The sequence below is a fragment of the Streptococcus oralis genome, from assembly GCF_964238205.1.
GTDB classification, from domain to species: Bacteria; Bacillota; Bacilli; order Lactobacillales; family Streptococcaceae; genus Streptococcus; species Streptococcus oralis_CZ.
This window is the reverse complement of sequence record NZ_CAXSLF010000001.1, coordinates 578,464-636,134: the sequence shown is the minus strand read 5'-3', so window position 1 is coordinate 636,134 and position 57,671 is coordinate 578,464. Positions and strand designations below refer to the sequence as shown.

At 41.3% G+C, this 57,671-nt stretch carries 42 protein-coding genes and 2 pseudogenes (2 of these 44 only partly in view); 40 read left to right on the top strand and 4 right to left on the bottom strand.

Translation table 11 applies throughout. The annotated features are described in order from the left end of the window. From ACESOD_RS03205 to ACESOD_RS03135, 15 genes are all read left to right on the top strand, one after another. Positions 1 to 1,442 carry the 3' portion of an ABC transporter ATP-binding protein gene (locus tag ACESOD_RS03205; protein ID WP_373093963.1) on the top strand. 283 nt of this gene lie to the left of the window's left edge, so 1,442 of the gene's 1,725 nt are visible here — the last part of the coding sequence; its start codon lies beyond the left edge, outside the window; its stop codon occupies positions 1,440 to 1,442. 1 nt (position 1,443) lies between these two features. Continuing rightward, complete coding sequence (locus ACESOD_RS03200) at positions 1,444 to 3,192, top strand: ABC transporter ATP-binding protein (protein ID WP_373093961.1); 1,749 nt, start codon at positions 1,444 to 1,446, stop codon at positions 3,190 to 3,192. A 107-nt stretch (positions 3,193 to 3,299) separates the two neighbouring features. Then, on the top strand, positions 3,300 to 3,425 hold the full coding sequence (locus tag ACESOD_RS03195) for a hypothetical protein (protein ID WP_265340260.1): 126 nt from the start codon (positions 3,300 to 3,302) through the stop codon (positions 3,423 to 3,425). Positions 3,426 to 3,465: 40 nt separating this feature from the next. Further along, positions 3,466 to 4,725 (top strand): TRZ/ATZ family protein, encoded by a 1,260-nt coding sequence (locus ACESOD_RS03190; RefSeq protein WP_373093959.1) that lies wholly within the window; start codon positions 3,466 to 3,468, stop codon positions 4,723 to 4,725. 369 nt (positions 4,726 to 5,094) lie between these two features. Continuing rightward, entirely contained in the window at positions 5,095 to 5,832 is a 738-nt protein-coding gene (gene mecA / locus ACESOD_RS03185) for an adaptor protein MecA (RefSeq protein ID WP_373093957.1), read from the top strand. 665 nt (positions 5,833 to 6,497) lie between these two features. Continuing rightward, entirely contained in the window at positions 6,498 to 7,061 is a 564-nt protein-coding gene (locus tag ACESOD_RS03180) for a TIGR01440 family protein (RefSeq protein ID WP_049526246.1), read from the top strand. Position 7,062: 1 nt separating this feature from the next. Then, on the top strand, positions 7,063 to 13,272 hold the full coding sequence (locus ACESOD_RS03175; protein WP_444861157.1) for a ZmpA/ZmpB/ZmpC family metallo-endopeptidase: 6,210 nt from the start codon (positions 7,063 to 7,065) through the stop codon (positions 13,270 to 13,272). A 158-nt stretch (positions 13,273 to 13,430) separates the two neighbouring features. Then, positions 13,431 to 13,991 (top strand): redoxin family protein, encoded by a 561-nt coding sequence (locus tag ACESOD_RS03170; protein WP_373093956.1) that lies wholly within the window; start codon positions 13,431 to 13,433, stop codon positions 13,989 to 13,991. 9 nt (positions 13,992 to 14,000) lie between these two features. Continuing rightward, complete coding sequence (msrB, locus tag ACESOD_RS03165; RefSeq protein WP_373093955.1) at positions 14,001 to 15,116, top strand: peptide-methionine (R)-S-oxide reductase MsrB; 1,116 nt, start codon at positions 14,001 to 14,003, stop codon at positions 15,114 to 15,116. Positions 15,117 to 15,459: 343 nt separating this feature from the next. Further along, the gene (locus ACESOD_RS03160; RefSeq protein WP_373093953.1) at positions 15,460 to 20,940 is read left to right on the top strand and encodes an SIALI-17 repeat-containing surface protein; all 5,481 of its coding nucleotides are present in this window, start codon (positions 15,460 to 15,462) and stop codon (positions 20,938 to 20,940) included. 132 nt (positions 20,941 to 21,072) lie between these two features. After that, on the top strand, positions 21,073 to 22,794 hold the full coding sequence (gene pabB / locus ACESOD_RS03155) for an aminodeoxychorismate synthase component I (protein WP_373093951.1): 1,722 nt from the start codon (positions 21,073 to 21,075) through the stop codon (positions 22,792 to 22,794). Beyond that, positions 22,795 to 23,418, top strand: coding sequence for an alpha/beta fold hydrolase (locus ACESOD_RS03150; RefSeq protein ID WP_373093949.1), 624 nt, complete (start codon positions 22,795 to 22,797; stop codon positions 23,416 to 23,418). Between the two features lie 43 nt (positions 23,419 to 23,461). Then, positions 23,462 to 24,307 (top strand): excalibur calcium-binding domain-containing protein, encoded by an 846-nt coding sequence (locus ACESOD_RS03145; protein ID WP_373093948.1) that lies wholly within the window; start codon positions 23,462 to 23,464, stop codon positions 24,305 to 24,307. Positions 24,308 to 24,410: 103 nt separating this feature from the next. Further along, positions 24,411 to 25,370, top strand: coding sequence for an ROK family glucokinase (locus ACESOD_RS03140; protein WP_000078556.1), 960 nt, complete (start codon positions 24,411 to 24,413; stop codon positions 25,368 to 25,370). Between the two features lie 101 nt (positions 25,371 to 25,471). Further along, positions 25,472 to 26,311: a thymidylate synthase gene (locus tag ACESOD_RS03135; protein WP_006148085.1), complete on the top strand. Its 840-nt coding sequence runs from the start codon at positions 25,472 to 25,474 to the stop codon at positions 26,309 to 26,311. A gap of 116 nt (positions 26,312 to 26,427) precedes the next feature. On the opposite strand, the gene ACESOD_RS03130 is transcribed toward ACESOD_RS03135, so the two are convergent. Continuing rightward, positions 26,428 to 26,598 carry a DUF3042 family protein gene (locus ACESOD_RS03130; protein ID WP_001051776.1) on the bottom strand — a complete coding sequence of 57 codons (171 nt, stop codon included), beginning with the start codon at positions 26,596 to 26,598 and terminating at the stop codon, positions 26,428 to 26,430. A gap of 120 nt (positions 26,599 to 26,718) precedes the next feature. On the opposite strand from ACESOD_RS03130, the gene miaA reads away from it, so the two are divergent. The 25 genes and pseudogenes from miaA (at position 26,719) to pyrE (ending at position 55,786) form a co-directional block, all read left to right on the top strand. Next, a complete protein-coding gene (gene miaA, locus ACESOD_RS03125) occupies positions 26,719 to 27,603 on the top strand; it encodes a tRNA (adenosine(37)-N6)-dimethylallyltransferase MiaA (protein ID WP_373093946.1) in 885 nt (294 codons plus the stop codon). Beyond that, a complete protein-coding gene (hflX, locus tag ACESOD_RS03120) occupies positions 27,596 to 28,834 on the top strand; it encodes a GTPase HflX (protein ID WP_373093944.1) in 1,239 nt (412 codons plus the stop codon). Before miaA ends, hflX begins: the two co-directional genes overlap by 8 nt. Further along, positions 28,827 to 29,450 (top strand): cystathionine beta-lyase, encoded by a 624-nt coding sequence (locus tag ACESOD_RS03115; protein WP_373093943.1) that lies wholly within the window; start codon positions 28,827 to 28,829, stop codon positions 29,448 to 29,450. The genes hflX and ACESOD_RS03115 overlap by 8 nt, the downstream gene beginning before the upstream one ends. A gap of 10 nt (positions 29,451 to 29,460) precedes the next feature. Beyond that, positions 29,461 to 30,390, top strand: a complete 930-nt coding sequence (rnz, locus tag ACESOD_RS03110) for a ribonuclease Z (protein WP_373093942.1) — start codon at positions 29,461 to 29,463, stop codon at positions 30,388 to 30,390. A 20-nt stretch (positions 30,391 to 30,410) separates the two neighbouring features. Further along, positions 30,411 to 31,166, top strand: coding sequence for an SDR family NAD(P)-dependent oxidoreductase (locus tag ACESOD_RS03105; protein ID WP_373093940.1), 756 nt, complete (start codon positions 30,411 to 30,413; stop codon positions 31,164 to 31,166). Between the two features lie 201 nt (positions 31,167 to 31,367). Continuing rightward, positions 31,368 to 31,937 (top strand): SMI1/KNR4 family protein, encoded by a 570-nt coding sequence (locus ACESOD_RS03100; protein ID WP_373093938.1) that lies wholly within the window; start codon positions 31,368 to 31,370, stop codon positions 31,935 to 31,937. 18 nt (positions 31,938 to 31,955) lie between these two features. After that, a complete protein-coding gene (locus ACESOD_RS03095; protein ID WP_373093936.1) occupies positions 31,956 to 32,393 on the top strand; it encodes a hypothetical protein in 438 nt (145 codons plus the stop codon). A gap of 2 nt (positions 32,394 to 32,395) precedes the next feature. Beyond that, entirely contained in the window at positions 32,396 to 33,460 is a 1,065-nt protein-coding gene (locus ACESOD_RS03090; protein WP_373093934.1) for an ankyrin repeat domain-containing protein, read from the top strand. A 44-nt stretch (positions 33,461 to 33,504) separates the two neighbouring features. After that, complete coding sequence (locus ACESOD_RS03085) at positions 33,505 to 34,092, top strand: SMI1/KNR4 family protein (protein ID WP_373093932.1); 588 nt, start codon at positions 33,505 to 33,507, stop codon at positions 34,090 to 34,092. After that, positions 34,089 to 34,838 carry a hypothetical protein gene (locus tag ACESOD_RS03080; RefSeq protein WP_373093930.1) on the top strand — a complete coding sequence of 250 codons (750 nt, stop codon included), beginning with the start codon at positions 34,089 to 34,091 and terminating at the stop codon, positions 34,836 to 34,838. The genes ACESOD_RS03085 and ACESOD_RS03080 overlap by 4 nt, the downstream gene beginning before the upstream one ends. Positions 34,839 to 34,856: 18 nt before the next feature. Continuing rightward, positions 34,857 to 35,813: a hypothetical protein gene (locus ACESOD_RS03075; protein ID WP_373093928.1), complete on the top strand. Its 957-nt coding sequence runs from the start codon at positions 34,857 to 34,859 to the stop codon at positions 35,811 to 35,813. 151 nt (positions 35,814 to 35,964) lie between these two features. Beyond that, positions 35,965 to 36,294 (top strand): hypothetical protein, encoded by a 330-nt coding sequence (locus ACESOD_RS03070; protein ID WP_373093926.1) that lies wholly within the window; start codon positions 35,965 to 35,967, stop codon positions 36,292 to 36,294. A 6-nt stretch (positions 36,295 to 36,300) separates the two neighbouring features. Further along, the gene (locus ACESOD_RS03065; protein ID WP_033584559.1) at positions 36,301 to 36,495 is read left to right on the top strand and encodes a helix-turn-helix transcriptional regulator; all 195 of its coding nucleotides are present in this window, start codon (positions 36,301 to 36,303) and stop codon (positions 36,493 to 36,495) included. Between the two features lie 239 nt (positions 36,496 to 36,734). Next, positions 36,735 to 38,483, top strand: a complete 1,749-nt coding sequence (locus tag ACESOD_RS03060) for a glycoside hydrolase family 13 protein (RefSeq protein ID WP_060956050.1) — start codon at positions 36,735 to 36,737, stop codon at positions 38,481 to 38,483. A 15-nt stretch (positions 38,484 to 38,498) separates the two neighbouring features. After that, positions 38,499 to 39,056, top strand: coding sequence for an SMI1/KNR4 family protein (locus tag ACESOD_RS03055; protein WP_373093924.1), 558 nt, complete (start codon positions 38,499 to 38,501; stop codon positions 39,054 to 39,056). Positions 39,057 to 39,570: 514 nt separating this feature from the next. Continuing rightward, positions 39,571 to 39,738 (top strand): annotated as a pseudogene (locus tag ACESOD_RS03050) (YSIRK-type signal peptide-containing protein); the annotation flags it as partial. Positions 39,739 to 39,948: 210 nt separating this feature from the next. After that, a pseudogene (gene bgaA, locus ACESOD_RS03045) lies at positions 39,949 to 46,063 on the top strand (LPXTG-anchored adhesin/beta-galactosidase BgaA); the annotation flags it as partial. Then, positions 46,039 to 46,608, top strand: a complete 570-nt coding sequence (locus ACESOD_RS03040; protein ID WP_373094070.1) for an SIALI-17 repeat-containing surface protein — start codon at positions 46,039 to 46,041, stop codon at positions 46,606 to 46,608. The pseudogene bgaA and the gene ACESOD_RS03040, both read left to right, overlap by 25 nt. A gap of 347 nt (positions 46,609 to 46,955) precedes the next feature. Continuing rightward, positions 46,956 to 47,657, top strand: coding sequence for an ABC transporter ATP-binding protein (locus tag ACESOD_RS03035; protein ID WP_373093922.1), 702 nt, complete (start codon positions 46,956 to 46,958; stop codon positions 47,655 to 47,657). Between the two features lies 1 nt (position 47,658). Continuing rightward, positions 47,659 to 50,364, top strand: coding sequence for an FtsX-like permease family protein (locus ACESOD_RS03030; protein ID WP_373093920.1), 2,706 nt, complete (start codon positions 47,659 to 47,661; stop codon positions 50,362 to 50,364). Positions 50,365 to 50,459: 95 nt separating this feature from the next. Continuing rightward, complete coding sequence (gene murD / locus ACESOD_RS03025) at positions 50,460 to 51,812, top strand: UDP-N-acetylmuramoyl-L-alanine--D-glutamate ligase (protein WP_373093918.1); 1,353 nt, start codon at positions 50,460 to 50,462, stop codon at positions 51,810 to 51,812. Position 51,813: 1 nt separating this feature from the next. After that, positions 51,814 to 52,872, top strand: a complete 1,059-nt coding sequence (locus ACESOD_RS03020) for a UDP-N-acetylglucosamine--N-acetylmuramyl-(pentapeptide) pyrophosphoryl-undecaprenol N-acetylglucosamine transferase (protein WP_373093917.1) — start codon at positions 51,814 to 51,816, stop codon at positions 52,870 to 52,872. Between the two features lie 9 nt (positions 52,873 to 52,881). Beyond that, positions 52,882 to 54,180: a cell division protein FtsQ/DivIB gene (locus ACESOD_RS03015; RefSeq protein WP_373093915.1), complete on the top strand. Its 1,299-nt coding sequence runs from the start codon at positions 52,882 to 52,884 to the stop codon at positions 54,178 to 54,180. A 240-nt stretch (positions 54,181 to 54,420) separates the two neighbouring features. Beyond that, positions 54,421 to 55,122 carry an orotidine-5'-phosphate decarboxylase gene (gene pyrF, locus ACESOD_RS03010; RefSeq protein ID WP_075228218.1) on the top strand — a complete coding sequence of 234 codons (702 nt, stop codon included), beginning with the start codon at positions 54,421 to 54,423 and terminating at the stop codon, positions 55,120 to 55,122. 31 nt (positions 55,123 to 55,153) lie between these two features. Continuing rightward, the gene (pyrE, locus tag ACESOD_RS03005; protein WP_373093913.1) at positions 55,154 to 55,786 is read left to right on the top strand and encodes an orotate phosphoribosyltransferase; all 633 of its coding nucleotides are present in this window, start codon (positions 55,154 to 55,156) and stop codon (positions 55,784 to 55,786) included. A 60-nt stretch (positions 55,787 to 55,846) separates the two neighbouring features. On the opposite strand, the gene ACESOD_RS03000 is transcribed toward pyrE, so the two are convergent. The 3 genes in view from ACESOD_RS03000 to ACESOD_RS02990 are tightly spaced (at most 18 nt apart) and all read right to left on the bottom strand, a layout consistent with a single transcriptional unit that may run on beyond the window. Next, positions 55,847 to 56,713 carry a cysteine ABC transporter substrate-binding protein gene (locus ACESOD_RS03000; protein ID WP_373093912.1) on the bottom strand — a complete coding sequence of 289 codons (867 nt, stop codon included), beginning with the start codon at positions 56,711 to 56,713 and terminating at the stop codon, positions 55,847 to 55,849. 18 nt (positions 56,714 to 56,731) lie between these two features. Further along, the gene (locus tag ACESOD_RS02995; RefSeq protein ID WP_373093911.1) at positions 56,732 to 57,490 is read right to left on the bottom strand and encodes an amino acid ABC transporter ATP-binding protein; all 759 of its coding nucleotides are present in this window, start codon (positions 57,488 to 57,490) and stop codon (positions 56,732 to 56,734) included. Then, positions 57,491 to 57,671, bottom strand: partial view of an amino acid ABC transporter permease gene (locus ACESOD_RS02990; protein ID WP_070459050.1) — the end only. 497 nt of this gene lie beyond the right edge of the window; the window shows 181 of its 678 coding nt (coding positions 498-678); its start codon lies beyond the right edge, outside the window — the gene reads right to left on this strand; the stop codon is at positions 57,491 to 57,493.

The window sequence follows — 57,671 nt, the reverse complement described above, 5'->3', positions numbered from 1 at the left end:
ATATTCTTTCCTTGCCCAAGGATAGTAGAGACCGTTTAACGACCTCGAGTTTGGTGACACGTTTGACTTCAGATACCTATCAGATTCAGACAGGGATCAATCAATTTTTACGCCTATTTTTAAGGGCTCCTATTATTGTTTTTGGTGCCATTTTTATGGCTTATCGTCTCTCACCTGAATTGACCTTCTGGTTTTTGGTCATGGTTGCCATTTTGTCCTTTGTCATTGTCGTGTTATCACGCTTGGTCAATCCTCTCTATAGTATTTTGAGAAAGAAAACAGACCAGCTGGTTCAGGAAACACGCCAACAGATACAAGGGATGCGCGTGATTCGTGCCTTTGGCCAAGAAAAACGAGAGATTGAACATTTCCAAGCACTCAACCAAGTCTATACAGCCATCCAAATGAAAACAGGATACTGGTCTAGTCTCTTGACACCCTTGACCTATTTGATCGTCAACGGAACTCTGCTGGTGATTATCTGGAATGGCTATATTTCTATCCAAGGAGGCTGGCTCAGTCAGGGTGCCTTGATTGCCCTAATCAACTATCTCTTACAGATCTTGGTAGAGTTGATTAAACTAGCCATGCTGATTAATTCACTCAACCAGTCCTATATATCAGCTAAGCGAATTGAGGAAGTCTTCGCTGAAGAACCTGAAGATATTCATTCTGAGATTCAGGTGGGGAAAGTGTCTCGGAATCAAGTTTTACATGTTCATCACTTGAGCTTTACCTACCCAGATGCTGCCCAACCATCCTTGAGAAATCTTTCTTTTGATATGCAACAAGGGGAGATTCTTGGGATTATCGGAGGAACTGGTTCTGGTAAGTCAACCTTAGTGCAGGTCCTACTTGGCCTCTATCCGGCAGATAAGGGAAGCATTTCCCTTTATCGAGATGGATGTAGTCCTCGCGATCTTTCTGAATGGCGTTCTTGGATGGCCTATGTCCCTCAAAAGGTTGAACTTTTTAAAGGGACTATTCGTTCTAATTTGACTCTGGGTATGGAAGAGCCTGTCTCGGACCAAGAACTCTGGCAGGCTTTGAAAATTGCCCAAGCCAAGGATTTTGTCAGTGATAAGGAAGGTCAGCTGGATGCAGAAGTCCAAGCAGGCGGTCGTAATTTCTCAGGTGGGCAAAAACAACGTTTGTCTATTGCCCGAGCAGTCTTGCATCGAGCACCATTTCTCATCTTGGATGATGCGACTTCAGCACTTGATACCATTACTGAATCCAATCTTCTGAAGGCTGTTCAGGAAAACTTGCCTGATATTAGTTTGATTTTGATTTCCCAACGAACTTCGACCTTGAAGATTGCAGAGCAGATTCTTCTTTTAGAAAAAGGTCAACAATTAGCACTTGGAAATCATGAGGAATTGATGAAGATTAGTCAAGTCTATCGTGAAATCAATGCATCCCAACATGGAAAGGAGGATTAGAATGAAAGGCAAACACGCAAGTCAAACCCTCAAACGTTTGGCAAAAGATTTAGCTGGCCATCCCGTTCTTCTTTTCCTAGCTTTCTTGGGAACCATTGCCCAAGTAGCCCTATCAATCTATCTGCCAATCTTGATTGGACAGGTAATTGACCAAGTCCTAGTGACGGGCTCATCTCAGGTATTTTGGCAGATTTTTCTCCAGATGATATTGGTGGTCATAGGAAATACACTAGTTCAATGGGCTAATCCCCTCCTCTATAATCGACTGATTTTCTCCTACACTAAAGATTTACGCGAAAAAATCATTGAAAAGCTCCATCGTCTTCCGATTGCCCTTGTAGATAGACAAGGTAGTGGAGAAATGGTCAGCCGTGTCACGACAGATATCGAGCAGTTGGCAGCGGGTCTGAATATGATTTTCAACCAATTTTTCATAGGAGTTTTGATGATTTTGGTCAGCATCCTTGCTATGCTCCAAATCCATCTATTGATGACTCTCTTGGTTCTGCTCTTAACACCTCTATCTATGGTCATTTCACGCTTTATCGCTAAGAAATCCTACCATCTCTTTCAAAAGCAGACAGAGTCTAGGGGTATTCAGACTCAATTGATAGAAGAATCGCTCACCCAACAGAACATTATCCAGTCCTTCAATGCTCAGGAAGAATTTATCGAGAGACTTCATGAGGCAAATGACAACTACGCAGGTTATTCTCAGTCGGCTATCTTTTATTCATCGACAGTAAATCCTTCCACCCGTTTTGTCAATTCCCTTATTTATGCCCTACTAGCTGGTGTTGGAGCCTTGCGCATCATGGCGGGTTCTACTTTGACGGTTGGGCGTTTAGTGACCTTTTTGAACTATGTGCAGCAGTACACCAAGCCTTTTAATGATATTTCATCAGTCTTAGCTGAGTTGCAAAGTGCCTTAGCTTGTGCAGAACGTGTTTATGCTGTGTTGGAAAGTCCGGAGATTACAGAAACTGGTCTTAAAGAATTGAACAGCGACCAAGTCAAAGGAGCTATTTCCTTTAAGCATGTTTCTTTTGGCTATACTCTAGAAAAAATATTGATTAAGGACTTGTCTATTGATATTCCAGCTGGTAGTAAGGTTGCTATCGTAGGACCAACGGGTGCTGGGAAGTCTACCATCATTAATCTTCTTATGCGTTTTTACCCGATTAACTCTGGAGATATTTTATTGGATGGTCATTCCATTTATGACTATACTCGAGCTTCTCTTCGACAGCAGTTTGGGATGGTGCTTCAAGAAACTTGGCTCAAGCAGGGAACCATTCATGACAATATTGCCTTTGGTAATCCTGATGCTAGCCGAGAGCAGGTCATTGCAGCAGGCAAGGCAGCAAATGCGGATTTCTTTATCCAACAATTGCCCCAAGGTTATGATACCAAGCTTGAAAATGCAGGGGAATCCTTGTCTGTTGGTCAGGCTCAGCTTTTAACCATTGCCCGTGTCTTTCTAGCCATTCCTAAGATTCTTATCTTAGATGAGGCGACTTCATCCATCGATACCCGTACCGAGGTGCTGGTTCAGGATGCCTTTTCCAAACTCATGAAGGGGCGAACAAGCTTCATCATTGCCCACCGTTTATCGACCATTCAGGATGCTGATTTGATTCTTGTCTTGGTGGATGGAGATATTGTCGAGTATGGCAATCATGAGGAACTCATGACGAGAAAAGGCAAATACTATCAAATGCAGCAAGCAGCAACTTTTATCCCAGAATAAATGGGAAAGCCATTATAATGCCAATGAACAAACAAGAAAAGTTGCCTTCGGGTGACTTTTTTGTTACAATAGCTAGAAAAATTATCTGGTATGAAAGCTAATACTCAATGAAAATCAAAGAGCAAACTAGGAAACTAGCCGCAGGTTGCTCAAAACACTGTTTTGAGGTTGTAGATGGAACTGACGTAGTTAGTATCCTACACATACGGCAAGGCAACGTTGACGCGGTTTGAAGAGATTTTCGAAGAGTATAATTTAGAAAAGGAGCCTAGTATGAAAGTCTTTCAGCATGTAAATATCGTGACTTGTGACCAAGATTTCCATGTCTACCTGGATGGTATCTTGGCTCTTGAAAATTCTCAAATTGTCTATGTTGGTCAGGAAAATCAAGAAATTCTCAAACAAGCAGATCAAATCATAGACTATCAGGGTGCCTGGATTATGCCTGGCTTGGTTAACTGCCATACTCACTCTGCCATGACAGGCTTGAGAGGCATTCGTGATGATAGCAATCTCCACGAATGGCTGGAGGACTATATCTGGCCAGCAGAAGCAGAATTCACACCAGAGATGACTACAAAGGCCGTCAAAGAGGCGCTAACAGAGATGCTCCAGTCAGGAACGACAACTTTCAACGATATGTACAATACTAATGGAGTGGAGATAGAGAAGATTTATGAGGCAGTCAAGGCATCCAAGATGCGTTGCTATTTTTCTCCAACCCTCTTTTCTTCAGATGTGGAAACGACAGCTGAAACTATAGCCAGAACTCGAGCTGTTATCGAGACAATCAAAGGCTATCAAGACCCAAATTTTAAGGTTATGGTGGCCCCTCATTCGCCCTACAGTTGTAGTCGAGATTTGCTGGAGGCAAGTCTTGAGCTAGCAAAAGAAGAAAATATTCCTCTTCATATCCATGTTGCAGAAACACAGGAAGAGTCAGGTATTATACTGAAACGTTATGGTAAACGTCCAATAGCCTTTCTAGATGAACTTGGGTATTTAGATCATCAGGCTGTATTTGCTCACGGTGTGGAGATAAATGAAGCAGAGATTGCCCGCTTGGCAGATTCGCAAGTCGCTATCGCCCACAATCCTATCAGCAATCTCAAACTAGCCTCAGGGATTGCACCAGTCGTCCAACTTCAAAAGGCGGGAGTGCCAGTCGGGATTGCGACTGACTCAGTTGCTTCTAACAATAACCTCGATATGTTTGAGGAAGGACGCACGGCAGCCCTTTTACAGAAAATGAAGAGTGGTGATGCCAGCCAATTTCCAATTGAAACTGCCCTCAAGGCACTGACCATTGAAGGAGCCAAGGTGTTGGGAATGGATGATGAGATTGGTAGTCTAGAAGTTGGCAAGCAAGCAGACTTTCTCGTCATTCAGCCCCAAGGAAAAATCCATCTCCAACCTCAAGAAAACATGCTCTCTCATTTAGTTTATGCTGTTAAATCCAGTGACGTTGATGACGTATACATTGCAGGTGAGCAAGTCGTGAGAGCTGGGAAGGTACTGACAGTAGATTTATAAGTGATACTCTTTCTAATTTTTTTAAAGCTAGGTCGGTGTCGTCTTGACCTCGTTTGCTCTAACAAGTTCATTGAGTGAGTATTTATTGTGTAGGCTGTATAGAAAAAGAGGACTCTGTAAGGTCTTCTTTTTGTTGCATAATATTTAATCTGAACACTTTTGAGAGGGATACAGACCTTTATCCTCTTTTAATCCTTGCACGAACTAGGTCAAGTATATCAGATAGTGTTTTGTCTATGATAATAAAGAGTTTGATGACGTAATAAGTATTCTACACTAGATATTAATCGATACCCCAACGCCATTCTTTTGATAAAATCTGTGAAATCTTGTATAATAGATAGAACTGAAAGTATGAGGTTACGAACTATGAAAATGAAACAAATCAGTGATACGACTTTAAAAATCACCATGTCTTTAGAAGATTTGATGGATCGTGGAATGGAAATCGCAGACTTTCTCGTTCCACAAGAGAAAACAGAAGAATTTTTCTATGCAATCTTGGATGAGCTAGAGATGCCAGATAGCTTCTTGGATACAGGTATGCTCAGCTTCCGAGTGACTCCAAAGCCTGATAAGGTTGATGTTTTTGTGACAAAATCTAAGATCGACCAGAATTTAGATTTTGACGATTTGGCAGATCTTCCTGATATGGATGAGTTGGCTAAAATGTCTCCAGATGAGTTTTTAAAAACCTTGGAGAAAACCATGGCAGAAAAAACTAAAGATGATATTGAAGCTATTCAATCTTTAGAACAGGTTGAAAAGGAAGAAGAAGCAGCGCTTGATGAAGCCCTAGAAGTAGAAGAAGGAAAAAGAGAGCCTTATATCTACTACATCTTACATTTTGACGATTTATCTAGTTTGGTTTCTTTTGCCAAAACGGTTGACTACCAAATGGAAACTTCAGAACTCTACAAGATGAATGATCAGTACTATCTGACAGTCTTAGTTGATGTAGAAGATCAACCTAACCTTTATCCAGCTTGGTTGTTGGCACGTATGCGAGAATTTGCGGATGATAGTGATATCAGTCGTTCTGTCCTACAAGAATATGGGCAACTACTCATCAATCATGATGCTGTCCAAGGACTCCAAAAAGTTTAATCTAGAAAAAGAGGTTGGGACAAAAGATCCCGACCTCACTTTTTATTAGCAATCAAACTTTGACGCGGTAGCTGATTGAACTTTTTGTTCGTCTTTTAGACTCCAAAAATCTCCTAATCATCCTCGCGGGGCTAGGACTACGAAATCGAGACTTTGTCTATCGATTTCTGTCCCACCGCCTTTTGTTATCTTTTCTGTAAAATCTAGTTTTTAAAATCTTGGATACAGTTTGTATCAAAAAAACAGACATATTATAATTTAAGGATAAAATTAAAGTTTTAGCATAATTTCATGAAAATTTTCTGAATCATCATCTGAAGCTACAAGTATGAAAAAGTACCTAAAAAATAAGCAAAGTAGTAGCTTTAATAGAAGAAATGGGGTAGAATGGTAGAAGTTGCTTTTCGGTAGTTTATAATCGAATTGACTGACAAATCTTTTAGGTGTAAATGTTGTTACATCAACGATTTTACTAAACTATTATATTTTTTTTGTTTTCAAAGTATAATTTTATCTTATATTTGAAACTAGATGAATTTGAATCAGTTTTTAAAAAGAGACCTCATATAGTTTTTGAATCCTAGCAAATGGTATTCCTATGCCTTCTAATCTTGCTAAAATTGATGAAAAACGATATGATAGAATGAAAAAAAGCGAGGTGAAAAATGGACCAAAGACGGATTCAAACAGAAACACAGCAGATACTTGAAGATGTATTAGACAAGGCTTCTTTACAGGAGGGAGCATTATTTGTCTTGGGTTTGTCTTCGAGTGAAGTGCTGGGAGGACACATCGGAAAAGATTCGAGTCAGGAAATCGGTGAACTTATTGTCAAGACTATGTTGGAACTGTTGACGGCTAAGGGAATTCACCTGGCTGTTCAAGGTTGTGAACATGTCAATCGGGCTTTAGTTGTTGAACGAGAAGTAGCTATAAAACATCAGTTGGAGATTGTGAGTGTACTCCCGACCTTACATGCAGGAGGTTCTGGTCAGTTGGCCGCCTTCCGCTATATGAAGGATCCTGTGGAGGTCGAATTTATCAGGGCAGATGCTGGTCTAGACATTGGTGATACAGCTATCGGTATGCATATCAAACATGTTCAGGTACCCATTCGACCAGTCTTAAGAGAGATTGGTCAGGCTCATGTGACAGCACTTGCTAGTCGACCAAAACTCATTGGAGGGGCGCGTGCTCAATATCCAATAGATCATATTAGGAAGATATAAATTGAATACTAGAAAAATGCAGTTTGAGAGAGTCATTAAATACTCTATTCGGAAGTTCTCGGTTGGTGTCGGTTCTGCGGTTATCGGGACATTTCTTTTGGGGGCAAATAACTTTTTAGTTGAAACTGTTTCAGCTAACGAAGTGGCAACACCCAACCAAGTTCATTACCGTTATTTGGCTGAACAAGAATTGACAGAAGCAGAAAAAGCTTTGATCCATCACGAACTCCCTTCGGATTTAAAACAAGATGATGTTGTCTATCTTGTTTACAGAAAGAAGGAAGTGAATTCTCAACAATTACCGAACACTGGAAGCAAGGAGTTAGCACTGGCAACTCTTGGATTTGCAACAGCGTCTATGGTTGTTGTGGTGATGTCTAAAAAACACCGCAATAAAATGCTTGGCCTTCTCTTAATTGGAGCTCTAGGTGGTAGTTACTTTATCCCTCAGTCAGCTCAAGCCTTTGAGAATAAAATCTTAGTGTCCTACAATCAAACGATTGCAGCAAGTAGTCAAGAGGACTTGGCAAAAGGTGTCATTCAAATCGAAGGATACGAATACGTCGGTTACTTTAAAGCATCTGACTTCCAAGACCAACCGGAGCAAATGATGACTGCTAAGGGAACTCAAGAAGCAGGCCACGAAGGTGAATCTTTGATTCAACCAGAATCCCCAGCTTATACAGGCAAGATTACAGCCAAAGGAACCCAAGAAGAGGGTCACGAAGGGGAATCCTTAGTTCAACCAGAATCTCCAGCTTATACAGGCGAGATTAGTGCCAAAGGCACCCAAGAAGCAGGCCACGAAGGTGAATCTTTGGTTCAACCAGAATCCCCAGCTTACACAGGTGAGATTAGTGCCAAAGGCACGCAAGAAGCAGGCCACGAAGGCGAATCCTTAGTTCAACCAGAATCTCCAGCTTATACAGGCGAGATTAGTGCCAAAGGCACACAAGAAGCAGGCCACGAAGGTGAATCTTTGGTTCAACCAGAATCCCCAGCTTACACAGATGAGATTAGTGCCAAAGGCACCCAAGAAGAGGGTCACCAAGGTAAGTCTCTAGTTCAACCAGAATTGCCAGCCTACACCGGCGAGCTTACAGCCAAAGGTACTCAAGAAGAAGGCCACGAAGGCGAATCCTTAGTTCAACCAGAATTGCCAGCCTACACCGGTGAGCTTACAGCCAAAGGCACCCAAGAAGAGGGTCACGAAGGCGAATCCCTGGTTCAACCAGAATTGCCAGCCTACACCGGTGATCTTACAGCTAAAGGCACCCAAGAAGAGGGTCACCAAGGTGAATCTCTAGTTCAACCAGAATCCCCAGCTTACACCGGTGAGATTAGTGCCAAAGGCACGCAAGAAGAAGGCCATGAAGGCGAATCCCTGGTTCAACCAGAGTTGCCAGCCTACACCGGTGAGATTAGTGCTAAAGGCACCCAAGAATCAGGTCACGAAGGTGAGTCTTTGGTTCAGCCAGAGTTGCCAGCCTACACCGGCGAGATTAGTGCCAAAGGAACCCAAGAAGAGGGTCATGAAGGCGAATCTTTGGTTCAACCAGAATCCCCAGCTTATACCGGCGAGATTAGTGCCAAAGGAACCCAAGAAGCAGGTCACGAAGGTGAATCCCTAGTTCAGCCAGAATTACTAGAGTATACAGTAGCTGAAACAACTATCACGGAAACTGAAACTGTAGAAGTTCCATATACAAAGGAGTATGTGGCTGATGATACTCGTTACACTGATGAAGAAACAGTGATTCAAAACGGTCAAGCAGGAAGTCAGCTAATTCACCGCGTTTATAAAACTGTTAATGGTCAAAAAGTTGGGGACCCAATCAGCACGAGTACAGAAACTGTTAAGGCGCCAGTAAACGAAAAAATTAGTCGTGGTACCAAGGCTATTGAAGGTCAAGTTGAAGAAGTTTCGTTTGAAGAAATTCCTTTCGAGACAAGAACAGAAGTAGACAGCACTCTTCCGAAGGGAACAGAAGTTGTTGCTCAAGCTGGTCAAAACGGTAAGAAAAAGATTACCAAAGTCTATAAGACTCTTAAAGGAGTGAAAACTGCAGATGCTCCAACGATTTCAGAGGAAGTTGTTGAAGCAGTTCAAGATCGTATCATCAAAAAAGGTGATCAAATCTTGACTGAGCCAACGTTGACCCTCACTCATATAGATAAAGAAGAATTAGAGCGTAGCGCCAAGGTTCGTTACCAATTGGTCAAACCAACAGGTGTAACCATTAAATCTCTTGAAGTTGTTTTGAAAGATAGTGATACTAGCCTTCAAACAGTCAACATGTCTGAGGGAGACCTGACTGCAAATCTTACAGACTTGAAATACTACAAGGACTACAAGATTGCGACTAAGATGGTTTACGATCGTGGAAATGGGAATGAAGAAGTAGTTCTCACGGAAGAACCACTAAGACTCGATCTCAAAAAAGTCGAAGTTAAAAACATTAAGGAAACAAGCCTTATCAGTGTTGATGACCAAGGTGTAGAAACTGATAATAGTCTCTTGTCAGCAAAACCATCAGATGTTAAACCTTATTACTTGAAAGTGACAACTCATGATAACAAGGTGACAAAACTTGCTGTTGATAAGATTGAAGAAGTCACAGTTGATGGTAAAGCATTGTTCAAAGTCACTGCTAAAGCACCAGACCTAGTCCAACGTAACGCAGATAATCAGTTTACAGAGGAATATGTCCATTACTTTGCTAAACCAAAAGCCCATGAAGGTGATGTTTACTACGATTTCAATGACCTTGTAAAAGCAATGCAGGCCAATCCTACTGGTACCTTTAAACTTGGTAGCAGTATGAATGCAAGTAACGTGCAACCAGCTGGCAAGTCTTATGTAACCAATGCCTTCAAGGGAACATTGGAAAGTACAGAAGGTAATAAATTTGCCATCTATAACATTACGAGACCATTGTTTGGTAACATTGAAGGTGGTACTGTCAAGAATCTCTTGCTTGAAAATGTCAACATTGACATGCCAGGATTTGATCGAGTAGCACCAATCGCAAATGTTATCAAAAATAATGCGACTGTCGAAAATGTTAAAGTAACAGGTAATGTTATCGGGGGCAACGATGTAGCTGGTATTATCAATAAAATTGATGGTAGTGGTAAGGTAAGTAATGTTGCCTTTATCGGTAAGATTCACGCTGCTGGAAACAAAGGTTGGTACTTAGCAGGTGTTCTAGGCGAAAACTGGAAAGGTATCGTAGAAAAAGCCTACGTTGATGCTGAAATTACAGGTAATAAGGCAAAAGCTGCAGGATTAGTTTATTCTTCTCAAAATGGTGGAGATAACAATACACTAGGAAGAGAAGGTGTCCTCAGAAATTCAGTTGCTAAAGGTTCGATCGAGCTGAAAGAAGCTGTTCAATCTGGTGGCTTGCTGGGTACCAACTGGGCCTTGGGTGCTATTGAAGACAACATCACCATGATGAAAGTCAAAACAGGTGAGATGGTCTTTGGTCACTCTGATATTGACGCCGATGATTACTTCACGTATTCAAGAACAAAACGTAACTTTAGTGTTGAGGGAGTAAGTGAGGGTAATAAATCTTATAAGAATTCTCGTAAGATTCCTAGCATCTCACAAGAAGAAGCTGACAAGAAGATTGAAGCAATGGGAATCACTGCTGATAAATTTGAAAGCACCAAACCTGTTGAAGACAAACTCAATAACATTGTCAACAAAGCTGATCAATACAAAACAATCGATGGCTACGACTCATCTCGTGAACTTGCCTATCGTAATATCGAAAAATTGCAACCATTCTACAATAAAGAGTGGATTGTTAACCAAGGAAACAAATTGGCTGCAGGAAGTCCTCTCTTGACCAAGGAAGTCTTATCTGTTACTGCTATGAAGGGCAATACCTTTGTGACAGAATTAGCTGATGCTGACCATATTATGGTTCATTATGGTGATAAGACTAAAGACATCTTTACTGTTGCGCTGAAAGAATCTAAGGTTAAACAAGTGAAAGAGTACAGCATTGCTGAACTTGGAGAAGTTGTTTACACTCCGAACATGGTTGACAAAGACCGTAGTGATCTCATCAATGCTATCGTTGAAAAATTAAGCCCAGTAGAATTGCAATCAGATCCTATCTACACACACCTAGGTAGAACAGGACCAAATAAAGTCAACGCTATAAAAGATCTTTACCTAGAAGAAAGCTTCAAAGAAGTCAAGGATAATCTGACTAAATTTGTGAAACAGTTGCTTGAAAATGAAGATCATCAATTAAACACAGATGAAGCTGCTAAACGTGCCTTGATCAAGAAGATTGATGACAATAAGGCTGCTGTTCTTCTTGGTTTGTCTTACCTCAATCGTTACTACGGAGTTAAGTTTGATAACTTCAATATCAAGCAACTCATGTTGTTCAAACCAGACTTCTATGGTAAAAATGTCAATGTGTTAGACTTCTTGATTAAGATTGGTTCTAAAGAAAATAACATTAAAGGTGATAGAACTTTAGAAGCTTATCGCGAAACTATCGGTGGAGTTATCGGTATAGGCGAGTTAAACAGTTTCTTAGACTATAATATGCGTCTATTCACAAATGATACAAACTTGAACGATTGGTTTATCAAAGCTACCAAAGACAATGTTTATATCGTTGAACCAGCAACAACAACTCCTGAGTTTGCGGATAAGAAACACAGAGCCTATGAAGGATTAAACAACGATATGCACGGTAAGATGATCTTGCCACTCTTGAACTTAAAAGATGCTCATATGTTCTTGATTTCAACTTACAATACAATGGCTTATAGTTCATTTGAGAAATATGGTAAGTATACTGAAGCAGAACGTAATGCTTTCAAAGCTGAAATTGATAAGGTTGCAAAAGGGCAGCAGAATTATCTAGACTTCTGGTCACGTCTAGCAACTGACAAGGTTCGTAATCAACTCTTGAAGAGCAACAACATGGTTCCAACACCTGTTTTAGATAACCAAAACTATAAAGATATTAGTACTGATAAATACGGTCACACTAATAGTGGTAAAGATGTTGCTCCTATTCGTGAATTATACGGACCTACAGGACGTTACCATGCAACAGACTGGCGTATGGGAGCGGTAGCTCGTGTTTATGCCAATCCATATAAAGATGACTCTGTCTTCTTTATGGTGACAGACATGATTAGTGATTTTGGAGTTTCTGCCTTTACTCACGAAACGACTCACGTCAATGACCGAATGGTTTATCTAGGCGGCTCAAGACACCGTGAAGGAACAGATCTTGAAGCATTTGCACAAGGAATGTTGCAAACTCCATCCGTATCAAATCCAAACGGTGAATATAAAGCCCTAGGTCTTAACATGGCTTATGAACGTCCAAATGATGGAAATCAATGGTATAACACCAATCCAAATGATCTGAAATCACGTGACGAAATTGATCGTTACATGAAGGGCTACAACGACACTCTTATGCTTCTGGATTATCTGGAAGGAGAGGCTGTTCTCGATAAGGCAAATCAAGATTTGAATAATGCTTGGTTCAAGAAGGTTGATAAGCAATACCGAGGAAATAACACCAAGAACCAATTCGATAAGGTTAGACCTTTAAGTGATGAGGAAAAAGCTATTCCTTTACGCACAGTAGATGACTTAGTAACCAATAACTTTATGACCAACCGTGGTCCAGGTAACAGAGTTTATAATCCTACTGACTTTGATTCTGCTTATGTGAACGTTCCAATGATGTCTGGTATCTATGGTGGAAATACCAGTGAAGGTGCTCCTGGAGCGATGTCATTTAAACATAATACTTTCAGAATCTGGGGTTACTATGGCTACGAAAAAGGCTTCTTAAACTATGCATCTAATATGCTAAAAGCTGAATCTAAGAAAGCTGGTAAAGAGACTCTAGGTGATGACTTCATCATTAACAAGATTTCTGAAGGAAAATTCAACAATCTTGAAGATTGGAAGAAAGCTTATTTCAAAGAAGTTGTGACAAGTGCCAAAAATGGAATTCAATCTATTGAAATTGATGGTAAAACATACAATAGCTATGAAGACTTGAAACGCGCATTTGCTGAAGCAGTTGATAAAGATAAGGCTACTCTAAGTAACGGATCTGTTAAATTTGACAATACTGTTGCTTTGAAAGAAAAAGTCTTCAAGAAACTTCTTCAACAAACAGATAGCTTTAAAACTTCTATCTTTAAATAATCCAAAGCTCCCATCTGCTTAGCAGGTGGGAGTTTTTGGGTTTCCAAGAGTTTTAAGAATTTTCCAAACAGATTCCAAGTATTTTTAGCAAGGTAAGTATATAATAGAACTATAAAGTGAATATCTATATTCATATAACAAAAAAGAAGGTGATGAAGATGAAAACATGGCAAGCAACTGTATTGGTCTGCACTAGTTTTTTTTGTCTATCAGCTTGTAAAAATCAGACAACAAGCGAGGCTGATAAACAAAATGGAGACAAACAAGCGCAAGTTAGCTCTCAGGTAGCAAAAAACGGAGAAGCAGTTACAGACTTTGAACTCACGGGAGTTGATGGGAAAACCTATCATCTATCTGATTATAAGGGTAAAAAGGTCTATCTCAAATTTTGGGCATCTTGGTGCTCTATTTGTCTAGCCAGCCTCCCTGATACCGATGAGCTGGCTAAAGAAGAAAGCGATGACTATGTTGTTTTGACAGTCGTTTCTCCTGGTCAAAAAGGCGAGCAAGCAGAAGAAGGCTTCAAGAAATGGTATCAGGGCTTGGACTATAAAGATTTACCAGTATTGTTAGACCCTTCGGGACAACTTTTAGCGAGTTACGGAGTTCGTTCTTATCCGACTCAGGCTTTTATTGATAAAGAAGGTAAACTAGTTAAGACCCAGCCAGGCTTTATGGACAAGGATACTATTTTACAGATGCTAAAAAACATAGATTAGAGGCTCATCATGAATGATAAATTTAAAATAATTGTATTCATAGGAATCATCATTTGCATTATTATTGGACTTTTGTTTCTTTTGGAAAAAAGAAGCTCTATCAACACTGATACCTCTCAAATTGAGAAGGCAGCTGTTAGCCAAGGTCAAGGTGTTAAGAAAAAAACGGAGCCAGATAAAGATGCCGACCTACATGAAATCTATCTAGCTGGAGGTTGTTTCTGGGGAGTTGAAGAGTATTTTTCAAGAGTAGCAGGTGTGACAGATGCTGTTTCTGGCTATGCTAATGGGAGAGGAGAAACAACCCAGTATGAATTGATCGGCCAAACCGGGCATGCTGAGACTGTTCATGTGACCTACGATGCCAATCAAATTTCTCTAAAAGAAATCTTGCTCCATTATTTCCGTATTATCAATCCAATCAGTAAGAATAAGCAGGGAAATGATGTGGGGACTCAGTACAGAACAGGAGTCTACTATAAGGACGAGCATGATCTAGAAGTCATCAATCAAGTCTTTGATCAAGTTGCTAAGAAGTATGACCAACCTCTAGCGGTTGAAAAGGAAGCCTTAAGTAATTTTATCGTGGCTGAGGACTATCACCAAGATTATCTCCAGAAAAATCCTAATGGATATTGCCATATCAATGTCAATCAAGCAGCCTATCCTGTTATTGATGCGAGTAAATATCCAAAACCGAGTGACGATGAATTGAAAAAACTCCTATCTCCAGAGGAGTATGCAGTGACTCAAAACAGTCAAACAGAACGCGCCTTTTCAAATCGTTACTGGGATAAATTTGAAGCAGGTATTTATGTAGATGTAGCAACTGGAGAACCTCTCTTTTCTTCGAAAGATAAATTTGAATCGGGTTGTGGTTGGCCTAGCTTTACCCAGCCTATCAGTCCAGATGTTGCGACCTACAAGGAAGACAAGTCCTACAATATGGTCAGAACTGAAGTCAGAAGCCGAACCGGGAATTCTCACCTAGGACATGTTTTTACAGACGGACCTAAGGACAAGGGAGGGCTACGCTATTGTATCAATAGTCTATCCATCCGTTTTATTCCTAAGGATCAAATGGAAGAGAAGGGTTACGGTTATTTGTTGGATTATGTTGAGTGATCTTGAGATTATTAAAAAGTGTTTACTAGAAATACATTCTAATTCATAAGAAGTGTAGAATTTGGATTTTAGAAGCGGTTGGGTAATTTAATCGAATGTGTTGGCATTACTCCTGAAAATTTTTGATTTTGAAAACAAGTAAGGCGAAGGCCATCCGTTTTTCAATGATTGAAACTATCTACTAATAACTGGGTCTCTAACCAGGTGATATATTGGAGTATGTGCCATACTAAAAATGTGGATTTATCTCGGAAATATTTTGTAAAAAAATCAACAAAATATTATAATAAGATTATGAAAACGGAACAAAGGAGATGTCTTTAAGGACAAGAACAAAGCTGATATGGAAGATAGAAAAAAGCTACAAAAATTTGCCATTCGCAAACTGAGCATGGGAGTGGGCTCGGTATTGATTGGACTTGCCTTCATTGGAGGAACACTTGAACCCAAACTGGTTCAGGCAGATGAAACCAAGCAAGTTTCCTTTCACTATTTAGTAGAATCGGAGTTGACAGCTGCTGAACGTGAACTCATTCACCATGAATTACCACAAGATCTGAGCCAAGAGAGCTATTATCTAGTTTATCGCAAGCAGGGACAATCCGTCTTACCTCAAACAGGATCTGTCACCTTCCCCTTGGCTGGTCTTGGTCTTTTAACTGCTAGTTTGGTGGTTTTCCTATTTTCTAAGAAAAAACCTTCAAAGATAGTTGGAGTGTTATTGATTGCTTCGCTAGGTAAGAGCTTATTGCTCCCTTATCAAGTGTTTGCTTTTGAACACAAGGACTTACTAGCTTATGATCAGACTAAAACCCTTGTTTCTGCTGATGGTTTAACTCAAGGAATTATTGACATTAAAGGCTATGACTATGTTGGTTATTTATTAGAGTCGGATTTAAGAGGAAGAGGCCAAGATCTAACATCTAATGCAAGCCCAGAAATTCCTGTAAAACCAGTAAATCAAGCTGCCGTTCATGAAATTTCCGAATTTACAGGTGGCGTATCAGGCGAATCCTTGGTTGAGCCAACAAAACCAACATTTGAGGGTGGCGTCAATGGCCTAGGAGCAGTAGCTGAAGCCTTGCCAGAGTATACACCAGACTTGAGCAGTCAAAGTGGCGTCCCAGAAGTCCACGCCAAACCCGACTTCACAAGCGGCGTATCAGGCGAATCCTTGGTTGAGCCAACAAAACCATCATTTGAGGGTGGCGTCAATGGCCAAGGTGTAGTAACTGAAACCTTACCAGAGTATACACCAGAATTTAGCAGTCAAAGTGGCATCCCAGAAGTCCATGACAAAGCAGACTTTACTGGCGGCGTATCGGGCGAATCTTTGGTTGAGCCAACAAAACCAACATTTGAAGGTGGCGTCAATGGCCCAGGTACGGTAGCTGAAGCCATACCAGAGTATACACCAGAATTTAGCAGTCAAAGTGGCATCCCAGAAGTCCATGACAAAGCAGACTTTACAGGTGGCGTATCAGGTGAATCCTTGGTTGAGCCACCTAAACCAACATTTGAGGGTGGTGTTAATGGCCCAGGAGCAGTAGCTGAAAGCTTACCAGAGTATACACCAGAATTTAGCAGTCAAAGTGGCCTTCCAGAAGTCCACGAGAAACCTGCCTTTACAGGCGGTGTATCAGGCGAATCCTTGGTTGAGCCACCTAAACCAACATTTGAAGGTGGTGTTAATGGCCCGGGTACAGTAGCTGAAAGCTTACCAGAGTACACACCAGAATTTAGCAGTCAAAGTGGCATCCCAGAAATCCATGACACACCAGACTTTACAGGTGGCGTATCAGGCGAATCCTTAGTTGAGCCGTCTAAACCAATATTTGAAGGAGGCGTCAATGGCCAAGGAACAGTAGCTGAAACCTTACCAGATTATGAAGGAGGCGCAGTCCCAGTTGATACTCTGAAACAGGAACATACTGAGTTCACAGGCAGTGTATCCGGCGACTCCTTGGTTGAGTCGTCAAAACCAGCATTTGAAGGTGGAGTCAATGGCCTAGGTACAGTAGCTGAAGCTTTGCCTGAGTATAAACAAGAATTTAGCAGTCAAAGTGGCATCCCAGAAGTTCATGATAAACCAGACTTTACAGGTGGCGTATCAGGCGAATCCTTAGTCGAGCTACCTAAACCATCATTTGAAGGTAGTGTTAATGACCAAGGTGTAATAGCTGAAAGCTTACCAGAGTATGAAGGTGGTGCAGTTCCCGTTGATACTCTGAAACAGGAAATCCCTGAGTTTACAGGAGGTGTATCGGGTGAGTCCTTGGTTGAACCATCAAAACCAACATTTGAAGGTGGAGCCAATGGTCCAGGTACAGTAGTTGAAGTCTTACCAGATTATGAAGGTGGTGCAGTTCCCGTTGATACTTTGAAACAGGAAATCCCTAGCTATAGAGGTGGTGTGAATGCTACTGAAGCGCTGATTCAGGATACAAACCCGACTTTACATATTGAAGTCAGAAAAGAGTTGATTCCTAAACAAACTAGGGAAAAGATTGATCCAGAAATGCTGGTCGGTGAAACAAGAATCGAGCAAGTCGGTCAAGATGGTGAGAAAGAGATTGTTACCAGCTATGAGGAAAAAGATGGGAAACGTATTTCAGAGCCGAAAGAAACAACACGGATTTTAAGAGAAGCTAAAGATCAGGTTATCATCCGTGGCAGTAAGGAAAAAGAAGAAATTAAACCTGAACCTGTCCTAACTCTTTCAACTATTACTGGAAATTCGATGGGCCGTTCAGCTCGCTTAAGTTATAACTTGGAGAAGGCAGATGGCGTTACCGTCTCAAAAATTAGTGCCACTATCAAAGCCAAGGGGTTAGAGGATCAGACTCTTGATTTAACGAGTGAACAGCTGGAAGCAACAGTTGACAATCTAAAACTCTACACGGATTACACCGTATCTACAAAGATGGTCTTTAATCGTGGTAAGGGTGAGGAGAGCGCTCTGCTTGAGGAACAAAATCTCCGTTTAGAGCTTAAAAAGCTAGAAATAAAAGACGTCAAGGAAACAAGTCTTATCAAGGTTGACAATGGCAGAGAGACTGAGATTCAACAATTGGCGGAAGCACCAAGGAATTTGGAAAACTACTATCTCAAGGTTAGTTCTAAAGATCATAAGACTAGCCGTTTAGCCATCAAGTCTATTCAAACTGAGAGAATTAATGGAAAAGACTATTACAAGGTGACTGCTGAGGCAACTGACTTGATTCAACGTAATGCTCAGAAAACCTTTGAAGAAGGCTACAGTTACTACTTGGCTAAGTCAAGTGCTGATTCTCCTACGATTTCTGGTGTAAAAGAATACGCTTATCAGGATATCCAAGATTATGATAGTCGCCATGATCAAGCCTATCGAAACCTTGAAAAATTGCAACCTTTCTACAATAAAGAATGGATCGTTAATCAAGGAAACAAGCTGGATCTTGATCACAATCTAGCCAAGAAAAGGGTAGTCTCTGTTATTGCTATGAAGGGGCAAGACTTTGTGACAGACCTGTCAGTGGCAGACCATATCATGGTTCATTATGCAGACCAGACCAAGGATGTATTTGCAATCACCTCACAAAATTCTGGCTTGACTGCCATCAAGGAATACAAGATTGCCGACTTGGATGTGCTGTATACTCCAGATATGCTGGTTAAGGACCGTTCAGCCCTAGCCAAAGAGCTAACATCTATCCTGAAAACAGTGGACTTACAGTCTGATGGGGTTTATCGCATTCTAGATGATCAAACCACTAGCCTTGATAAGAAGGTTGAGGCCGTGCAGAATTGGTATCTAGAAGAAAGCTTTGCAGAAGTCAAAGCGCAGCTGGGAACTCTGGTTGATAAGTTACTCACCAATCTAGACTACCAGTGGAATGATTCACCTGCTAGCATGGCTTCCTTGAAGCAAAAAGTTCAGGATCATCAGTCAGCTATCATGCTGGGACTTGCTTATCTCAATCGCTATTACGGTATCCGATTTGCCGATTACAATCTGAAAGAACTCATGCTCTTTAAACCAGATTTTTATGGCCAAAATGTGGATATTTTGGATCGGTTGATTGAACTCGGTTCAAGAGAAAGTAACCTAAAAGGCGACCAGACTCATGAAACCTTTGCAAGAGTTCTAGCCAAAGATACAAAATCTGAAGATTTACATGCCTTCTTAGACTACAACAGACAGTTGTTGACGACTGACAAGGATATGAATGACTGGTTTGTGAATGCCACTAAGGGCCATGTGTACATAGTAGAGCGAGCTTCGAAGAATCAAGAAATTGCAAATCGGAAGCATCGGGCTTATGACAATCTTAATAACTGGTTGCATCGCAATATGATTCTGCCTTTGTTGAATGTGAAGAAGGCACAGATGTTCCTGATTTCCAACTACAATACCATTACTTTTGGATCAGCTGATAAATCTGGCAAAACCATAGACCAGATGAAAGCTGACATTGACCTAGTAGCGGACCGTCAGTTGACTTACTTGGACTTTTGGTATCGACTTGCCGCTGATGATGTCAAAGACCGTATGGTTAAGAGTGACTTTAATGTAGCTACACCAGTTTGGGAAGGCTATCGCGTTGATGGACGTGGCTGGGTAGAGCGTTATGGACATACAAGTGGTATGGCAGACTACGCACCGATTCGTGAAGTATTTGGACCAGCAGGTCGCTACTATAAGGACAATAAGCTAGGAGCCTATGCCTCTATCTATCCTAAGATCAATGCCAGAGATGCTGTTCACTTTGTAGAAATAGATATGATGAGTGAGTATGGTTTGTCTGTCTACACCCATGAGACAACTCACGTCAACGATCGTATTGTCTATCTGGGTGGCTACAAACATCGTGAAGGAACCTATGTAGAAGCCTATGCTCAGGGTATGCTCCAGTCACCGGCTGAGGAAGGCCATCAGGGTGAATATGGCGCTCTCGGGCTCAACATGGCATACATGCGACCAAATGATGGGGACCAATGGTACAATCCTGATCCGACCAAGTTGCAAACACGCCAGCAGATTGACCACTACATGAAAGGTTATAATGAGGCTTTGATGCTTCTAGATTATCTGGAAGGAGAACGAGTTCTCGCTAAGAATGATCTGGCTTTGAAGAAGGCTTGGTTCAGCAAGATGACCAAGCAAATGCGCTATCAGGACCAGGATAATAAACTCCTTGCTCCTAACCAGTGGGACTATGTCCGTCCATTGACGGATGAGGAAGCCAAGACTCAGCTAAATTCTGTAGATGACCTAATCAAACATAACATCATCACCAATAGGCATTATCAGGGAACTTACCGACCAGAAGAACTCAAGACAGCTTATGTCAATGTCAAGATGGTGGACGCTATCTATGGTGGTAATACAAGTCAGGGAGCTCCAGGAGCCATCTCCTTCAAGCATAATGCTTTCCGTATGTGGGGGTATTATGGTTACGAAAATGGTTTCCTAGGCTATGCTTCTAATAAATACAAGGATGAGGCACTTAGCGAAGGGCATGACACCCTTGGGGATGATTTCATTATCCAGAAGGTTTCGAAAGGCAAGTTCCAGAACTTGGAAGAATGGAAGAAGGCCTGGTTTGACGCTATTATTGCTAAGGCAAAACGAGGAATCCATAGTTTTGAAATTGATGGTCAGCAAATTGATTCTTACGAGAAGTTGCAAGATTTGTTTGACCAAGCAGTAGAAACAGATTACCGAGACTTTAAGTATGGAGGCTCAGTTGCCAACTATACAGTAGCTCTGAAGAAAAAAGTCTTCCAGAAACTATTGCAGGTCACAGATGCCTTTTCATCCGAACTCTTTCCCAAAGGATAGATAAAAGTAGGTGTGATAAAAGAGACTACTATTTTCAGATTGTTTTAGGAAGTGACATCTACTTTAACATTCTCAAAGAATAAAATTGCCAGATTTCCTGTTGGGGTCTGGCTTTTATGGTATACTTAAGATATGCATAGAAAAACAGTGATTGATTTCAGGGCTTTGGGCGAGCGATACACCTTTACCCAGCCTATTAAAGAGTTAAAAACCAGAGATTTAGCAGAAGTGGCAGACCTGCTGGCACAAGTGGAAAGCTACCAAGAGCAAGGCTATTATGTGGTAGGTTATATCAGTTATGAGGCTGCGCCAGCTTTTGAGGAAAAATTAGCGGTCCACAAGGCTCCCTTACTGGAGGAGTATTTGCTTTACTTTACTGTTCATGACAAAGTTGAAACATCCAGTATTCCTCTGACTTATGAGGAGGTGGATTTGCCATCAAACTGGCAGAAAGTAACATCTGCAGAGGACTATGAAAAGGCCATTGCCCAGATTCACCATCATTTGCGACAGGGCGATACTTATCAAGTCAATTATACGGTTCAACTCAAGCAGGAGTTGTCTGCCAATCCTTTTGCTATCTACAATCGTATGGTTGTCGAGCAGGAAGCGGGTTACAATGCTTATGTAGAGCATGACGACATGGCAGTGATTTCCATGAGTCCAGAACTTTTTTTTGAGCAAAATAGCCGTGAATTAACGACTCGCCCTATGAAGGGGACGACTAAACGGGGTCTGAACGACGTTGAAGACTTGAAGGAAGCGGCTTGGTTGGAGCAGGATCCAAAAAATCGTTCAGAAAACATGATGATAGTAGACCTCTTGCGAAATGATATGAATCGTATTTCTGAGGTTGGTAGTGAGCATGTGGAGCATTTATGCCAAGTAGAGCAGTATTCTACAGTGTGGCAGATGACTTCGACTATCAAGAGTCAGTTACAACCGGATGTTGATCTAGTAGAAATCTTCCGTTCGCTCTTTCCATGTGGCTCCATCACAGGAGCTCCCAAGATAGCGACCATGGAAATTATCAAAAACTTGGAACCGCAAGCTAGAGGAGTTTACTGTGGAACTGTTGGCCTCCTACTTCCCAATGGACGACGGATTTTCAATGTAGCTATTCGAACTATTCAACTGCATGGAGGGCAAGCTATCTATGGTGTCGGAGGTGGCATCACTTGGGATAGTACTTGGGAGTCAGAATACCGTGAAGTCCATCAAAAGGCAGCTGTTCTTTACCGAAAACAACCTCGTTTTCAATTGATTACGACAGGGAAAATCAGCCAGAAAAAATTGCTCTTTGAAAAGCAACATCTAGAAAGATTGAAAAAGGCTAGTCGTTATTTTGCCTTTCCATTTGACCAAGAAGTTTTGAAACAAAAAATAGAGAAGGAGTACCAGTCTTGTGGCGTCCATCAAGATTATCGGATACGAATCAGTCTCAGCAAATCTGGAGAGATTGAAATTGAACGACAAGTATTGACAACGCTTAGCTCTAGTTTTTGTCAGGCCAAGCTTTGTCAGCAAGAAGCTGATTTGGAGCAGGCCTTTACCTACTTTAAGACGACACACCGACCACATTTGACAGTGGGAGAGCAGGAAATCATCTATCACACTGCTGATGGAAAATTGCTTGAAACCTCTATTGGGAATCTGGTCTTAAAAATGAATAGCAAACTCTATACCCCACCTAGTAGTCTTGGCATTTTACCAGGGATTTATCGTCAACACTTGCTTGAAAATGGGCAAGTAGAAGAGAAGGTTTTGACCATAGAAGATTTGAAACAGGCAGAAGTCATTTATGCTTGTAATGCAGTAAGGGGCTTATATGAGTTGTCAGTAAGGGAGAACTAAATGAAATTAATATTTTTACATGGCCTAGGTCAGTCAGCGGAGAGTTGGAAAGAAGTGCAAGAGTTGCTTGCAGATTATCCCTCTGAAGCCCTAGACTTATTTCCTTCCGGAGTTGCTACCTACCAAGAAGCTAAGGAGCGCATTTATCAGCGCTTAACAGTGGAAACAGAACCTTTTGTCCTAATCGGTTTGTCCTTAGGGGCTGCCCTTGCATTGGAGCTTTCAAGTTCTGATATACCAAATCTTCAGGCCTTGGTTTTGTCAGGTTGCCCACTGAAACTAGCAGGTAACATTCCTTTTTACATTCAGTTGCTGATATTTAAACTACTCCCAAAAAGGATATTTGAGAAACAGGGAGCAGATAAAGCTCTTATGGTTGGAGTTTCTGAGGAATTAAAAACACTTGATTTAAGAGAGAGTGCACGGAATTGTCCCTATCCAAGCTTGTTAATTTGTGGTAGTCAGGATAAGCCTAATCTCAGTTCAATGAGAGCTATTCAAGAACTGATGCCAAATTCCCAGTTCCAGATTATCCCTGACGGCCCTCATGTTTTGAATAGGGCAAAACCAAAAGAGTTTGCAGAAATAACTAGAAGTTTTCTTGAATTGCAGAAACAAGTTTGATAAAATAATATTGAGATTGATATTATAATTTTAGGAGAAAATCATGAACAAACGTCGTTTATTAAAACTAGGCCTAGCTTCTTTACCTGCTCTAGCTTTGTTTTTACATCCAGTTGTGGCAGATGAAAGTATCCATTTTTCAAGCTGTAAGGAAGCTTGGGAGAATGGTTATGCAGATATTCATAAGGGAGAACCAGGGTATTCTGCTACTCTAGATAAGGATCATGATGGGATTGCCTGTGAATCGAAGAATGCGCCTAAGGGTGTTTTAAAAGAGAAAAAGTCGAGTACCTCTCAAGCTAACACCAATGTAGCACCAAATAGTGCAGCACCTACCACAAGTGTAGCAGCTGAAAGTGGCTGGGTTCGTCAAAATGGATCTTGGTACTATTTTTCTGAAAATGGAAAACCAGTAACAAATACTTGGCAGGGTGCTTACTATCTCAAGTCAGATGGAAGAATGGCTGAGAATGAGTGGGTACACGATAACTATTACCAAGCCTGGTATTACCTTAAATCAGATGGTTCTTATGCACGCAATACTTGGCAAGGAAGTTACTATCTCAAATCAGATGGTAAGATGGCTCAGGGTGAATGGCTTTATGATTCTTACTACAAAGCTTGGTATTACCTCAAATCAGATGGATCTTATGCGCATAATACTTGGCAAGGTGCCTATTACCTCAAGTCAAATGGGAAAATGGCTCAGAGTGAGTGGGTCTATGATTCTTCTTACCAAGCCTGGTATTACTTGAAATCAGATGGATCTTATGCTCGCAATGCATGGCAAGGAAATTACTATCTCAAATCAGATGGCAAAATGGCTAAGAATGAGCGAGTGGATGGCGGGCGCTATTATGTAGATGCTTCTGGTTTGTGGAAACCATAGAATAGAAAAAATTCTGTAAAGTTAATGCAAACCTCTGCATTGATAAGTAGTTTTTGTTATACTATTACTATAAGCATTTTCAATTAAGGATAAGGAGAAGACGATGAGTCAAAAGATTATTGGGATTGACCTTGGTGGGACTTCTATCAAGTTCGCTATTTTAACGCAAGAAGGAGAAATCCAAGAAAAATGGTCTATTAAGACAAACATTTTGGATGAAGGAAGCCATATCGTAGACGATATGATTGAAACTATTCAACACCGTTTGGGCTTGCTTGGATTGTCTGCTGAAGATTTCCGTGGAATTGGTATGGGGTCACCTGGTGTGGTTGACCGTGAAAAAGGGACTGTTATCGGTGCCTACAACCTCAACTGGAAAACTCTTCAACCAATCAAAGAAAAAATGGAAAAAGCCTTGGGGATTCCATTCTTTATCGACAATGACGCCAACGTGGCAGCTCTTGGTGAGCGTTGGATGGGTGCTGGTGACAACCAACCAGATGTTGTCTTTATGACACTTGGTACAGGTGTTGGTGGCGGTATCGTAGCAGAAGGCAAATTGCTTCACGGTGTTGCTGGTGCAGCAGGTGAGCTCGGCCATATCACTGTTGACTTTGACCAACCAATCGCATGTACTTGCGGTAAGAAAGGCTGTCTTGAGACAGTAGCTTCAGCGACAGGTATCGTTAACTTGACTCGTCGTTACGCAGATGAATACGAAGGCGATGCAGAGTTGAAACGCTTGATTGATGACGGAGAAGAAGTAACAGCTAAAACTGTCTTTGATTTGGCAAAAGAAGGAGACGACCTTGCCTTGATCGTTTACCGTAACTTCTCACGTTATTTGGGTATTGCATGTGCCAACATCGGTTCTATCCTAAATCCATCAACGATTGTTATCGGTGGTGGTGTATCTGCTGCGGGAGAATTCCTCCTCCAAGGCGTGCAAAAGGTTTATGATGAAAATACCTTCCCACAAGTCCGCACAACAACTAAATTGGCTCTTGCAACTCTAGGAAATGACGCTGGAGTGATTGGTGCTGCATCACTTGTATTGCAATAAATAAACATAAAAAGGAGAAAATTGCTTTCTGTAAGCGAGTGATTTTCCTCCTTTCTTTTTTTATGCTATACTAGTTAAGACAATAATTGAGGTGAGAGTAAATGACAAAAGCGGATAAGATTTTTAAAGAAAATATCGAGCGAATCCTGAATGAGGGTGTGTTTTCTGAGCAAGCTCGTCCCAAGTACAAGGATGGAACAGTGGCTAACTCCAAGTACATCACAGGTGCCTTTGCAGAGTATGATTTGTCTAAGGGTGAATTTCCCATCACAACTTTGCGTCCTATCGCTATTAAATCAGCTATTAAAGAAGTGCTTTGGATCTACCAAGATCAGACCAATAGTTTGGAAGTTCTCAATGACAAGTACAATGTTCACTACTGGAATGACTGGGAAGTTGGAGATACAGGGACTATTGGGGAACGTTATGGGGCTGTTGTTAAGAAGCATGACATCATTAACAAGATTCTCAAACAGTTAGAAGCCAATCCTTGGAACCGTCGCAATATCATCTCACTTTGGGATTATCAGGCTTTTGAGGAGACAGATGGCCTTCTTCCTTGTGCCTTTCAGACTATGTTTGATGTCCGTCGAGTTGATGGGGACATCTATCTGGATGCGACTTTGACCCAGCGTTCTAATGATATGCTAGTAGCTCACCACATCAATGCCATGCAGTATGTGGCTCTTCAGATGATGATTGCTAAACACTTTGGTTGGAAAGTTGGAAAATTCTTCTACTTTATCAACAACCTTCACATCTATGACAATCAATTTGAACAAGCTCAGGAATTGCTTCGTCGTGAGCCTTCAAATTGCCAACCACGTTTGGTCTTGAATGTACCAGACAAGACTAATTTCTTTGATATTAAAGCAGAGGATTTTGAGCTGGTTGATTATGATCCAGTCAAGCCACAGTTGAAGTTTGACTTGGCAATTTAATACTCTCTGAAAATCTCTTCAAACCACGCTAGATTCCTAGTTTCCTATTTGGTTTTTATTGAGTATAAAAGAATAGAAAAAAAGAAGTTGAGAAAAATCTCAACTTCTTTTGTTGCTTAGTGTGATACGCGACGACGCGCTGCTTTCTTACGATTTTCTTCGATGAAAGCTGCTTTTTGTTCTTCTGGTTCGATCACTTTCTTTTTAACTGCGTATACTGCACCTGCAACTGCAGCGACAGTTCCTGCAATACCTGTTACAAGACCTTTAGCGAATCCTTTAGCCATGAGTATTCCTCCTTTAACTTATAAATCAGCCAGCTACCTCAAGAGGTCGTATTTTTCTGACTGACCTTTTTATGATATAATAATAGTAACGAAAAAATGGGAATTTTTCAAGGAAAAAAGATGAAAACAAAAATAATTGTGATTGTTGGACCGACTGCAGTTGGAAAGACAGCTCTAGCCATTGAAGTTGCTAAGCATTTTAATGGCGAAGTTGTTAGTGGAGATAGCCAACAAGTCTATCGAGGACTAGATATTGGGACAGCCAAGGCTAGTCCGGAGGAGCAGGCAACTGTCCCTCATCATTTGATTGATGTGAGAGAAGTAACCGAGTCTTACTCGGCTTTTGATTTTGTTTCAGAAGCTAAGGCGGCCATTGAGGATATTCAAAGTCGTGGTAAACTTGCTATTATTGCTGGTGGGACAGGACTTTATATCCAAAGCCTGCTAGAAGGATATCATTTAGGTGGAGAGACACCACATGAGGACATTTTAGCCTATCGCGCTAGTCTAGAGCCTTTTTCGGATGAGGAGTTAGCCCATCTGGTGGATCAAGCAGGCCTTGAAATTCCCCAGTTTAATCGTCGTCGTGCTATGCGTGCCTTGGAAATTGCCCATTTTGGACAAGATTTGGGAAATCAAGAAAGTTTATATGAGCCTCTGATTATTTGCTTGGATGATGAGCGCAGTCAACTCTATGAGCGGATTAACCACCGAGTGGATTTGATGTTCGAAGCTGGACTTTTGGACGAAGCAAAGTGGCTCTTTGATCATTTTTCAAATGTGCAAGCTGCTAAAGGCATTGGCTACAAGGAACTCTTTCCCTATTTTCGAGGAGAGCAAAGTTTGGAGGAGGCTAGCGATAGTCTCAAGCAAGCGACACGCCGTTTTGCCAAGCGTCAGCTAACCTGGTTCCGTAATCGCATGCAGGTGACCTTTTATCAGATAGGAGAATCTGGTGTAAAAGAGCGAATTTTAAGCCAGATTGAGGAGTTTTTAAATGATTGAAACGGAGAAAAAAGAGGAGCGAGTCCTGCTGATTGGTGTTGAACTTCAGGGCATGGACAATTTTGACCTCTCCATGGAAGAGCTGGCGAGTCTGGCTAAGACGGCTGGTGCAGTTGTAGTCGATAGCTACAGACAAAAACGTGAAAAGTATGACTCCAAGACCTTCGTTGGCTCTGGTAAGTTGGAAGAAATTGCCCTCATGGTGGATGCAGAAGAAATCACCACTGTCATCGTCAACAACCGTCTGACCCCAAGGCAAAATGTCAATCTAGAAGAAGTTCTGGGTGTCAAGGTCATTGACCGTATGCAGTTGATTTTGGATATCTTTGCCATGAGAGCTCGAAGCCATGAAGGGAAGCTCCAAGTTCATCTAGCTCAGCTCAAATACCTCTTGCCTCGTCTAGTTGGTCAAGGGATTATGCTCAGCCGTCAGGCAGGGGGGATTGGTTCCCGTGGTCCAGGTGAAAGCCAGCTGGAGCTGAATCGTCGTAGTGTTCGCAACCAGATTACAGATATCGAGCGCCAGCTCAAGGTGGTTGAGAAAAATCGGGCGACAGTTCGAGAAAAACGGTTGGAGTCAAGTACTTTTAAGATTGGTTTGATTGGCTATACCAATGCTGGAAAGTCAACTATCATGAACACCTTGACCAGCAAGACCCAGTATGAAGCAGATGAGCTCTTTGCGACTCTGGATGCGACGACTAAGAGCATCCATCTTGGTGGCAATCTACAGGTAACCTTGACAGATACCGTTGGATTTATTCAAGACTTACCAACCGAATTGGTGTCAAGTTTCAAGTCGACCTTGGAAGAAAGCAAGCATGTAGACCTTCTGGTTCATGTTATCGATGCCAGTAATCCTTACCATGAGGAACATGAAAAAACAGTTCTTTCCATTATGAAAGACTTGGACATGGAGGATATTCCTCGCTTGACCCTTTATAATAAAGCGGATTTGGTGGAGGACTTTACGCCTACCCAAACGCCTTATGCACTGATTTCTGCTAAATCTAAGGATAGTCGCGAACAGTTGCAGGCTTTATTGCTGGATAAGATTAAGGAAATTTTTGAACCCTTTACTTTGCGTGTGCCTTTTTCTAAGTCTTACAAGATTCATGATTTGGAGAGTGTTGCTATCTTAGAAGAACGTGACTACCAAGATGACGGTGAAGTGATTACAGGCTACATTTCTGAGAAAAATAAATGGAGATTAGAAGAATTTTATGACTGATATCAAATCATTAGCTCTCAAGTATGGTGGCTATACAAGTTTAGACAAGGTCTATCTGGACCAGCTTTTAGCTGGTAGGTCTGAAGAGGAGCAACTAGCTCTCATTACACCTCCACCCAGCGTAGTGAATGCCTACTTTGCCGAGCTCTACCAGAAAAAGAGCCCCGAGGCTGCGACCGATTATTTTGCGGAAGTCAGTAAAGAATTAAACCTCTACAATGCTGAGCCAAATTTCACGGAAGAAAGCAAGCCCTTTATTCGGCTCAATCTGTCGGGTAAATCCTTTGGCTTTTGCTACGAGAAAGAAGGACTAGGTCGCATTTTCTCAGAGAACGAGGAAGCAATTACGGATGAATTACTCTTTGAGATTGCGCAAATTTTTCCCCATCAGCTAGTTTTTGTGGAGTCTGGGAAGATTTACATGAAGGCAATCGGAGAAGAGGAAGTTGTTAACGTTGAAAATCTCACAGCTTTGACAGATTTGGAAAGCTTGGCAGATGGAAGAAAGCGACTTAAAGGCTACAGCCAAGAGGATTTACTACAAGAAGCTAAAGCTTTTTCTGGCAAGTTTTATTATCGCTCGGAAAACCGCACTGCTATGTTATATATTAATTAGAAAGTATCGAATGGATATTCAATTTTTAGGAACGGGGGCTGGTCAGCCCTCTAAAGCCCGCAATGTTTCAAGTCTCGCCCTGAAACTCTTGGACGAGATTAACGAAGTTTGGCTCTTTGACTGTGGCGAAGGAACGCAAAATCGCATTCTGGAAACCACGATTCGACCACGTAAGGTCAGCAAAATCTTTATAACCCACTTGCACGGAGATCATATCTTTGGTTTGCCTGGTTTCCTATCTAGTCGTGCCTTTCAAGCCAATGAAGAGCAAACAGATTTGGAAATCTATGGTCCTCAAGGCATCAAATCTTTTGTCTTGACCAGTCTTCGTGTGTCTGGTTCACGTCTGCCCTATAAGATTCATTTCCATGAGTTTGACCAAGATTCTCTAGGGAAAATTCTTGAGACAGATAAATTCACGGTGTATGCGGAAGAGTTGGATCACACTATTTTCTGTGTGGGTTATCGTGTCATGCAAAAGGATCTAGAAGGGACCTTGGACGCTGAAAAACTAAAGACTGCTGGTGTACCATTTGGACCGCTTTTTGGAAAAATCAAAAACGGTCAGGATGTTGTATTAGAGGACGGCACCGAGATCAAGGCAGCAGACTACATCTCAGCTCCACGTCCAGGTAAGATTATCACTATCTTGGGTGATACTCGAAAAACGGATGCCAGTGTGCGTCTGGCTGTCAATGCGGATATCCTTGTCCATGAATCAACTTATGGCAAGGGCGATGAAAAAATTGCTCGCAATCATGGTCACTCTACTAACATGCAGGCAGCGCAGGTCGCAGTAGAAGCCGGTGCCAAACGGCTTTTGCTCAACCACATCAGTGCTCGTTTCCTATCAAAAGATATCAGCCAGCTCAAGAAAGACGCTGCTAGTATTTTTGAAAATGTTCATGTGGTTAAAGATCTAGAAGAAGTGGAAATCTAGAATCTCGAGAAAGGAAAAGTATGTCTACTATTCTCATTACAGGTGCCAGTGGTGGTCTAGCCCAAGAAATGGTCAAACTCTTGCCTCAAGACCAACTTATTTTGCTGGGTAGAAATAGAGAAAAATTAGTTCAACTATACGGAAATCATCCACAGGCAGAATTGGTCGAGATTGATATTACCGATGAGCAAGCCTTAGAAGGATTGGTAGCTGACCTCTATCTCCGTTATGGTAAGATTGATGTTTTGATTAACAACGCTGGTTATGGGATTTTTGAGGATTTTGACAAGATTTCTAATCAAGATATTCATCAAATGTTTGAGGTTAACACCTTTGCTCTCATGAATCTATCTCGTTTGGTTGCTTCTCGTATGAAGGAAATGCGAAAAGGTCATATCATCAATATCGTCAGTATGGCAGGATTGATAGCGACTGCTAGGTCCAGTCTATACTCTGCGACCAAGTTTGCGGCCATTGGTTTTTCAAATGCTTTGCGCCTTGAACTCATGCCCTATGGTGTCTATGTGACAACTGTTAATCCAGGACCTATCCGTACAGGATTTTTTGACCAGGCAGATCCAGATGGGACCTATCTCAAGTCGGTTGACCGTTTTCTATTGGAACCAGATGCTGTCGCGCAAAAGATTGTTAAGACCATCGGAAAAAACAAACGCGAGCTCAATCTCCCAATCTTGCTCAATCTAGCACACAAGTTTTACACCCTCTTTCCCAAGCTAGCAGATAAGTTGGCTGGGGGAACCTTTAATTATAAGTGAGAAGGCTGTTCCCTTGAGGAATGGCTTTTTGCTTTAATTAGGAGAAGTTGTTGACCAAAAAAATCCCTGAAAATACTGGTAGTTTATCCCTGTTAGATAGCTTTGAGGTATAATAGAGATAAGAACGTTCATTAGATAAATGAAGTCCCAAACCAGCTAGCTTACCCTAGATAATGACTCATGTATAGTCGGAGGTTGACAATGGAATTATTGACAATTGAACAAATCATTTCCCTTACCCAAGAAGAAACACAGGGGCTGGACCCTGAGATAAGAGAAGGGATTGTCCTGAACCAAACGGAAGTGCCCGTGTCTGAACTGGATCGTTTGAAAAAACAACTGCAAATCCAAGACTTGGATTCGATTTTTAGGAAATATATTTTGGCCTATAACTGGGGGCAGGTCGGTTTTTTAGGTTACCAGTTTGGATATGGGAACGACACTAGTCTTACTTGGCTAATCAATCGCAATCTGGAATACCATGATTACTCGACTCTACAAGAAAGAGGCTTGATCATCATTGCAAATGGAGATCCCTACACTATTTTGCTGGATTGTCAATCTGGGGCGGTCTATGCTCTTGATGCAGAGATGAACTATGATGAAAAAATATGGCTGGCACCAGATTTTCTAGCATTTGTTAGAGCCATGGGAACGGCTCAATCTGCAGTTTGGAAGGGTTATGAAAGTAACTTCATCCACTTGATGACTAGAAAAGGCCATGAGTCCAGTTTGATATTCTGGCAGAGTCTGGTCGGATTTTATGATTGAAAATAGAAGGAGCAGGTCATGGAATTTATTGTAGCTGAGGAAGGGATTCCTCAAAATATCGGAGGTCAGGGAGCCCTGATTGCCTATTATGGCAGTGAAATAGAATTTCATTATGAAACCGTGCCACCACACGGTGATGAGATTTTTTCTGCCAAGTTGCCTTTGTTGGGGCTTGATCTGCCCTTTTGGATCTATGGGAGAAATCTCATATTTTTAGATGCTTACTACCTCTTAGCAGAAACAGTTAAGAAAGGGACTTGGGATCCCATAACGAGTATGCTCATCAACATTCATACGGGGGAATACGCCAGCCTAGACCACTGGTACAATCATATATCTATTGAGCAAAACGGTCTTGAGTTGAAAAATGATTATGATGGACAAGTCCTGACTTTGAAAACGGTTGACAATCTTCAATGGCTTGCCCTAGATGCTGAATCAGAAGAAAGGAACTAAAAATGGCAAAGAAAAGAGTTACATTACCAAAAGAGTTTAAGGATTTAATGGATGAAGGAAATATTGAAGCCCTTAAAGCAGTCTATGATCGTTGTGAATTAACCGCTCATGATGGAAGATTTAGCTTATGTACACCTCTGCATATGGGAGGAGTTCCGGATGAATTGGTTATCTGGCTGGTAGAAAAAGGCTTAGATATTAATGTCCTAGATTATTATGGAGCGACTCCCTTGTACCGTCAAGCAATCTTGGGGAGAGATACAGTTAAACTCTTGCTCGAATTGGGGGCAGATATTGGAAAACCTAATACCTATGGTGAGACTCCCCTACATGTAGCAGCTGAGTTTTTCCATCCTAAGACTGTCAAACTTTTGATTGATAAGGGAGCAGATGTCAATGCTAAAAATGATATGGGAAGAACCCCACTAGCTTCAGTCTTGATGGTTTGTCGGGGAATCTATATTGCCCAAACAGCTGAAATTGCCTCTATGCTGCTGGATGCAGGTGCTAAGAAAACATCTGCTATGAAAGAAAAGGTTGAAAATATTGGTAAGGATTTTGAATTTCATAGAGAAGGGATCAATCCCGACTATCTAGAAGCAGCAGATCAGGGTCTAGAAAAACTTTATGCTTTGTTTGATGTTAAGCCAGTAGCCAAACGAATAACCCACGATGGAGTTTCTCCGATTCTCGTAAAAGAAGGTAGCTGGGAGGAGCAATATGAGGAACTATGGTCTTTCTTGATTCCTTCAAGTGGAGCAGCCAAAACTGTTCAGGGAGAAGTTATCCGTATCCCAGGCAGAGTTCGAGATGAACTGGATCGAAATGGTGGGGTCAACTGGGACAGGGACTATAGAAAAATGCTTCAGGCTCTCCCTCAATACTTGTCTCTAGGAATCCCTCTTTCAGAACAAGAATTATCAGAGACTAAAGAGCTTATTGCTCAAGTTCATGGGAAAGATTTTGATGACGAGCCTCGCCTAGACCGCCTGTGTCAGCTAGCTATTGCTTGGATTAAGCAAAATCCTGAACCCCTTCTCCTAGAAAAAACAAGTTATAAGCGCTAAAAAGCATTGGAAGACAGATAAAATAAAGAAATCATGGAGGGATTATGCAATTAATTGATCAAGTTAAAAAAATAGAAACTTATATTTGTGAGTGTTTTGAAGACTGGGATTTGGATGATCCTGTGGAAGAGGAATACCTAGATGATTATCAGGACATTTCTGGTGCTTCTGAGGAAGAGCTTCAAGCCTTTGAGGAAATATTTGGTATTCGTCTACCTAGTGACTTCAAAGAGCTTTATAGTTATAAAAATGGGAGTAAGTACCTCTCTATTTTACCTTGTGTAATTGACCAGAGAGATTTGACTTTTTCTCTCATGAGTCTACAGGAAATTGAGACTTGTAAAAAGTACTTTCAAAATAGAGATGCTCTGTTAACAGAATTTCCCGACTATTTTTCTAGTCAAGACCTAGAAAACATGCATGATAGTAGAATTAAGCCTTATCTTTTTAATAAAAAATGGCTTCCTTTTGCTCAGTATTGTGACTCTTGTTATCTTATGCTGGATTTTGATCCAGACCAGGAGGGTCAGGAAGGTCAGGTTATTTGCTACATCCATGATCCTGATCAGGTAATATATGCAGCAGAGAGCCTTACAAATTTGATTGAAGGGATAATGGAAGAAATCATATGAATGGACAAATGTATCAGATAGCCTGTATCGTGGCAGCAGCTAGGAAGGCTTTAAAAACTGATCAGGCAATCTTGTATCATCCTGACCAATATATCAATAAGATTTGCTTTCAAATTTTGCCGTCAGAAAAAGGGAAAACTGCAGAACTTTCTGTAGCTGATTGGTTTGAAAATCTTAAGGAAAAAGGTTTGAAGGACTTAAAATTATTTTGCCCTATCTCAGTAAATGACAGAGGTATTTTAGGTTTCTCCAATACGACACAGAGTTCAATTCTCTGTTTTTATAAAGATGGGAAGGCAAGTTATTTCCTACCAAATTGGGAAGCTGCTTCCGCAGGTAGGGGCTGGGATGTTACCTACACCGAGTATGAATGGGAAAGGTCTTCTCAAGACCTTCCCCACTATGAAAATAATATCGAAGAATTTAAGGACATATTGGCTCGTATAGAAGATTTAGCAAGTAAAATTGAATGTGAGAACTTTGCCAAAGTCTTTCACTCTGCTAGAAACTTTTTGCTAGACCCAGAATCTGGTAAAGGACTGGCAGACCCTCAAATTCCACTGCAACATCTAAGCATATTTAGAGCTGCAAGTGCAGCGGATGTTTTTGGAGGAATGGGCTCCTGGAATGATGAACCTGGATGGCTGGCACAAGATAAGGGACTTGGTCAACAATACGATGAACTTTCAGATCAATTGCTAAGAAATATTAGATCAGCCATTCTATTTGCCATCAACGAGTGGTGATGGATTAGGAGAGAGAAAATGGGGAAGTTAAAGTTAAGTCTATTGAATAAATGGGAACTAGACAAGGACTACAATAGTGTTTTCAATTCTGTCATGTTACATGATGGTCGAGCCTTTGTCTTGACTAGTGAGAAGGAAGCTTTTAATCGCTACTGTCTGCTTGAAGTATCACCTTTGGGTGTGAAGGAGATAGATGCTTGGGATTGTGACCATGTTTGGGAGGAAGAACCTCTACTCTTTACAGATGGACAAAATATTGGCATCATCAAGGCTGGCAAGGAAATAGTCTATTATACTGGTGATTTTTCTAATCCAGAAATCATTGCCATAAAGGATCCACAAAGTATACTTCCTAAAAAGGCACAAGAGAGATATTTTCAAATAGTATCAGATAGCGACCAGATACCCGTGTGTTTTGAAGATCAAGTTTATACCAATCAAGCAAGAAACTTTGCCCTTTTAGAATTTGATAGAGCGAAAAAGCAGGCGAAGTGGACCACTTATTCGCATATTGATAAAAAAGAGTTAACCTACCACGACACGAGCTCTGATGTTTGTCCTAAAATCGATAGTATGAAATCTTGGAAGCAAGAGCTCTATGCCTTTAGCTCTGGAGAAAGTCAAACCTCTGTCAATAAATGGGGCATGGACTATTATGCTCTTGTTAAAATCTCTAGTGATGGTCGTATTATCGAAAAGTTATTAGAATCTGAACATTTAAAGGCTTTAGGTAAAAAAGCTGGTGTCAATGGAATTTTTACGGATTCGCCTTATCTGATCCTGAGCCCCCTATTTAAGAATGATGATTGGAAGGGCAAGCAAAAGCTATTTTCTCTGGCAACAAGAGAATGGTGCGCTATAGCCTTGCCTAGAGGAATGAGTAAACACAAGCTTCAAAATATGACAGACAACTTTTGTTTAACCTTCCTTTACGACAGAGGATTAAAAGAACTTGCCCTTTGTCGGATTGACTAGGCTGTAAATCGGAGTTAGAAATATTCTTAGAACAGAAGAAAACAAAAAAGCCTAAAAATGTTAAAACATCTTGACATTTTATCGATTTAGAGTATAATAAACAATGTAAAGAGCTCTTGACATTGTTTTGACAGATTGGAGGAACAGGACTATGAGAAAAATGGATGAAATGGACAGAGCGATTCAGCTACGTTCTGAGGAATGGGGTTATAAAACGGCTCTATTTGGCTTATGTGGGTGGACAGTATTTAATATTTATCAATCTATTACAAAAGGCATTGAACTTGAAATGTTACCATGTCTGATTTTATGTTTATCTATTTCTGTTCAAGGATTTGCACAAACTGCCATAAAACAGAAAATGATTGATGGTGATGAAGATTTTAAAGAACCTAATAAACTTGTTCAAGGAATATTTTTGATGGTTGTTATCCTTATCGTAGTTTTGGCAATTGGCATTTATTGTTTTCAGAAAGACTAATGCTGTATGAAAAATAATATCAAACAGCTAAGAAAGTCTGAAGGACTACGTCAGGAAGATATGGCAAAAATATTAGGCGTTAGTCGACAAACCATTATTGCTATCGAGAATGACAAGTACAATCCTACACTTGAACTAGCAATGAAAATTGCAAGGTTGCTACAACTACATGTTGAAGAAATTTTCATTTTAGAAGATTAAAGATATCAGATAGCATTTATTCTAATCATCTGATTCGTAATGATGGAGAGTTTTCCGGTTCATGGAAACTCTCTTTTAAAGCTCATAAAGAGTCTACTCAATTTTACCCTTGTCCATCTATATATCTATCGTAAAACTGGTATAAAAATTGCAAATCGAATCTTAAAATAGTATACTAGAACTAGCAATTATGAAAATGTTTGCACTTTTGTTGATGATGATTATTTAGGAGACAAGACATGGAATTAACAGCCATTTATCATAGACCAGAATCAGAGTATGCTTATCTTTATAAGGAAGGTCAGCTACATATTCGAATTAGAACCAAGAAAAATGATGTCCAGCAGGTCATTCTACACTATGGTGATCCCTTTATTTTTATTGAGGATAAGTATGAAGCTAAGAATGAAATGACCAAAGTAACCTCAGACGCCTTGTTTGATTATTGGCAGGTTACAGTATCGGTTGATTTTGCACGGATTCAGTATCTCTTTGAACTTCTTGATAAGGAAGGTCAGGGAGTCTTCTACGGAGATAAGGGTTGTGTAGAACATACTCAAGAAAACTTGGATGCTGAAGGAAATGGCTTTAAACTTCCTTACATTCACGAAATCGATGGTTGCCAAGTTCCAAGCTGGGTTTCAAATACCGTTTGGTACCAGATTTTTCCAGAACGCTTTGCTAATGGAAATCCTAATTTGACTCCTGATGGAGCTCGAGCGTGGGATGCAGAGATTTCTCCTGAAAGGGATGATTTTTTTGGTGGAGATTTGCAAGGGATTATTGACCATTTAGACTATCTTAAAGATTTGGGAATCACTGGACTTTATCTATGTCCGATTTTTGAAGCTACAACCAATCACAAGTACGATACGACGGATTATTTTGAAATTGACCGTCACTTTGGAGACAAGGAAATCTTTCGTAATCTAGTCGAGGAAGCCCATAAACGGGGCATCAAAATCATGTTAGATGCAGTGTTTAACCATATCGGAGATCAGTCAGCCCAATGGCAGGATGTTCTAAGGAATGGAGAAAATTCCCCTTATAAAGATTGGTTTCATATTCAAGAATTTCCAATTACTGAGGATAAGCTTAAGAAGGCCAGAGAATTACCTTATCATACCTTTGCCTTTGCTAGCTATATGCCTAAGTTAAATACAGCTAACCCTGAAGTCAAAGACTATCTTTTGAGGGTTGCAACCTACTGGATTGAAAATTTTGATATCGATGCTTGGCGTTTGGACGTTGCAAATGAAATTGACCACCAGTTCTGGAGAGATTTCAGAAAGGCAGTTCTTGCTAAAAAGCCTGATTTGTACATATTAGGTGAAATCTGGCATACCTCACAACCTTGGCTACAAGGAGACGAGTTCCATGCTGTTATGAACTATCCACTCTCTGAAAGTATCAAGAATTATTTCTTGCGTCAGCATAAAAAGACAGAGCAGTTTATTTCAGAAATCAACAGCCAGTCTATGTACTACAAGCAACAAATTGCTGAAGTTATGTTTAACCTTTTAGATTCTCATGATACAGAGCGTATCCTCACAACTGCAAAAGGAAATGTGCAGCATGTCAAGGCAGCCCTTGTCTTCCTCTACCTTCAAAAAGGGACCCCTTGTATCTATTACGGAACAGAGCTGGCACTTAAAGGGGGACCAGACCCTGACTGCCGTCGTGTCATGCCTTGGAACCGTGTTTCTGAGGACAATGATATGCTGAATTTCATAAAGCAATTAATCAAGGTCCGTAAGGAAGTGGCAAGCATGATCCAGCATGGTTCCTATAGCTTGCAAGAAGTGAAACCAGATGTTCTAGCATTAACGTGGAACTACGAAGGGAAAGAAGTTCAGGCTATCTTTAACCAGTCTCCTGAGAATTTTGTTTTAGAAAGAGACTCTGTTGATTTAGCGAGTCATTGCCAGCTTGAAGATGGACATCAAGTCATCTTACCAGATGGATTTGTGGTCTATATTTCTGAGTAAAAAAGGATTAAAATAATGGCACTCAAGGAAGTTTATGATTATTTTCGTCACTATGATAAGGAAACTTATCAAGTTGTCGCCTGCATGGGCAATGAACCATCGGAAGAAGATGTTCAGGATTTTGAAATTCAATACGGCATTCGTCTGCCAGAAGATTTCAGGGAATTCACCATGTCATCTCTGGGAGGTCTCTTTATGGAAGTCAGGGAAGAGCTATGGCCAAGAGCCAAGGCTTACGATGTAGCCCCTTTTTGGACCTTCTGCCGAGGTATCAAGGTCTTGGGGATCGCCAATGGCATCCCAGACTTCTTAGACATTCGAATAAAAACCAAGGAATTACATGATTTAGGGTTTGTTGACTATATTCCATTTCTGTCTATCATCGGGGATGGAGATGTGATTTTCTGCTTTGATAAGGACAATCATATAGTAGCTCTAAATTGGTATAATAGTGGCGAAACTGAAGAGCTTGAATGTGATTTTTCAGAGCTTTTGCTTCAGCAAATTGCCGAGTTAGAAGAACGTAAAAATGAGATGGTCAAGCTACTGGAAAAGGGGAAAACAAGTCAATAATCTAATAGGAAATGTTAGTTTGATAGACCGTAAAAGAGGTTGGGATAAAAGATCCCGACCTCACTTTTTATTAGCAATCAAACTTTGACGCGGTAGCTGATTGAACTTTCTGTTCGTCTTTTATACTCTTCGAAAATCTCTTCAAACCACGTCAGCGTCGCCTTGCCGTACTCAAGTACAGCCTGCGGCTAGCTTCCTAGTTTGCTCTTTGATTTTCATTGAGTATTAGACTCCAAAAATCTCCTAATCATCCTCGCGGGGCTGGGACTACGAAATCGAGACTTTGTCTATCGATTTCTGTCCCACTGCCTTTTTTAGTAAAATCATTCACTAAATGTACATTCAGATTTTCAAAGTTTTCTACTAATTATAGAAAAAAGAATCAAAAGTATGATTTTTATGCTGCCAGTATTGAAGTTTCTTATATTATTTTATAAAATAGAAGCAAAATACTACTGAAAAAGTAGAGCGCTTACATAAAATTGGAAGCGGTTACGAATATAAGGAGGATCTTATGGGAAAAGATCATTGGAATCGAAAAAGAGTGTACAGTATCCGAAAATTTACCGTTGGAACTTGCTCTGTAGTTATCGGCACTTGCTCAGTCTTATTTGGAGCAAGTGTAGCTGGTGCAAACCAAGTTTCAGCTGATGAAACTCCAATTGCAGTTGCTGCAGAAAAAGTAGAGGATGATTCTCATAAAGAGGAACTTGGTGAAACAAGAAGTCTAGAACAACCGGCATCAACTGAATCAGCTGCAAGTGAAGTTGCTACACCAGCTCATGCAGTTGAAAAGGCACAGGACGACCAAACTGTACAGTCAGATTCTGACAAAAAAGAGGATTCCATCTTAGATAAGAAACCTCAAGCAATTACTCAAGATCAATCTGCTCAAACGGAAAAACCGGACCTAAAACCGGCTACCAGTGAGGAGGTAAATCAATTGGTTGAGGACCGTAAAATAGAATTTAACCAAAACTGGCATTTTAAACTCAATGCCAATGCCAAAGACGCTATCAAACCAGATGCAGATGTATCAAGCTGGAAGAAATTAGACCTTCCTCATGACTGGAGTATCTACAATGACTTCGATCATGATTCTCCTGCCCAAAACGAAGGTGGCCAACTCAATGGTGGTGATGCTTGGTATCGCAAGACCTTTAAACTAGATGAAAAAGACCTTAACAAGAATGTTCGCCTAGTCTTTGATGGTGTTTATATGGATTCGCAAGTCTATGTAAACGGTCAGCTAGTTGGTCACTATCCAAATGGTTACAACCAATTCTCTTATGACATCACTGATTATCTCAATAAAGACGGTCGTGAAAATGTCGTGGCTGTACATGCGGTCAATAAACAACCAAGTAGCCGTTGGTACTCAGGAAGTGGTATTTACCGCGATGTTACCCTTCAAGTCACAGATAAGGTTCATGCTGAGAAAAATGGAACAACGATCTTAACACCAGACCTTGAAAAACAACAAAATGGTAAGGTTGATACTCATGTAACAAGTAAGATCGTCAATACAGATGACAAAGATCATGAAATTGTTGCTGAATACCAAATTATTGAAAGAAATGGTCAGGCTGTAACGGACGTGGTTCGTACAGATAGCCAAGTCTTGAAAGCTCATCAATCAACTAGCCTAAATGCTATTTTACAAGTTGAGAAACCAAAACTCTGGACAGTCCTTAACGATAAACCAGCTCTTTATGAATTAGTGACTCGTGTTTATCGTGACGGCCAATTGGTCGATGCCAAGAAGGACTTGTTTGGTTACCGTTACTATAACTGGACACCAAATGAAGGCTTCTCTTTGAATGGTGAACGCATTAAATTCCATGGAGTTTCTCTTCACCACGATCACGGAGCTCTAGGGGCTGAAGAAAATTATAAGGCAGAATACCGTCGTCTGAAACAGATGAAGGATATGGGTGTCAACTCTATCCGTACAACCCACAACCCAGCTAGTGAGCAGACCTTGCAGATCGCTGCAGAACTAGGTTTGTTGGTGCAAGAAGAAGCCTTCGATACTTGGTACGGTGGTAAGAAACAGTATGACTACGGACGTTTCTTTGACAAGGACGCTACTCACCCAGATGCTAAAAAAGGTGAAAAATGGTCTGACTTTGACCTACGTACAATGGTCGAAAGAGGCAAGAACAACCCTGCTATCGTCATGTGGTCTATCGGTAATGAAATCGGTGAAGCAGACGGAAAACCTCGTTCTCTAGCGACTGTTAAACGCTTGGTGCAAGTGATCAAGGCAGTTGATAAGACACGCTATGTCACTATGGGAGCAGACAAGTTCCGCTTTGGTGATGGTAGTGGTGATCATGAAAAGATTGCGAACGAACTTGATGCGGTTGGATTTAACTATTCAGAAGACAACTACAAGAAACTACGTGCTAAACATCCAAACTGGTTGATTTACGGATCAGAAACTTCTTCTGCAACTCGTACTCGTGGTAGCTACTTCCGTCCAGAAAGTGAGCTAGTTCATAGCAACCAAGCTTACCGTCATTATGAGCAATCAGACTACGGTAATGACCGTGTTGGTTGGGGTAAAACAGCTACAGCATCTTGGACATTTGACCGTGACAATGCAGGTTATGCTGGTCAGTTTATCTGGACAGGTACCGACTATATCGGTGAGCCTACTCCATGGCACAACCAAAACAACACACCAGTTAAGAGTTCTTACTTTGGTATCGTAGATACAGCTGGAATTCCTAAGAATGACTATTACTTGTACCAAAGCCAATGGGTTTCTGCTCAGAAGAAACCAATGGTTCACCTACTTCCTCACTGGAACTGGGAAGATCCTACTCTTAAAGCTAATGTAGCGGATGCAGATGGTAAAATTCCAGTCCGTGCTTACTCTAATGCTGCAAGTGTTGAGTTATTCTTGAACGGTGAATCTTTAGGCAAGAAGACATTTAACAAAAAACAAACTAGCGATGGACGTACTTACCAAGAAGGTGCCAATGCTAAGGAACTTTACCTTGAGTGGAAGGTTGCTTTCGAAGCTGGAACCTTGGAAGCAGTAGCTCGTGATGAAGCAGGTAATGAAATTGCTCGTGATAAGATTACGACTGCTGGTGAGCCTGCAGGTGTTCGTTTAGTCAAAGAAGAACATGCTATCGCAGCAGACGGAAAAGACCTTACTTATATTTACTATGAAATCGTTGACCAGGCTGGTAATGTAGTTCCTACAGCTAACAACCTTGTGCGCTTCCAGTTGCATGGTCAAGGTCAAATTGTCGGTGTGGATAACGGTGAACAAGCTAGCCGTGAGCGTTACAAAGAACAAGCAGACGGTTCATGGATCCGTAAGGCCTTCAATGGTAAGGGTGTTGTCATTGTCAAATCAACTGAGCAAGCAGGTAAATTCACTTTGACTGCCCACTCTGATCTCTTGAAATCTGATCAAACAACCATTTTCACAGGTAAGAAAGACCAAGAAGAAAAAACTGTCTTAGGTACAGAAGTACCTAAAGTACGTACAGTTATCGGACAAGCACCAAAAATGCCTAAGAAAGTGGCATTTATCTACAGTGACGGCAGTCGTGCAAAACTTCCAGTAGAATGGTCAGCAGTTGATGTCAACGAACCAGGAATTGTGACTGTTAAAGGTGTGGCAGAAGGACGTGAAGTAGAAGCGCGTGTTGAAGTCTTGGCTCTCGAAGCAGAATTGCCTATAGTCAAGAGAATCGCTCCAAATACAGACCTAAATTCAGTTGACAAATCTGTTTCCTACGTATTGTCAGATGGTACTGTAGCAAGCTATGATGTTGATAAGTGGGAAATTGCAGCTGAAGATCAAGCTAAACTAGCAATCCCAGGATCACGCATTCAAGCAAAAGGTATTTTAGAAGATGAAGAAATCGCTGCGACCTTGGTAGTAGCAGAAGGTGAAGCTGCTAATCCAGTAGTTCCAAGTGTAACCGTAGCAGACCAAACTGTAGAAGGTCTTTCAACTGAGCAACCAGTAAAATACCACAAGCTTGCTTATGGCGCAGCTTTGCCAGAGGTTAAAGCTACGGCTGAAAATGCTCAAGTGACAGTTATTCAGGCTAATGAAGCAAATGGTATGCGTGCAAGCATCCATGTTCAACCAAACGATGGTGGCCCACTACAAACCTATGCTATCCAATTCCTACAAGAAGCTCCACAAATTGAACGTTTGAGCCTAGAGGTTGAAAATGCAGCCGCTTTGAAAGAGGACCAAACGGTTGGTATCAAGGTCTTGGCTCACTATCAAGACGGTACACAAGCAGTCTTGAAAGCTGATAAGGTTACCTTCTCAACTACAGGTGAAGGTGATGTAGCTGTTCGTAAAGGTATGCTTGAATTGCACAAACCTGGCCAAGTAACTCTGAAAGCTCAATTTGAAGGAGCAGAAGGTCAGATTGACTTGAACATTCAAGCAAATACTGAAAGCAAAGTCGTCCAAGCCATCCGTCCAGTTAGTGTCGTGACAGGTTTGAACCAAGAACCAAGTCTACCTGCTACTGTAACTGTAGAGTATGACAAAGGATTTCCGAAGGTTCACAAGGTGACTTGGCAAGCAGTTGCTAAGGAAGACCTTGCTAAATACCATAGTTTTGATGTCTTAGGTAAAGTTGAAGGAATTGAGAAAGAAGCACATGCTAAGGTATCTGTCGAAGGTATCATTGCTGTCGAAGAAGTGAGCGTAACTACTCCAGTTGCAGAAGCTCCTCAACTACCAGAGAGCGTTCGTACTTACCACTCAAATGGCCAAGTCTCTTCAGCTAAAGTAACTTGGGACGCAATTGAACCAAGTCAATACGCACAAGAAGGCAAGTTTACAGTGACAGGACATGTTGAAGGTACTCAACTACCAACTAAACTTCATGTTCGTGTGTCTGCTCAGACAGAAACTGGTGCTAATATTTCTGACCAGTGGACTGGTTCAGAATTGCCACTTGCCTTTGCATCAGACTCAAATCCAAGTGACTCAGTAGCCAATGTCAATGACAAACTAATTTCATATAACAACCAACCAGCAAACCGCTGGACAAACTGGAACCGTACAAGTGAAGCATCCGTAGGAATTCTCTTTGGTGACTCTGGTATCATGTCTAAACGATCAGTTGATAACCTCAATGTAGCCTTCCACGAAGACCACGGTGTTGGTGCACCTAAATCCTATGTCATCGAATACTATGTCGGTTCAGCAACTCCAACAGTTCCTAAGAATCCAAGCTTCGTAGCACGCGAAGACCATGTCTTTAATGACGATAAAAACTGGAAAGAAGTAACAAATCTCAAGGCTCCAGATCAAGTCAGAGCTGGAGAAATGACCCACTTTAGCTTTGATAAAGTCAACACTTACGCAGTTCGTATCCGCATGGTTAGACCAGATGGTAAATGGGGGACTTCTATTACAGAAATGCAAATCTTCTCTAAACAAGTAGCTGCAGCTAAGAATGCTCAAGCAAAAATCCAAGTAGATGGAAAAGATTTGCCAAACTTTAACCCAGGCTTGACTGACTACTATCTAGAAGCAAGACAAGGAAAAGCTCCAACTGTAACAGCAAGTGTCACTGAAAATGGTATTGCAACAGTTGTACCAAGCGTAGGTGAAGGAGATCCAGTTCGTGTTGTTGTCAAGGCTGAAAACGGAGATATCCTAGGTGAATACCGCCTACACTTCACAAATGATAGAGATTTGCTCGCAAGTAAACCTGTTGCTGTTGCCAAATCATCTCGTTTGGTTGCTAAAGGACAAACTCTTGAGCTACCAGCAAAAGTTCCTGTTTACTTCACAGGAAAATCTGACTATGAAGTCAAAGACTTGGCTGTTGACTGGGAAGCAATCCCAGCAGAGAATCTAACAAAAGCAGGTGAATTTACAGTTCATGGTCGCGTTTTGGGTACTGATTTAACTGCTGAAGTGGCTGTACGTGTGACAGACAAACTCGGTGAAAACCTTTCAGACAACCCAGACTTCGATGACGATAGCAACCGTTCATTTGCCTCAGCAACTAACGATATTGATCCAAACTCTCATGACCGTGTAGATTATGTTAACGATGGTTCAGATGATGAAAGCCGTCGTTGGACTAACTGGTCTCCAACTCCATCTGAAAATCCAGAAGTTTCAGTAGGGGTTATCTTCAGAGAAAATGGTAAGATTGTTGAACGTACAGTAGCTGAAGGAAGCATTCGCTTCTTTGCAGATGGTGGAACAGACGCCCCTTCTAAACTCGTCCTAGAACGCTATGTGGGACCAGAATTTGATTCACCAGAATATTACTCTAACTATCAACCATACGATCCAGAACATCCATTCAACACTCCTTCTAACTGGGAGAAAGTTGAATACCGTGCGGATCAAGAGATTCAAGCGGGAACCGATATCCATGTAACCTTTGCTCCAGTCAAAGCTAAGGCTATGAGATGGCGCATGGATAGAAAAGCTGATAAGAAGGGTGTTGCTATCACTGAATTGACCTTCATTGCACCAAGTGAAGAACCTAAGGATAGTACAGTTGCAAAACTTCTTGTGGATGGTAAAAAGATTGCTGACTTCTCTGAAGATCGTGTGGATTACCAAGTAACCTACAGTGGAAATCGTCCTCAAGTAACAGTAGAAGCTGGTGAAAACGTAGCAGCAACTATTGTTGATAGTGGTGATGATAAACTTCCAGTCTTGATTCATCTTGTATCAGAAAGTGGTAAACAGGTCAAGGAATACCGTATCCAATTGACCAAAGAAAAGGTTGAAACTGGAAAAGTTGCCCCAGCTGTTCAGGAAGAGCTTCCTAGCCTAGAAGTGGTAGAAGAAGCTCTCAGCTTCAAGACAGTGAAGAAAGAAGATCCAGCTCTAGCAGAAGGTGAAACTCGTGTAACTCAAGCAGGTCGTGAAGGTACAGAACGTATCCTGACTGAAGTAGCACTAGATGGAAGCCGTACTGAAAAACTTCGCGAAACTATTGAAGCACCGCAAGATGAGATTGTCTTAGTCGGAACTAAGAAAGAAGTATCTGGTAAAACAGATCCAGCTATCCATGAAGTTCCAGAATTTACAGGCGGTGTCAATGGAGCAGAAGCAGCTGTTCATGAAGTCCCAGAGTACTCAGGAGTCATTGGCACAGCAGGTGATGAGCCAGCACCAGTAGTAGAGGTTCCAGAATTTACAGGCGGTGTCAATGGGGCAGAAGCTGCTGTTCATGAAGTCCCAGAGTTCACTGGTCATGTAAATGGTTCAGAAGGAACTACCCATGAAGTTCCACACTTTGAAGGTGGCGTTCCTGGTGGAGAAGGGACTAGTCACCAAGTTCCAGAATTTACTGGACGTGTGAATGGTTCAGCCCCAACTACAGGTGAAACACCAGCATACAGAGATGAGCAGTCACAAGTAGCTCTTGCTATGTCACAAGACAAGACCTACCAAGCGCCTGCAAGTCGTCAAAATATTCTCCCTGAAACAGGTACTAAGGGAAATGCAACCCTTGCAACAGCAGGTCTTGTAGGAGCACTTCTTGGTCTCTTTGCAATGGGAAAGAAAAAAGAAGACGAATAAGATGATGTAAAAACATCTAAGTCATAGAGATTGGTTCAAGAGACTAATCTCGATCATAAAAAGCGGACAAAACTAGTTTTCTGATTTACAGAGGATGGTCTTGTTCGCTTTTTTGCTCATACATCAGTTGCTAAAAGAAGACCAGAGATGATATTCGACAAAAAACTAAAGTAACAAACTAGAGGAATTGCATCGGAAACATGGTGAGTAAGAAATGGCTATACTGACCTGGATTCAGCGCATTTGAGGACTTTGAAAATCTCTCTATAGTCTACAGGGATAAGCTTTCTTTCTATCCTCAAAAGAGTTATAATAAAGATGAAAATAGGAGAAGAGGAGGAGATAGGATGGCTTATATTGAAATGAAAAATAGCTATAAGAGGTATCATACTGGTGATACAGAAATTGTAGCAAATCGAGATGTCAACTTCGAGATTGAAAAGGGAGAACTGGTCATTATCCTTGGTTCATCTGGTGCAGGGAAGTCAACAGTTTTGAATATTCTAGGTGGTATGGATACAAACGATGAAGGGCAAGTCTGGATTGATGGGACTAACATTTCTGCCTATACCTCCCATCAGAGAACCAACTATCGCAGAGATGACGTTGGCTTTGTCTTTCAGTTTTACAATTTGGTTTCTAACTTGACTGCTAAGGAAAATGTTGAGCTAGCTTCAGAAATTGTTGCCGATGCCTTGGATCCTGAGCAGGTTCTCAAGGATGTAGGCTTAGGTCACCGTCTTAATAATTTTCCAGCCCAGTTGTCAGGTGGTGAGCAACAACGGGTCTCCATTGCTCGAGCTGTAGCTAAAAATCCTAAAATTCTCCTTTGTGATGAACCAACGGGAGCTTTGGACTATCAGACTGGTAAGCAGGTTCTGAAGATTCTTCAAGATATGTCACGTAAAAAAGGGGCTACCGTTATCATCGTGACCCATAATGCTTCTCTAGCTCCTATAGCTGATCGCGTGATTCAGATGCATGATGCCAGTGTCAAGAGTGTTGTCCTCAATCCTCAACCACAGGATATTGATGATTTGGAGTACTGAGATGAAAAGAAAGACATATTGGAAAGACCTGCTCCAGTCTTTCACAGGTTCAAAGGGACGGTTTATATCCATCCTAACTCTGATGATGTTAGGTTCTTTAGCCGTGGTTGGTCTAAAAGTAGCCAGTCCCAATATGGAGCGAACAGCTTGGGCTTATCTGAAAGATACTAATGCGGCAGATATGACCGTCATAGCAGATTATGGTCTAGATCAGGTAGACCAGGCAGAATTGCAAACTCTATCAGGAGCAGATGTCGAGTTTGGTTATATGACAGATTTGACTCTGGCAAATAGTGAAGATGCCATACGAATCTTTTCAAATACTGATAAGATTTCAAAATTTCAAGTAACGGAAGGTCGTTTGCCTGAAAAAGAAGATGAATTGGCCTTGGCGGACTTTTGGAAAGATCGCTATCAGATTGGTCAAGTCATTTATTTGAGTCAAAAAAAGGGCAGTAATTCTCAATTAAAGCGGGATAGTTATACCATTACAGGCTTTATCCACTCTCCAGATATTTTTTCAAAAACGGATATGGGGAGTTCAGCCAGTGGAAATGGAAACTTAGCAGCATATGGTGTTGTAACTGAAGAAAATTTTAAGAGCTCTGTTTACACGATTGCCCGCCTGCGTTTTGCTAGCCTAACAGATGTCAATCCTTTCTCTAGTGATTACGAAAAGAAGCTAGAGGAAGAAGAGGAGACTCTCAAGGAACTAGTTGCTGATAATGGACAAGCGCGGCTAGAGAAAATGAAGAAGGATGCCCAAGAGTCCCTTGATGAGGGCAAGAAACAACTAGACGAGGCAGAGACCAATTTGACAGCTGGCAAGAAACGCTTGCAAGAAATCGAAACGCGCCTACAAGCTCAAGAAAATCAAGTGAGCCAACTACCAGAACCACAAAAAAGTCAAGCCTCTAGTCAGTTAGAAGAAGCAAAAGACCAACTAAAGCAAGAAAAGGAAAAGCTGAGCCAAGCCGAAACAGATCTTACTAATGAAAAGGCTAAATGGCAGACCAGTCAGGATGAGGTCAATGCTCTGACAGAGCCAACCTATCATGTCTACAATCGCAAGAGTTCTCCTACTGGTCAAGGTTATCTCATGTATAGTAATTCGGCCATGAGTATTCGTGCCGTAGGGAATATTTTTCCAGTTGTTCTCTATGCCGTAGCAGCCATGGTTACCTTTACCACCATGACCCGTTTTGTAGACGAGGAAAGGACCAATGCTGGTATCTTTAAGGCCTTAGGCTACCATAGCAAGAATATCATTGCTAAGTTTGTGATTTACGGTCTAGTTGCTGGTACTCTTGGCCCCCTTCTAGGAATTCTGATTGGTCACTACATCCTAGCACCTACTATTTCGCATATCATCACTGAGAGAATGATTGTTGGAGAGAGTCAGCAGTATTTCTACTGGACCTATAGTTGTTTAGCTCTGGGGCTAAGCTTAGTGGCTAGTGTCTTACCTGCTTACCTTGTATCTCGCAGAGAGTTACATGAAGAAGCAGCGCAATTATTACTACCTAAGCCACCAGTCAAGGGCTCAAAGATTCTCTTGGAGCGCATCACCTTTATCTGGTCTCATTTGAGCTTTACCCAAAAGGTAACTGCCCGCAATATTTTCCGTTACAAACAACGCATGCTGATGACCATTTTTGGAGTTGCAGGTTCAGTAGCCCTCCTCTTTGCAGGGCTTGGTATTCAATCCTCTGTTGTAGGAGTAGCTGACAGGCAATTTAATGATCTGCAACAATACCAGATGATTCTCTCTGTCAATTCTCGAGCTTCAGATTCTGATAAGGCCAAGCTAGAAGAAAAATTGCAGAGTGATGAAGTTGAAAACTATCGTTTAATTTCTTCCAAACAGGTTGAGGAAAAGTATGCTGGCAAGGCAGGTGTTCAAACCGTGACCATGATGGTAACGGATCAAGATGACCTGGCTCCCTTTGTTGTCCTAGAAAAAAATTGGGAAAAACTGAGCTTATCTAACGGACTCGTTCTGACTGAAAAATTAGCCCAGTTGGCAGGAGTTTCCATTGGCGACAACTTTACAATAGATGGAAAAACCTTTAAGGTTGGAGCCATTACCGAACACTACGTAGGCCATTTTGTTTATATGAATCAGGCGACCTATGAAAAAATTTACGGTCAAGCTCCCAAGATGAACACCTATCTGGTCCAACTTAAGGATAAAAGTGAAGGGAATACTGAAAGAGTCGCAGGAGAATTTATGGATCTAGCTGCTGTCAGTGGCCTCGTTCAAAATGCCTCCACCATTCAGCTCTTTGAAAGTTTTGCTAATTCTCTGAATCATACCATGGCGATTTTGGTGCTGGTATCGGTGTTATTAGCCATCGTGATTCTCTATAATTTGACCAATATCAATGTTGCTGAACGGATTAGGGAACTCTCAACCATCAAAGTTCTTGGTTTTCATAACAAAGAAGTGACCCTTTATATCTATCGGGAAACCATCCTATTGTCACTAATTGGAATGATTGTAGGATTGGTATCAGGCTTTTATCTCCATCAATTTCTCATTCAGATGATCGCACCCGGTACCTTCCGTTTTCAACCAAAGGTCGGCTGGGAAGTTTATCTCATTCCAGTTCTAGCTGTCAGTGTCATTTTGACCATCCTAGGAGTTTTTGTCAATCATTATCTCCGAAAGGTGGATATGTTAGAAGCCCTCAAGTCTGTAGAATAATTACTAGAGGACAAAAACAAATAAGAAAGCCCTTTGTGGCTTTTTTATTTTCATAAAAATGGTAAAATAGTAAGAGTAGAAATGGAGTTCTAGATATGAAACGAATTGATCAATTTGAAAATAAGAAAGTATTAGTCCTAGGTTTGGCTAAATCAGGTGAGTCAGCAGCTCGTCTCTTGGACAAGCTAGGAGCCATTGTAACGGTGAATGATGGCAAGCCTTTTGAGGAAAATCCAGCTGCGCAAAGTCTCTTGGAAGAGGGCATCAAGGTTGTCACAGGTGGACATCCTTTGGAATTATTGGATGAAGATTTTGCACTTATGGTAAAAAATCCAGGAATTCCTTATAGCAATCCGATGATTGAAAAAGCTTTAGAAAAAGGCATTCCAGTCTTGACAGAGGTTGAGTTGGCCTACTTGATTTCTGATGCACCGATTGTTGGTATTACTGGTTCAAATGGTAAGACTACGACCACAACCATGATTGGTGAGGTTCTGACTGCAGCTGGGCAAAATGGCCTCTTATCAGGTAACATTGGTTATCCTGCTAGTCAAGTGGCTCAAACTGCGACAGACAAGGATACCCTTGTTATGGAACTTTCCTCTTTCCAACTAATGGGAATTCAGGAATTCCATCCTGAAATTGCTGTTATCACTAACCTGATGCCAACCCATATCGACTATCACGGTTCTTTTGAAGCTTATGTCGCAGCTAAGTGGAATATTCAAAGCAATATGACAGTGGCTGATTACTTAGTATTGAACTTCAACCAGGAATTAGCTAAAGAGCTTTCTACAAAGACAAACGCGACTGTAGTACCATTCTCAACCCTTGAAAAGGTTGACGGTGCTTATCTTGAAGATGGTCTTCTTTACTTCCGTGGTGAAAAAGTCATGGCAGCTGATGAAATCGGAGTTCCTGGTAGCCACAATGTGGAAAATGCTCTTGCAACCATTGCTGTAGCTAAACTTCGTGGTGTGGACAATGAAATCATCAAGGAAACCTTGTCAGCCTTTGGCGGTGTCAAACACCGTCTCCAGTTTGTAGACCAAATCAATGGGGTGAAATTCTACAACGATAGTAAGTCAACCAATATCTTGGCAACTCAAAAAGCCTTGTCTGGATTTGACAATAGTAAGGTTGTCCTGATTGCTGGTGGGTTGGACCGTGGCAATGAGTTTGACGAATTAGTGCCGGATATTAAAGGACTCAAGACAATGGTCATCCTTGGTCAGTCTGCAGAGCGTGTCAAACGTGCAGCGGACAAGGCTGGTGTGGCTTATGTCGACGCGATTGATATTGCTGACGCAACTCGAAAGGCTTATGAAATTGCGGAAGAAGGAGATGTGGTTCTCCTCAGTCCTGCTAATGCTAGCTGGGATATGTATGCCAACTTTGAGGTACGTGGAGATCTTTTCATCGACACTGTTGCGGAGTTAAAGGGATAATATGAAAAAAATAGTATTTACTGGTGGGGGAACGGTTGGACACGTTACCCTCAACCTTTTGTTAATGCCTAAGTTCATCGAAGATGGCTGGGAAGTCCACTATATTGGTGACAAAAACGGGATTGAGCATCATGAAATTCTCAAGTCAGGTTTAGATGTCACCTTCCATTCGATTGCAACAGGGAAACTACGCCGTTATTTCTCATGGCAAAATATGATTGACGTCTTTAAGGTTGCTTTTGGAATCCTTCAATCGCTCTTTATCATGCTTCGAGTTCGTCCGCAAGCCCTCTTTTCTAAGGGTGGATTTGTATCTGTTCCGCCTGTTATTGCAGCGCGAGTATGTAGAGTACCAGTCTTTATCCACGAGTCTGACCTCTCTATGGGCTTGGCCAATAAAATCGCCTATAAGTTTGCGACTAAGATGTACTCTACTTTTGAACAAGCGTCTAGTCTCACTAAGGTAGAGCATGTAGGAGCTGTGACCAAGGTTTCTGGCCCAATCATGGAAGAACCTGAAGAAATGGTGGACATCCGAACTTATTTTGATAGCAAACTACCAACTCTTCTCTTTGTTGGAGGTTCTGCTGGTGCGCGTGTCTTTAACCAATTAGTTACAGACCACAAGGAAGAGTTGACTAGTCGCTACAATATCATCAACCTGACAGGTGATGCTAGTTTAAATGAACTAAGCCAACACCTCTATCGTGTTGACTATGTGACTGACCTCTATCAACCGCTCATGAATCTGGCTGATGTGGTCATTACTCGTGGTGGTGCCAATACCATCTTTGAACTCCTTGCTATGGCTAAATTGCATGTCATTGTGCCACTCGGGCGTGAAGCTAGCCGTGGAGACCAGATTGAAAATGCGGCTTACTTTGTGAAAAAAGGCTATGCTGAGGAGTTGCAAGAGAGTGACTTGACCTTGTCTACTTTAGAAGAAAAAGTAAGCAAGCTTTTGACCCACAAAGAAGACTACCAGAACACGATGAAGAATTCTCATGAATTAAAATCTGTGGCGGATTTTTATGCGCTACTAAAAAAAGATCTATCATAAGGAAAATCGATGTCAAAGGATAAGAAACAAGAGCCAACTCAAGGCAAGGAATTGTCAGAGTGGCAAAAACGAAATCAAGAATATCTTCAAAAAAAGGCTGAAGAAGAGGCCCAACTAGCCAAAGAAAAGGCCCAAGCAGATACCAATAAAAAAGAAGTTGCAAAAGCTCCGGAAGAAGAAACCACTTTATCAGAGTGGCAGAAGCAGAACCGTGAATATCTGCGTAAAAAAGCTGAGGAAGAGACCAAGGAAGAACAAGAGTCAGACTTATCTGAAGATACTGAGGAGGAAGAGGATTTAGATTCTAATCCTGAAGAGCAGAAGGAAAGTGCAGAAGACCAGTCCTCGCTTGAAAATGAGGAGGAAACTACTGAGACAGAACAAGTAGAAGAAGAGGATGAAAAATCTGAAGAAAAATCTGAAGAAACAAAAGTAGAAGAAAAGAGAACTAAGTCTAAGGAAAAAATTGCTAAGCCTTCTATTCCAAGTGTTCATATCTGGCGTGCTGTTACGATTCTAATCCCAAGTTTGCTTGTCTTGTTCTTTTCCATCTATCTTTTGACGCCATACTCAACTTTGAAAAACATAGAGGTTACTGGTACGGTAGAGACCAATGCAGACCAAATCAAAGAGGCTTCAGGGATTCGTGATAGTGACTATACCTTTGGTCTGCTCCTCAATAAAGACAAACATGCTGAGATGATTAAGTCCAATCACTGGATTGAATCTGCTAGCATTCGCTATCAATTCCCGACCAATTTCACCATCCAGGTCAAGGAATACGGGATTGTAGCCTATTATGTTTCTGGAGAGGACCATTATCCGATTCTTTCTAGTGGGACGGTGGAAACCAGTCCAGTTAGTCTAGTCAGTCTTCCAGAAACCTATATGTCCGTACTCTTTAACGATGAGCAGCAAGTCAAAACCTTGATTGAACAACTAGCTGAAGTCAACCCAGAGATTAAGCAGGCGATCAAAACGATTGAATTGGCTCCAACTAGTGTAACCAGTGATCTGCTCAAGATTACCATGTATGATACGGATGAGATTTTGGTTCCTTTATCAGAACTAGGTAAAAAATTGCCTTACTATAGTAAGATAAAACCACAATTGACAGTACCAAGTGGTATTGATATGGAAGTTGGGATCTATAGTTATAGCTTGACGGATAAGGCTTTAGAAGAAGCAAGAATCAAAGCTAAAGAAGAGGAAAAGAAGAAGCAGGAAGAAGAAAAGAAAAAACAAGAAGAGCAGGGGAATCAAACTCAGAGTCAAAATCAAACAACCCAACAATCACAGAGTCGTTAAGATTAAGATGATTCTGTTGACTTGATGATGAGTCATGATTTCTACAAGTTCAATCACTGGTTTTTACTTGACAAGTACCGCTTTAAATAATAGAATAGTAAAAAACCTTTAAAGCAGTCCAGAGAGGCAGCTAAGGTTAGACGGTGAAAGGGTGGATTCTACCCATTTTTCGTGGAACCTTGCTGTAGGCAGGTTCCTTTTTTCATGCTCTCTAGCTCACAAAGGTAAAAGGAGAAAAGTATGCGCGAATCTCGTCCAGTTATTGCTCTTGATTTTCCAAGTTTTGAGGAAGTCAAGAAGTTTTTAGCTCTTTTTCCAGCGGAAGAGAGCCTCTATCTAAAGGTAGGTATGGAGCTCTATTACGCTACAGGTCCGGAGATTATTTCGTATTTGAAAGGTTTGGGACATAGCGTCTTTCTGGATCTCAAACTCCATGATATTCCCAATACGGTCAAGTCAGCCATGAAGGTTTTGTCTAATCTGGGCGTTGACATGACCAACGTTCACGCAGCAGGTGGCGTAGAGATGATGAAGGCTGCGCGTGAAGGTCTTGGAAAAGAAGCCAAATTGATTGCTGTTACCCAGTTGACTTCAACTTCTGAAGAACAAATGAGAGACTTTCAAAATATTCAAACCAGCCTTCAAGAATCGGTTATTCACTATGCCAAGAAAACTGCTGAAGCCGGTTTGGATGGTGTGGTTTGCTCGGCTCAGGAAGTGAAGCTCATCAAAGAAGCTACCAACCAAGACTTTATCTGTCTGACACCAGGTATTCGTCCATCAGGAGCTGCAGTTGGAGACCAAAAACGAGTTATGACACCTGCAGATGCTTATCAGATTGGTAGTGACTATATCGTTGTCGGACGCCCAATCACTCAAGCCACTGATCCAGTAGCAGCTTATCATGCTATCAAGGATGAATGGACACGAGACTGGAAATAAGAATATAGTTTAAAATACAAAGGAGAATCCCATGACACTTGCTAAATATATCGCTAGCCATCTATTGAAAATTCAAGCCGTTTACCTCAAGCCAGAAGAACCTTTTACTTGGGCATCAGGCATTAAGTCACCGATTTATACGGACAACCGTGTGACGCTTGCTTACCCAGAAACGCGTAGTTTGATTGAAAATGGTTTTGTGGAAGCCATCAAGGCAGAATTCCCAGAAGTAGAAGTGATTGCAGGAACAGCGACTGCAGGCATTCCGCATGGTGCCATCATCGCTGACAAGATGAACTTGCCATTTGCCTATATCCGTAGCAAACCAAAAGATCACGGTGCTGGAAATCAAATCGAAGGCCGTGTAGCCCAAGGACAAAAGATGGTCGTTGTGGAAGATTTGATTTCAACGGGTGGTTCGGTTCTCGAAGCAGTGGCAGCTGCCAAACGTGAAGGAGCAGATGTTCTGGGTGTTGTGGCTATCTTCAGCTATCAATTGCCAAAAGCAGACAAGAACTTTGCAGATGCTGGTGTCAAACTAGTAACACTTTCAAACTACAGCGAGCTCATTCACCTAGCCCAAGAAGAAGGCTATATCACACCAGAAGGACTTGACCTCCTAAAACGATTTAAAGAAGACCAAGAAAATTGGCAAAATGTTTAGAGCATAGAAAAATCAGGTAGTCGCTAGGATTACCTGATTTCTTTTTATTCTCGGAAAGTATTAGTCGACTTTTCCACCTTCAACAACAAGGTCATCTGCTTTAGCAGCGTCACTGTAAGTTGGGTGGAGTGTTTTTTCATAGGCTTTGTGGAAGAAGTTTTCCTTACCTAATTTTTCAATTTCTTGGTTGATGTAGTCGAGTAGTTCTTGGTTACCTTTTTGAACTGCTGGTGCAATAGTATCTGGATTACCAAGAGAGGAAATTCCTACTTCATATCCTTTGTTTTCAAGCGCCCAAGCTAGAACTTCAGTATTGTCAGTAGAAAAGGCATCTCCACGTCCATCAAGAAGGGCTTGGTAGGCATCGCTATATTGGTCGTATTTTTGAAGTTTTACTTCTGGGTGATTTTTCTCAAAGTAAGTTTCAGCAGTAGTTCCTTTTGTAACGATTAAGGTTTTGCCTTCAAGTTCTTTAACGTCCTTGATGACTTTATCTTTTGGTGACACAACACCGAGAGAAACTTTCATGTAAGGAAGGGCAAAGTCAACTTGTTTCTTACGTTCGTCAGTAACTGTGAAGTTGGCAAGGGTGATATCAACCTTGTTAGAAATCAAGTATTCAGCACGGTTGGCAGCATCGACAGAAACGTATTTGACCTTTACACCAAGGTCTTGTGCTAATTGGTTACCTAGTTCGATATCATAACCTTGGTAAGAACCGTCGTTGTCAACGTAACCAAATGGTTTTTTATCTCCAAATACCGCGATTCGAAGTTCACCACTTTTCTTAATTTCATCAATAGTACGAGCTTTGGCAGTTGCCTTTGTAGATGAAGCATCAGAGCTTCCACCTGAACTACAAGCTGTGACGAAGATAAGCGCAAATGCTAGAGCAAAAACAGTTAGAATTGGTTTAAGTAGTTTCATAATAATCTCCTTTATTCATTATAGATATGAGCCAAACTGGCTAAAGTCAAAGACGTTTAAAAATTCTTGTGCTCGTTTGGTTTGTGGATTTGTGAAGAAGTCTTGAGCCGTTCCTTCTTCGGCGATTTTTCCTTGGTCGAGGAAGATAATCCGATCGGCAATAGCTTGGGCAAACTGCATTTCATGGGTTACCAGAATCATAGTTCGCCCTTCCTGTGCCAAGTCATTGATGAGTTCTAGAACCTCACGCACCATTTCTGGATCCAGTGAAGCAGTCACCTCGTCAAAGAGGATAATTTCTGGATGCATGAGCAGGGCTCGTACAATTGCAACCCGTTGCTTTTGTCCACCAGATAATTGACGAGCGAAGCTATGTTGTTTATCTAGAAGTCCGACACGTTCCAGTAGTTGTAGAGCTTCTTCAGTAACCTCTTTTTTGTCTCTCCCTTGAGCCTTGATAGGGCCTAGGATGAGGTTTTGAAGGACATCCAAGTGAGGAAAGAGTTCGTAACTTTGAAAGACCATACCTATCTTTTGGCGAACCAGGTGAAAATCTTTTTTATTTTCAACGATGGACTGGCCATCCAGCAGGATATCTCCTCCTTGAATACTTTCTAAACCATTGAGGCAACGAAGTAGCGTACTTTTCCCACAACCAGATGGTCCTAGGATGACGACCACTTCCCCCTTTTTAATATCTAAAGAAAGTCCTTGGAGGATAGGATTGTCTCCGAAGGATTTTTTTAGTTCCTTGATTTCTAAAATAGTTTCAGACATTTAATTCCTCCAATGTTTTTCTAGATGAGTAGATAGTTTGGAAATAGGGAAGCAAACTGCGAAATACAAGACTAGGATGGTTCCATATATCCAAAAGGAAGCGGTTGGGATGGTTAAGCGATTGCTATCGATGATTTGTTGTCCAACCTTGGTAACCTCAACAACTCCAATCAAAACAACC

What these genes read in the sequence shown, in the direction of transcription:
- ACESOD_RS03200 (WP_373093961.1), top strand. Translation starts at nt 1,444, where the DNA reads ATGAAAGGCAAACACGCAAGTCAAACCCTCAAACGTTTGGCAAAAGAT.
- ACESOD_RS03195 (WP_265340260.1), top strand. Translation starts at nt 3,300, where the DNA reads ATGAAAATCAAAGAGCAAACTAGGAAACTAGCCGCAGGTTGCTCAAAA.
- ACESOD_RS03190 (WP_373093959.1), top strand. Translation starts at nt 3,466, where the DNA reads ATGAAAGTCTTTCAGCATGTAAATATCGTGACTTGTGACCAAGATTTC.
- mecA (WP_373093957.1), top strand. Translation starts at nt 5,095, where the DNA reads ATGAAAATGAAACAAATCAGTGATACGACTTTAAAAATCACCATGTCT.
- ACESOD_RS03180 (WP_049526246.1), top strand. Translation starts at nt 6,498, where the DNA reads ATGGACCAAAGACGGATTCAAACAGAAACACAGCAGATACTTGAAGAT.
- ACESOD_RS03170 (WP_373093956.1), top strand. Translation starts at nt 13,431, where the DNA reads ATGAAAACATGGCAAGCAACTGTATTGGTCTGCACTAGTTTTTTTTGT.
- msrB (WP_373093955.1), top strand. Translation starts at nt 14,001, where the DNA reads ATGAATGATAAATTTAAAATAATTGTATTCATAGGAATCATCATTTGC.
- ACESOD_RS03160 (WP_373093953.1), top strand. Translation starts at nt 15,460, where the DNA reads ATGGAAGATAGAAAAAAGCTACAAAAATTTGCCATTCGCAAACTGAGC.
- pabB (WP_373093951.1), top strand. Translation starts at nt 21,073, where the DNA reads ATGCATAGAAAAACAGTGATTGATTTCAGGGCTTTGGGCGAGCGATAC.
- ACESOD_RS03150 (WP_373093949.1), top strand. Translation starts at nt 22,795, where the DNA reads ATGAAATTAATATTTTTACATGGCCTAGGTCAGTCAGCGGAGAGTTGG.
- ACESOD_RS03145 (WP_373093948.1), top strand. Translation starts at nt 23,462, where the DNA reads ATGAACAAACGTCGTTTATTAAAACTAGGCCTAGCTTCTTTACCTGCT.
- ACESOD_RS03140 (WP_000078556.1), top strand. Translation starts at nt 24,411, where the DNA reads ATGAGTCAAAAGATTATTGGGATTGACCTTGGTGGGACTTCTATCAAG.
- ACESOD_RS03135 (WP_006148085.1), top strand. Translation starts at nt 25,472, where the DNA reads ATGACAAAAGCGGATAAGATTTTTAAAGAAAATATCGAGCGAATCCTG.
- ACESOD_RS03130 (WP_001051776.1), bottom strand. Translation starts at nt 26,598, where the DNA reads ATGGCTAAAGGATTCGCTAAAGGTCTTGTAACAGGTATTGCAGGAACT.
- miaA (WP_373093946.1), top strand. Translation starts at nt 26,719, where the DNA reads ATGAAAACAAAAATAATTGTGATTGTTGGACCGACTGCAGTTGGAAAG.
- hflX (WP_373093944.1), top strand. Translation starts at nt 27,596, where the DNA reads ATGATTGAAACGGAGAAAAAAGAGGAGCGAGTCCTGCTGATTGGTGTT.
- ACESOD_RS03115 (WP_373093943.1), top strand. Translation starts at nt 28,827, where the DNA reads ATGACTGATATCAAATCATTAGCTCTCAAGTATGGTGGCTATACAAGT.
- rnz (WP_373093942.1), top strand. Translation starts at nt 29,461, where the DNA reads ATGGATATTCAATTTTTAGGAACGGGGGCTGGTCAGCCCTCTAAAGCC.
- ACESOD_RS03105 (WP_373093940.1), top strand. Translation starts at nt 30,411, where the DNA reads ATGTCTACTATTCTCATTACAGGTGCCAGTGGTGGTCTAGCCCAAGAA.
- ACESOD_RS03100 (WP_373093938.1), top strand. Translation starts at nt 31,368, where the DNA reads ATGGAATTATTGACAATTGAACAAATCATTTCCCTTACCCAAGAAGAA.
- ACESOD_RS03095 (WP_373093936.1), top strand. Translation starts at nt 31,956, where the DNA reads ATGGAATTTATTGTAGCTGAGGAAGGGATTCCTCAAAATATCGGAGGT.
- ACESOD_RS03090 (WP_373093934.1), top strand. Translation starts at nt 32,396, where the DNA reads ATGGCAAAGAAAAGAGTTACATTACCAAAAGAGTTTAAGGATTTAATG.
- ACESOD_RS03085 (WP_373093932.1), top strand. Translation starts at nt 33,505, where the DNA reads ATGCAATTAATTGATCAAGTTAAAAAAATAGAAACTTATATTTGTGAG.
- ACESOD_RS03080 (WP_373093930.1), top strand. Translation starts at nt 34,089, where the DNA reads ATGAATGGACAAATGTATCAGATAGCCTGTATCGTGGCAGCAGCTAGG.
- ACESOD_RS03075 (WP_373093928.1), top strand. Translation starts at nt 34,857, where the DNA reads ATGGGGAAGTTAAAGTTAAGTCTATTGAATAAATGGGAACTAGACAAG.
- ACESOD_RS03070 (WP_373093926.1), top strand. Translation starts at nt 35,965, where the DNA reads ATGAGAAAAATGGATGAAATGGACAGAGCGATTCAGCTACGTTCTGAG.
- ACESOD_RS03065 (WP_033584559.1), top strand. Translation starts at nt 36,301, where the DNA reads ATGAAAAATAATATCAAACAGCTAAGAAAGTCTGAAGGACTACGTCAG.
- ACESOD_RS03060 (WP_060956050.1), top strand. Translation starts at nt 36,735, where the DNA reads ATGGAATTAACAGCCATTTATCATAGACCAGAATCAGAGTATGCTTAT.
- ACESOD_RS03055 (WP_373093924.1), top strand. Translation starts at nt 38,499, where the DNA reads ATGGCACTCAAGGAAGTTTATGATTATTTTCGTCACTATGATAAGGAA.
- ACESOD_RS03035 (WP_373093922.1), top strand. Translation starts at nt 46,956, where the DNA reads ATGGCTTATATTGAAATGAAAAATAGCTATAAGAGGTATCATACTGGT.
- ACESOD_RS03030 (WP_373093920.1), top strand. Translation starts at nt 47,659, where the DNA reads ATGAAAAGAAAGACATATTGGAAAGACCTGCTCCAGTCTTTCACAGGT.
- murD (WP_373093918.1), top strand. Translation starts at nt 50,460, where the DNA reads ATGAAACGAATTGATCAATTTGAAAATAAGAAAGTATTAGTCCTAGGT.
- ACESOD_RS03020 (WP_373093917.1), top strand. Translation starts at nt 51,814, where the DNA reads ATGAAAAAAATAGTATTTACTGGTGGGGGAACGGTTGGACACGTTACC.
- ACESOD_RS03015 (WP_373093915.1), top strand. Translation starts at nt 52,882, where the DNA reads ATGTCAAAGGATAAGAAACAAGAGCCAACTCAAGGCAAGGAATTGTCA.
- pyrF (WP_075228218.1), top strand. Translation starts at nt 54,421, where the DNA reads ATGCGCGAATCTCGTCCAGTTATTGCTCTTGATTTTCCAAGTTTTGAG.
- pyrE (WP_373093913.1), top strand. Translation starts at nt 55,154, where the DNA reads ATGACACTTGCTAAATATATCGCTAGCCATCTATTGAAAATTCAAGCC.
- ACESOD_RS03000 (WP_373093912.1), bottom strand. Translation starts at nt 56,713, where the DNA reads ATGAAACTACTTAAACCAATTCTAACTGTTTTTGCTCTAGCATTTGCG.
- ACESOD_RS02995 (WP_373093911.1), bottom strand. Translation starts at nt 57,490, where the DNA reads ATGTCTGAAACTATTTTAGAAATCAAGGAACTAAAAAAATCCTTCGGA.